The sequence below is a fragment of the Colwellia aquaemaris genome, from assembly GCF_057548755.1.
In genome coordinates, this window is record NZ_BAAJLV010000002.1 from 173,014 (window position 1) to 230,684 (window position 57,671).

The following is a 57,671-nucleotide window of genomic DNA, read 5'->3' on the forward strand; positions in this document are numbered from 1 at the left end:
TATTCGCTAAGAAGTTGGATTTAGCTTTAGCAGCATCTTCGGCTAGTGATTTTGCATGGGCTAGTGCTTGTTCAGCCATTTTTTGCTCACTAATATCAACAAAAGTTCCCAGTAAACCACCCGTGCTACCATCTGCTTTTTCAAAGCCTTTTACCCAATACATGGTGGTGTGCTCTAAACCATCGCCATACACTAAAGGTAATTCTTTTTTCACCATACCTAATGATGCGATAACCTCTAGGTCTTCTCGTTGATAGGCCTGTCGGTCAGCAAGTGGCAAGTACTCTAGGTCTAATACCGTTTTACCTATTATATCTTCTCTTTTAACGTTAAAAGTTTGCTCGTAAGCGGTATTAACATTGATAAACTTAGTATCTGGATTTTTAACAAAAATAGGGTAAGGGATTGTGTCTGCCAGCGCCCGTTGGAATAAAATTTGTTCTGCTAATGCCGCATCATTTAGTTTGCGTTCGGTAATATCTCTGACAATAGCAACAATAAAGCGGTCGTTGTGAATATCGAGCGATTTCACAGTAACTTCTGCTGAGAACTCGCTATTGTCCTTTCGCTTGCCGGTAAGTTCTAGTAATTGCTTTTGAGGCTCTTCTTGGTGTATCAAGTGCTCAAATACATGTGAGCTGGCTTCTTCTGGTAATAGGCGTTCTATTTTTTGACCGATAAGCTCTGACTTCTCATAGCCGAACATAGATAATACTTGTGAGTTTACTAGGCTGTGTTCGCGATGTTTATCTATCAGCAATATTGCATCAGGTGCTGACTCCATTAGCGCGGTAAATTGTGCTTTTGCTGCGTTTTGTTGCGTAACGTCAATTAAGGTTAAGCGAACTTCACTGAGTTGCTCGTTTTCATCGTAAACCGGCAGTGCTGAAAGCATAGTATCGATTGTTTGAGAGTCACTAATTTTAACGGGAATTTCGCATTCCAATAAATGCGACTTAGTACGAAAAATTTTATGAACATAGTGCTCTGGAGCAACAAATTCTTGCCAGTTTAATGATATAAATATTTCCCTTGGACGTTTAAATAAGTGAGCAAACGCACAATTATGTTTAATAAATTCCCCGTTAGCGTTCAGTGTTGCATAGGCAACGGGAGCATGTTCGTAAAGCTCCCACATGGCACGCTCACGTTGCTGTAGCTCTTGTGTGCGTTGCTCAACAATTTTTTCTAGCTCTTCTTTTGAGCGGCGCATGTATTTTGTTGAACGTTGTCCGACAGTGACCGTGAAGATGTTAGAAGTTAAGGTCAGCAACAAGGTAACAAAAGAAATTAGCATGAGTTTATTTCTAAGTGAACTTACACCATGCATTGCCTCAGCAACGTCTATTTCAGTTGCGATACCAAACCCTAACTTGTTGTCCCATACCCAAGCACCATATACATTGATGCCACGATAATCGTTGTAACCAATAACATTGGAGGAGACTTTATTGTTGTTCAATACATTTTGGCTATTTGGGCGTACGTTATTAATTAAATCATTAGCCATAAATGTGAATGGCAGTTGTTTAATATCAATATTGCTGCTGTTTGACTGAGTTATATCGACCTTAGGTGCTTTTAGTGAAATAAGTTTTTCATTTTCAGTTAAGTTTTTAAAATACTCTATTGATGAAAGGTCCGCTTCAAAGCGACTTTTAGACAGCATTTCTCCTAGCGTATTGACTAAATAGCTTTCACCAGAGGCACCGATTCTGCCTTGTTGAAGAATATTTGAAATATGACCACTGGCTTGCACACGCAAGGTGAGTGCGGCGATAACCTTGTCTTCACGGTCTTTTATCGGGGTTACGATAAACATACTGTATTGGTCTATCGGGTTACGTGTATTCCCAAAGGTTAAACTGACATCCGACTTTATTGGAGAAACAAAATGGGTTTCTCCTGCGAATACTCGCGGTAATATATCAGGTTGCTGTTTGGCGATTAAATTGATTTGCCCTAAGTTTTCATTGCGACTAGAACCAATATTAATGTAGTCCTGATTAATGATAAAAAAACCTTGGCCATCAACACTACTTTGACGGAAATATTCACGAATATTTTGAAGTGGAGTTGAGATTAAAAGCGACGCTTTTAATGTTGGCTGCAATAATAGTTTTTGAGTTAAATTGACGACCTCGTCATCATGGCTGATCTGTTTTAATAAATTTTCTTGATCCATTACCCAGTCATTTAAACGTGATTTTGTTGCGCTAACAACAAACTCTAAGTTCTTTTTCATACTGGTTTGAGTGCTTTCTTCATTATCTTGTAGGGTTAAATAAATCACCGTAAATATAATGGCAATATTGAGAATAGAAATGGAGTGAACAATCACTGGGAATTTTCGTGAAGCCATAAAAACTGCAAGTCGTTTTGCTGTGATTAATTTAGGCAATAATAGGGTGCAAGAAATTAATAGTAATGAAATAACCACCATTATGATGATTAATGAAATGCTTTTATCATGATTCAATCGTTTAGGTGCAAATTGAGCTAAGGCATCTTCGAGTAATATAGTTGTTGGTAAAACAGGTGACGCTATCATGCCAAGTTGATAGTAGGTTTCGGTAATTTTTTCCATCCTAGTTCGAGCAATAGAGCCGATAGGTATGAACTTGGCTAAGATAACTTTACTGATTTCATCAGCTTCAAATTCTAGATGTGCACGGGTTTTATTCTGGCTGTTATATTTTTGCTCAATCAACGAGATAATTTCTTGCTTATTGTTTAACGCATATTGCCAACCTTTTATTGTTGCTTGTCGAATTGCCTGTACACGATGCGGGTGATTTTTAACTTCTTCTTCGCTGGTAAAAAGGTTATCCCCATAGAAATCTATGCCGTAATCGCGTGGATCTATGATAAATATCTCAATATTTTCTTGGGCAAACTTAAAGGGCTCGTCGGTACGATAAATAAGCATAGCATCACTTTTGCCATTAATTAACGACGAAAAATCATAGCTTTGCTCTTGCCAAGAAAAGCCCGATGTATCAGGTTGCGCCTGTTTAAGCATGGCGATAATTGAGGCATAGTTTTCACTACTTGAGTCAACCATAATACGTTTGCCAATTAAATCAAATGGCGTGGTAATATTTGAAGAACGTAAGGTGGCCAGTGTTGATGGTGAGTGCTGAAATATTTGTGCCACAATAACCACAGGTTTGCCGTTATTTTTTGCCACAATTAAACTAGAGTTATTAACGCCGTATGTTGCGCTGCCTTCTACGACATAGTCTTCTATAGCGCGTTTACCATTAAACTCTTTTAATTCTACTTCTAGGCCGAGTTCCTGATAATAACCCTGCTCAATAGCGGCATAATAACCAGCAAATTGAAATTGGTGGGTCCAATTCAGCTGAATCGATACTTTTTCTAATTCACTGGCAAAATTTGATGGGCTAAGGCAGATGAAAAGAGTAGATAATAAACCTAGAATGCAGGTGCGCAAATGGCAAAAACTTAGCATATGTTTTCCGTATTTGTTGTTGGCTCTTCAGAAAACTGCGCTTTAATTTCGAGTATTTCATCTAAGTTATTTATAAAATATTCAACCAGTTGGGGGTCGAAGTGTTTTCCTGATTCACTTTTAATTAGTGCTATTGCTCGTTCTATGGTCCATGCCGGTTTGTATGGGCGCTTAGATGTTAAGGCGTCAAATACATCTGCGATAGCAATTATTCTACCTTCCAGTGGAATAGCTTCTGCTTTGAGGCCATTAGGGTAGCCAGTACCGTCCCATTTCTCATGATGGGTCATGGCAACAGTTTTTGCGGTTTCTAGAAGTAATGAGGGGTTTTCTTCATCAAGAATTTCGGCACCAAAAGCAGCATGTTCCTTCATAATCAACCATTCTTCTTCGTTTAGCTTGCCTGATTTTTTAAGAATGTGATCAGGTACGCCAATTTTACCAATATCATGCATAGGTGCTGCGTTCATTAGTAAGTCAGCGGTTTCGCTTTCCATGCCGCAAGCAAGGGCAAGAATACGAGCATATTTACTCATACGTTGGACATGATTACCGGTTTCATTATCTTTAAACTCAGCCGCGCGGCCAAGTTTTTGGATAATGTTATAACGAGTGTTAATTAGCTCTTGGGTTTGCATTTTTACTTTTTGATAGAGCTCACGTTTTTGATCACTTAATGCTAAATGTGTTTTTACCCGTTGCATGACGATGGCAGGGTTTACCGGTTTTGCTATATAGTCAACTGCACCTAAACTAAGTCCACGCGCCTCATCTTCAACAGATATTTTGGCGGTAATAAAAATAATAGGAATGTCACGGGTGGCAATATCGAGCTTTAATCGCTTACAGGTTTCGTAGCCATCGATACCTGGCATCATAATATCTAATAGAATTAAGTCAGGACGCGGTTGAATATTGGCTATTTTTATGGCCATTTCACCATCGCGTGCCACCTTCAACTGGTAACTTGGTTTTAATATACCAACCAAAACATCAATGTTTTCAGGTGCATCGTCAACAACTAATATTGTAACGCTATCTCTCATGCCAAGTTCCATTGTGAGAATATAAATAATCTATAATTAAAACATAGCAGTAACTATCTTTTCAGACAATAATTTCCCAACAATTTCTAGATAGTTTTTTAGTTGTTGTTTTGAAGCTAAATCACCGGCGATTTTGTCATTTGCATTATGTGTTTTGTCGATTTGACCATTGTTCAATAATGCGAGCTAATTCCGCTACACCATCAGTTAATGCCGCAGGACCAGGCTGTAAAATGTCGGTAGAGTTTACTTCATGTATATCATCATTTTTAATTGCTGGAATGTCTTGCCAACCATCTCGTGATGTCACTTTTTCTTTATCGAATTTTCTACCACACCATGAGGCAATATAAATATCGGGCTGTTTGGCAATAACATCACTAGCGTCTGCAACAATGCGATTTTTTGCTAAAGACTGTTTAGCAAATTCTTGATAGCAATCGATACCACCCGCAATTTCAATTAGTTCACTTACCCAGCCGATACCAGTAATAATGGGATCAAACCATTCTTCAAAATAAACTTTAGGACGAACAGGTAATTTAGCGGCTTGTTGTTGTATGTTGGTCAAGTTACTTTGTAATTCAGTAACCAGCTTTTCACCTTTCTCCGACTTACCAATTAAGCTAGATAGTGTGCGGATCATTTGTAGGGATTCGCTAATACTTCGGTGATTAAAGCAGTGTACATTAATGCCTTCTTTTATTAGGTCAGCAACGATATCAGCCTGCATATCAGAAAAAGCTAAAACTAAATCAGGTTTTAACGCCAATATTTTCTCAGTTCTAGCGGTAATGTAAGCACTTACTTTGGTTTTTTCTCTACGCGCTCGTTCAGGGCGCATGGTATAGGCTGATATCCCAATAATACGATGATCTTCTTCCATCAAATAGAGCGCTTCGGTCGTTTCTTCTGTTAAACAGATAATACGTTCAGGCCATTTAGGTTGTAGAGTTTGGTTCATGTACTTTCCTTGGGATAAATAATGCTTTTAGTGTGCTTGTTTTAACATTATCCACTCTTAAGAGACAATGCTTTATTCTTTATTCACAAGGTAGGGGAGATAACCTTAAACAAAATATTTAACTTGTTAATGTTACTTACTTATTTGTTACACTGCCCTAGAAGTTATCAGTAGAATTAGGAATAAAACTTGTCAGAATTTAATGTTTATTTACTGCGCCATGGTAAACTGGTACAAAAAGGTATTCTGTGTGGGCGAACGGATATCGCACTTTCTGATCTTGGTAAACAGCAATTAATTGCAGCGACAAATAAGCTACCTACTATTTCACATTGCTTTAGTTCTCCGCTAAAACGTTGTCGAGATTTTGCCGAACAGTTCAGTCAAAAAAATGGACTCACGCTGCAAGTATCTGAACAGTTACAAGAAATGAATTTTGGCGACTGGGATGGAGCACGCTACCAAACATTATGGCAAACCTCACCGACATTGGGGGAATTTTGGCAAAACCCTTGGCAATGCTTACCACCGAATGGCGAATCTATGACAAGCTTTACTGAGCGTGTTAATGACTTCTGGCAAAATTTAATTTCGCAGTTAAGCCAAGCTAATATTGATAAATGTGACTCATCAAATATCTTAGTATTTAGTCATGGTGGGGTTATTCGATACTTGCTGGCAAAAGTATTAGGGCTTGCTATTCCCGGTACTCATCATATGACTAATATTGATGTGCCTTATGGCGCGCTTATTCATATTCAAATTTTCATTGATAGTGACGGTAAGGCTTGGTGTAAATTAATGTTGTAAATTAGTTTTAATAAATGACGATAATTTTAGCCCTTTAGTATGAAGGCAATAGCCAGGTTTTAGGCAATAATCTGATTTAAAACATTTTTATGTTTTTCTGACATAATTGAGATAAAAATAAACCTTGCTATTTTCCCCTAGCTGTCGATAATCGCGCCATAAATTTAATAATGTCATATTAATTTTCATTTTTTTATTACCTTAAATGCGTTGTAAATTGAATGAAACTGGGAATGTGGTGAAAGTCCACAACTGTGCCCGCAACTGTAAACAGAGCGATATATTAACCACTAAGTTTTGCGCAAAAATAACTTGGGAAGGGATATATTGAGATGCTGTAAGTCAGGATACCAGAATAATCATAGACATTAATTAGACCGTCGAGCGGGTTACTCGAGCATAGGTTATATTGTCAGTTGTTTACTAGTGTTAGGTCATTAGTCAATTCAGGCATGCTCTTATAATATTCGACGTTAATCAAATTATACCGCGCAGTTGTTAAGCAATTTGTTCGGTTTTACTTAGGTGATGCAATGTTTGATATTAAAGCGCTTAGCAGTGAAAACTCAGAAAAAATTCAAGCAAAAATCGATGGTAAAACTAAACCCTTGGGGGCTTTGGGTGATCTTGAAGTGCTCGCAAAACAAATTGCACAAATTCAGTTAACAACTAACAAAGCTAATTCCTTCGAATTATCTCAACAAAAACTTTCAATCAAAACTCCTCACTTAACGGTATTTGCTGGCGACCATGGTATTGCAAGTGAAGGTGTTTCTATCGCGCCAAGTGATGTTACTAGCCAAATGGTGGCTAATTTTGCTAACGGAGGGGCGGCTATAAATGTATTTTGTCGCCAATTTGGTTGGCAACTTAATGTTGTTGATGCTGGTATTTTGCATGCACCAACCGCTTCATTACCGGTGATTAATCAACGCTTAGGTAATATCACCAAACCAATAAACCAACAGCCAGCCATGACTGAAGCGCAAGTCGAGCAAGGTTTTGAATTTGCTAAACAGCATATAGCCAATATTAGCCAAACGGGCTGCAATGTTGTCTCTTTTGGTGAAATGGGCATAGGCAATACCACGATTGCATCCGCCATTATGGCAGCGTTAATGAAAGTGCCAGCGAGCGAAGTTGTTGGTCGTGGTACTGGTGTTTCAGATGAGGTAGTTAAAAAGAAACAACAAGTCATAGAACAAGCATTAGCTTTACATGCTGGAAATTTAACGGACGCGAAAGCTATTTTACGCTGTTTAGGTGGCTTTGAAGTAGTACAAATGACTGCCGCTATGTTAGCGGCAGCAGAAAGCAAAATGTTGATTATTGTAGATGGCTTTATTTGTACTGCAGCTGCCATGTTAGCAATTGAATTAAACGCGAATGTAAAAGGTTATATGGTCTTTGCTCACTGCTCAGGCGAGCAAGGCCATCAAAAAATGTTGCAATGGTTAGCGGTTAAACCGTTATTAAACTTAGGTTTACGTTTAGGAGAGGGCACTGGCGCAGCATTAGCACTGCCAATGCTTCAAGCCGCTGTTGGGTTTTATAATGACATGGCGAGCTTTGCCGATGCTGAGGTAACTGATGTTACTTAAGCAAAGCATGCTACGCGAGCAATGGCACCTAATACTATTAGCGATAAGCTTTTTCACCCGTATACCAGTGAAACTAAAAGTTGATGTTACCGCCAGTATGCTTAATCAAGCTAGTCGCTATTTTGCTTTAGTTGGCGTGTTAATTGGCGGCTGTTCAGCCGTAGCTTTTTATCTTAGTGCAATGTTATTACCTGTCGAGATCGCACTTTTAATTTCAATGTTTTGCAGTGTATTGCTCACAGGCGCTTTTCATGAAGACGGTTGGGCTGATGTATGGGATGGCTTCGGCGGCGGTTGGACGGTCGAAAACAAGCTTAATATCATGAAAGATAGTCGTTTAGGCACTTACGGTGCAGCGGCATTATTTTTCATTTTAATGGTTAAGTATCAAGCTTTAGTCGCTCTTGTTGGCAACGCTAATAACAACGAGCTTTTATCTGTAGAAGCACTGAATATATTATCGGTTCTATTACTAGGGCATTGTTTAAGCCGTGTTGTAGCAACCAGTTTAATTGCTGATATGCCTTATGTCAGCGAAGATGCAACATCAAAAGTTAAGCCCTTAGCACAAGTGTTATCAAGCAATAGTTATTTAATTTTGCTGGCAACAGGCGCTGTGGTTATTGCCTTTACTTTATCATTTAGCATGGCTTGGCAATTAGTGGCTATTTTGCTCATTACTCGCTGGTGTTTAAAACGCTGGTTCACTAAACAACTAGGCGGCTACACCGGAGATTGTTTAGGCGCAGCGCAGCAGCTTTCGGAAGTCGTTGTTTATATTGCTTTATTGTCACTGACAGGGGCGAGTTGATGAATAAGATACAGCTTATTTTAGGCGGCGCTCGTTCTGGTAAAAGTTCTTTAGCCGAAAGTTATGCTAAGTCATCAAACCTACCAGTAATTTATATCGCAACAGCGCAGGCATTAGATAGTGAAATGCAGCAACGCATTGCGCAACATCAAGCTGACCGTCCTGAACATTGGCAACTAGTAGAGTCGCCATTATTGCTAGGCAAAACCATAGATTTAGTTATTGAAAGTTGTCAGCAAGATATCTGCATATTGGTCGATTGTTTAACACTGTGGCTCAGTAATAGTTTATGTAAGCCCAATGTTGAAGCGGGTCATACCTCAGAATGTAATCTTGATTATTGGCAAAAAGAAAAGCAGCAATTTTTGACACAATTAGAAAGCATAAAACTTTGTTCGAGCAATAAAAATAAACGTGTTGAAATCATTTTAGTCAGCAATGAAGTGGGTCATGGCATAGTGCCTATGGGCGAATTATCACGCCAGTTTGTTGATCAAGCGGGCTGGTTACATCAAGCCATTGCAAGCCTTGCTGATAATGTTGAATTTGTGATGGCAGGTTTGCCTTTATCATTAAAGTCGCCAAAAGCTGTTAAGGATAAATCGTGAAAACATTGATGGTGCAAGGCACCACTTCTGATGCAGGAAAAAGCACCTTAGTTGCTGGATTATGTCGGGTTCTCGTTAATGCTGGTATTAATGTTGCGCCATTTAAACCACAAAATATGGCGTTAAATAGCGCGGTAACGAAAGATGGTGGTGAAATTGGTCGAGCACAAGCATTACAAGCGATTGCCGCGAAAGTTGAAGCACGAGTTGATTTCAACCCTATTTTACTAAAACCTAACAGTGACACTGGCGCGCAAGTGATTGTTCACGGCAAAGCTTTATCGAACATGGAAGCGGGTAAGTATCACGACTACAAAAAAGTAGCGATGCAAGCGGTGGTTGAGTCACATCAGCGATTGGCAAATGATCATGATGTGCTGTTAGTGGAAGGGGCCGGTAGCCCAGCAGAAATTAACTTACGCGCTCATGATATTGCCAATATGGGCTATGCCGAAAAAGTAGATTGTCCAGTTTTATTAGTGGCTGATATTGACCGCGGTGGCGTTTTTGCGCACTTAGTGGGTACGCTTGAATTATTGTCAGAATCAGAACAAGCAAGAGTTAAAGGTTTTATCATCAACCGTTTTCGTGGTGATATTAAGTTATTAGAATCTGGCTTAGATTGGCTTGAACAGCGAACAGGAAAACCTGTATTAGGCGTGTTGCCCTATTTACATGACTTAGCGTTAGACGCCGAAGATGCCGTAGCGTTAGATAATAAAGTCACACAAGCTAAGGTTAAAATTTTTGTACCTTTGCTGCCACATATGAGCAACCATACCGATTTTGACTCATTACGTTTACAGCCCAATATTGACTTACAATACATTCGAATTGGTCAGTCGTTACATGGTGCTGATTTAATTATTATTCCAGGCAGTAAAAATGTCACGTCTGATTTAACCTTTTTAAAGCAACAAGGTTGGCAGCAAGAAATTGAGCAACACTTGCGCTATGGCGGCAAGGTTATGGGGATTTGTGGTGGCTATCAAATGTTGGGTAAACAAATATTTGACCCTGAGCATATTGAATCACATGTTGAACAAATATCAGGCTTAGGCTTATTGGATTTCAATACCACTTTAACGCGAGAAAAAACCTTAACGCAGGTAAGTGCGAGTATGAGTTTAAATGGTGAAACTTGTCAGTTAACAGGTTATGAAATTCATTGTGGTGTTTCAACAGGGCCAGCGTTATCTAAACCACTACTACATATTGAAAGTGATGGGTTAGGCAAAAAGCAATATACACCTGACGGCTGTATTTCTGATGATAAGCAAATCATTGCCACTTATCTTCATGGTTTTTTTGACTGCCCTGAGCCAACACAAGCAGTACTCAACTGGTTAGGTATTAATGATTTAGTGCAACCCGTTATCGATATCAATCAGCACCGAGAAGCGCAGTTAGAGCGTTTGGCTGATATCTGTCAGCAGCATTTAGATATGGAAAAAATTCAAAGCATTATTGCACAAGGTGTCGATACGCCAAGCGGTAAAGGTTAAGTCTTCATTTTGAAGTTGTTGTTGCTAACAACAATAAAACTAGCGAGTCGATGTATTCGATTTAGCAATGAAAAAAATTTAAATAAGCGACAGTAACTAAATATCTTAGTTACTGTTTAACATAGTAAGTTCGAGGGAAGAAGGTGAGAAGCCTTCACTGCCCCCGCAACGGTAATTATAACGTAAGTAAATCTTCGTTATATAAGTCCGAGCACTTGAATTTACTTAATTCACACTGCGTTTATGCAGTAATAAATATGGTGCGGTGGGCATCATTAATGAGGTCATATGAACATTAAGCAAAATAACTTTTTCAAAAAATCATTTTTATCATTGGCAATTGCCGGTGCTATGTCGACATCTTTTATCGCTTCAGCGAACGCAGAAAAAAGTATGGAAGATATAGAAGTATTAACAGTAACTGCAACACGCTCTAGTTTGAACATTGATGATGCGTTAACTAGCCAAGTGGTTATTACCCGCGAAGATATCGAATTAGCTAATCCAATTTCTGTTTTAGATTTACTATCGTCAGTACCCAGTATTGATGTCGCCTCGAATGGCGGTAAAGGGCAAACTGGTTCTATATTTATGCGTGGCACAGGCTCAGATCATACCTTAGTGCTTATTGATGGTGTTCGCGTAAGCTCAGCAACGTCAGGTGGTACAAGCTTTAGTACAATTTCTCCTGAAATGATTGAACGTATTGAAATCGTGCAAGGGCCACGTGCTGCATTATGGGGATCTGACGCAATTGGTGGTGTTATTCAAATTTTCACTCGTCAATTATCTAATGGTGAGTTTTTTGCTGGTGCTAGCTTTGGCACTGATAGTTATAAAAAGTACAAAGCCGGCGTTGGTATTAGCCATGGTGACGGTCAAACAACGATTACGGTAAGTAAAGAGCAAAGTGATGGTTATGATGTCACAGAATCTGACGGCGCTGATGCAGATGATGATGGTTACGACTTTACTTCTGTTGCCATTCGCGGTCAGCAAAAAGTAACTGATGAGTTTTCATTAGACTGGTTATTATCAAGCGATAGTGGTGATAATGAATTTGATGGTTACTATAATGGTTCAGATATCAAAAATCATGCGTGGTTAGTACGTGCAAATTACCAAAGTGACTTTAACGGTATTGCTAACCAGACTGTATTCTCTGTTGGTCAAAACCGCGATAGCGCAGATAGTCTGAGAGATGGAGAGTCACAAGGTGTTTTCGAAACGCGTCGTAATCAGTACTCAATTGTTAACAATAGTGAGCTTTCTGAAAATTTACAGTTAAACCTTGGTGTTGACCATTATCAAGATGATGTTTCTAAAAGTACGACAACTTATGATATTGAAGAACGCGATACTACAGGTGTATTTGTTCATACCTTATATACAAAAAATGCGTGGACTTATGAAGCAACCTTAAGACATGACAATGTTGAAGATATTGAATCAGAAAATACATACAACTTAGGCTTAGGATATGCTTTTAATGATGATAGCCGTATTGTTGTAAACCATGGAACTGGTTTTAAAGCACCTACATTTAACGATTTATATTACCCATGGGGCGGGAATGATGACTTAGTTTCTGAGTTCTCTAAATCATCAGAAATATTCTTCGAAACTAAGCTTGACGACATCAATGTTAGTTGGAATTTCTATCATTCAAATGTTGATAACTTAATTGTTTGGGATGGCAGTAAAGCAGATAATATTGAAGAAACAGAAATTAATGGCCTTGAATTCGCATTGAACTTCGACAAGTTAGGCGGAACTCATGACTTTAATATGTCGTACACTGATGCTGAAGATAAACAGACTAAGAAGCAACTTGTTCGCCGTGCAAAAGAGAAGTTTAACTATAAGTTTACAACCTCAATTAGTGCTGCTGATCTTTACGTAGAGTATCAATTTGTTGGTTCTCGTTTGGATAGAGGTGATGTTGAACTAAGTAGTTACCAACTAGTAAACTTAGGTTTGAATTATGATATTTCGGATAACTTAAGTTTATCGTCACGTGTGACAAACTTACTAGATAAAGAGTATCAAACGGCTAATACTTACAATACGCAAGAGCGTGCATTTTATGTAGGTATTACTTACCAGAATTAAGATTGTTATCTTAGTCTAGAGTTAAAAAGGCACCAAATTCGGTGCCTTTATTTTTTCCGAGTTACTTTAGAATACTACTTAGCTGAATTGGGTTAACTTACTGTGTGAGCTTAACTGTGTCAGCGCATTGATACATGCTGCTTTAAGTCTGGCCATTTCAGGCTCTAAAGCAATACCAAACCTAAGCGTATCTAGTTCATCTGAAAGTCGGCAATAAACGCCTTGTTTACATAATAAATGATAAAGCGCTTTGGCATTGTCGGCTTGATGAAAACTTAAGGTGAGAAATAAATCACAGCCGTGAATATTACTGACTAATTTTGAGGTAAATACCTGCCACAATAACGCTTCTTGTTGTTCACGTAAGGTATGTAATTTGTCGCGTTGCTGGTTGTGCCAGATATGATCACCTAGGGCTTTTTCTGCGATAATTTGCGCAGGACCATTGACATGCCATGGACCCAGCAATTCATTAAATTTTTGGCACCAATAATTATCAGCCACCAAAAAGCCAATACGAATACCAGCTAAACCAAAAAATTTGCCAAATGAACGTAGCACTAAAACATGTGCGTCGCCGGTTTGCGGGCAATAAGATTGTTCTTTAGGCATCACATCAATAAAGGCTTCATCGACAACCAATAAGCCATTAAGCTGTTTTAATCGTTGATGATATTGTTTAATGATATCGCGAGGAAAAAACTGCCCGGTTGGATTATTCGGGTTGATGATCACAACGACACTGTTCGGCTTTAATTCTGTTATTTCCGGCAAGGTTTCTTGATAAAAATGTAGTGTGAAACCCGCCATTTTCCATGCTTGAGCATGTTCTTTATAGCCACGTTCCGGCAAATACACATCTTGGCTTGCCATATTTTGCTGGCGATATAATTCAGGCAGAGTTTTAATAATTGACTGACTGCCATTGGTGATAACAAGCTCTGAACATTGATAATATTGTTTTGCCGTTGCGATTAACTTTGGGCTTAGTTGTGGTAGCTGTTGCCAAGCACGCAAGGGAATATCTGGAATAGGGTAACTTATCGGTGCTATTCCTGTTGATAAATCGAGCCAGTCTGCCACAGGAATTTTATATTGCTCTGCAACTTGTTGAAGCTGTCCACCATGAATTAACGCCATTTTCTTCCTATTGCTGCACTGAATTTGTTTTCTAGAGTTATTGAAGATTATTGCAAGTAAATGATTAATTGAAAAACGAATACCGCAATAAGTAGCAGTAAACTGGCTCGGCTGACGAGCTTTAAACTAGCTGGAATATCTTCACTGCTAACCTTATTGCCTGAGGCATCGCAGCCTTCACCTAAAGTGACAGAGTGAACCTTTTTACCATGATAATGAGCACTGCCGCCGAGTTGTCTGTTCATTACCGTGGCACCAGCGGCCATTACCCAACCACCATTATGACTTTTATATTGGTTACCTTGTCGATAGGCATTAGCGATTGCTTGAATGAAATGCCTTTGCTTCAGTCCTTGTATTGCATATAAAAGCGTACAGCACTTTCCTGAAATGAATCCTAGTAAATCGTCCAATCGAGCACTTGCATAGCCGAAATTGATAAAGCGCGCGTTTTTATAGCCCCACATCGCATCTAACGTATTGGCGAGTCGATGTAAAATGACCAAAGGCGCTCCACCAATAATATAGTAAACCAGCGATGCAATAACGGCGTCGTGACCATTTTCAAGCATAGACTCAACCGTTGCTCGTGACATTTCTTGTTCGCTAAGCTGTGAAGTTTCTCTGCTAACAATGTAGCCGGTAAAATGCCGTGCAGATTTTAAATCGCCTGATTTTAGCGGTCGATAAATTTGCATCGCATGTTCTTTTAAGCTGGTTAACCCCAGTGCTAAATAAAGCACTATAGCGTCAATAAATATTTGCCAATACCAAACTAAATCCTGCAAAAAATAAACAAATAATATCGGCAACGGCAACACCAATAAACACCAAGCAATTGTGCCAAGAGCTTTTGTTTTTAAGATGTTTTGATTTGCATTAACTTGTGTTGAAGCGCCTGGATTTTGCAGGCTTATATTAAGTAATGCTGCTAATTTTGTCGCTAAGTAACCAAAAGCCACTAAGTAATGAAAACGTTTTGCTTCACCAAGTAGTTTATCGAGAATAAGCGCAAGCGACAGGGTAATAGCAAGTGAAAATTCAGGTGCTAATATCAGTATTTTTTCAATAACTTCGCTAATTAAATGACTATCCATTGCTATTGCCAAAACCTAGCACTGAATGATGATGAAAATTAAATGGCTATTTTTCATATTTATTTGGAGACCTGCTGATTCTCAAGGTGAAAGCATTGCTGCTGATAGCTTAAAGTAAACAAGCAGCCATTGTCGAATAGCTCATATGCGTTATTGTTAGAGCTAACGCCTAACTTAGCTAAAAAACAGCGTAATGCTTCACCATGAAATATCACCAGTAAGTTTTTATTTGAGTATTTTTCGGCAAGGTTTTCTAATGCTTGGTATACCCGAGAGCCACAGTCGACAGCGCTTTCGCCATCTGCAGGTTTGAGCTGGGTAAACTGATGCAATAACTCATGATAATCCTCATCTTGGCTAAAGGTTGCTACGTTTTGTCCTTGCCATTTTCCTAAGTTGCGTTCAGCCAAGCCGGTGTGAGTTTCAACAGGAACATTTAAACGATTTTGGCAGATAGTAGCGGTTTTAACTGCACGCCCTAATGATGAAGAAATAATGCGGTCGATATTTTCGTTTTGTAACGATAAGGCGATATTAGCCGCTTGAATTTTGCCTTGTTCGGTTAATTCGCTGTCGAGCTGGCCTTGAAATCTCTGTGTTTGGTTCCACAGTGTTTGCCCGTGTCGAGCTAAAAAAAAGCGAGTCGTCATTAATGGTTCTTATTTTGGTTGCGCTAAGCTCTGAGCAAAACGGGCGTTTAAGTGAAGCGCAGAATAACCAAATCAATTCTTTGGTTCAATGTAAATATCAGGGCTGACGCTTTGTGGTTAGTTCTTTAGTGCTAATAATTTGCTTTTCATTGAATAAAACTCACTCATCACGTATTATCGGCGCTGATTTAGGTGTCTTTGATTTATCTATTTTTATTTTACGTGGAAATAGCTAATTAAAGGTGAAACGTGAAACTGGTGAGAAACCAGTACTGCCCCCGCAACGGTAACTGTGAGCAGCAACAAAACCACTGTATTGACAAATATGGGAAGGTGTTGCAAATGCGATGAACAGGAGTCCGGAGACCGGCCTAAAGCAAATACTCGACAACTGCGGTGGGCGGTCATTCAGAGAACAGTTTACGGCCTAAGCTACTTTCTATGCTTGCTTGATGTGTTAATCGCGTTATTTTAGCACCTCAATGATTTATTACGCAGCGATACCGTTTACCAACTTTGATTTCTAACACCGTGAAAATTTATTTCGCATACGGGAATGTTATGAAATCAGTCAACCAAAAAACGCCAATTAGCTTACTTTTTGCAATATTTGCAGTCTTAACTTTGCTAATGTTGGCAACTCGCACTCATCATTTTGCCAGCTTAAACCACTTACCTAGCGCTTCAATCGCGATATTTTTCTTAGCTGGTATGTATTTACGTAATATGAAAGCGTTTTGGTTTTTCTATACCTTAACTTTAGTGATTGATCTTGCCTCATCGTATTTTCGTGGACAATTCGGCGATTGTATTACCACTTCTTACCCAGCATTAGTATTAAGTTACGGGGTTATGTTTGCTGCTGGCTTTTATACTAAACCTCATTGGCAGCAAAGTGCCTGGCAAAACAATATTATTAAAGTTGCTTTAGGCTTGTTTGTAGCTAGCTCAATTGCTTTTTTCATTTCCAATGGCAGTTACTATGCTTTGTCAGGAAAATTCCCAGAATTATCATGGGCTGAATACGCAACGCGTGTTGATAAATATTATTTCCGCTCTATTTCTAATCCAGTATTTTATGTGATTTCTGCGATAGTGATTGATTTCACCATTAGCCGTTTCTTAACTGATAAAGGCTTAGCCAAATCGTCACAAGATAAGGTGTAATGGCAATGAGTCAGTCAGAAACAGTGAAAGCGACAGCCGCTTTTCAGCAAAAGCCTGAACATGAAACCGGCAGCGGTACTAAGTGTTCCGCCTTAATTGTGGCAGCGCCGCATTCAGGCTCAGGAAAAACCACAGTAACCGCCGCGCTTGCGCGATATCATCGCAACCAAGGTCGTAAAGTGACGGTGTTTAAAGTTGGCCCTGACTTTATTGACCCTATGATTTTGCGCCAAGCCAGTGGTGAATTGGTTTATCAGTTAGATTTATGGTTAGTGGGTGAAAAGGGCTGCCAAGAATTGCTTTATCGTGCGGCTTTAGAATCTGATCTTATTCTTATTGAAGGTGTGATGGGCTTATTTGACGGTACGCCCAGTAGTGCTGACTTAGCCCAATACTTTAATATTCCGGTACTTGGCGTTATTGATGCAAAAGCTATGGCACAAACATTCGCTGCCGTGACCTTTGGACTTGCTAAGCTACGAGAAGATTTACCGTTTTCTGGTGTGATTGCTAATCGCGTTAATACCGATCGCCATGCAGAGTTATTGAGTAGCAGCTTGCCAGAAGAGTTTCGTTTCTACGGGCGCTTACCAAAGGATGACAGTGTCACTTTGCCTGAACGTCATTTAGGTTTAGTGCAAGCGCAAGAATTAGCGGATATTGATAGCCAGCTAGATCAGGCAGCGAGTCATATCGCTAAAACTGGCTTGACCGAATTACCTAAACAAGTAGAGTTTTTTGCGGTTGAAAATAACAGCCAAGCAGACTTTATCCATCGTGCCTTGGTGGGAACCCGAGTCATTATAGTTCGCGATAATGCCTTTAGCTTTATTTATGCTGCCAATATTGCCTTTTTGGAACAAGCTGGCGCAGAAATAACCTATTGTTCAGCATTGAATGACGCTCATTTACCTGAAGGGGATATCTTATATATTCCGGGCGGTTATCCAGAGCTGTACGCAGAAAAGTTAATGAATAATGTGACGTTTTTAAGTGACGTGAAAGACTTTGCTGCTAGCAATAAACCAATAATTGCCGAATGTGGCGGTATGTTGTATTTACTTGAGCAGCTAACTGATATGTCAGGGCAACAAATGGCAATGCTTGGCCTTATTCCTGGCAAGGCGGAAATGCAGAAAAAGCTCGCTGCAATTGGCTCACAATGGGTTGATTTATCTCCGCTTGATAAAAACAATACTGACCATGAAATTAGTCCTGAAGACCATAACGTTACGACGTCTAACAACATTATGCGTGGCCATAGTTTTCATTATTCTTGCGCGGAAATTGCTCTTGAGCCTATTTGCCTAACAACGCACCACCCAAGTGAACGAGCAGGCGAATTTGTCTATCAGCATAACAATATACTTGCGTCGTACATGCATTGGTATTTTCCGAGTAATCCCGGTTTAACCTTACGCATTTTCAATAAAAATCGATGCTTCTAATCGATTGAAAATGTACATTTCGCTCATTAAATGAAGACATTTTAGTCAGTATATTTTTGTCAGTTTTTTAATGAGCACTGTTTATTTAGTTTTTTGAGAGTTCTCATGACAAGCGCCATTGTTAGCAAACACACGACAAAGCCTTTATTAAAAAAAGGCCAGGTAAATATAGTTTTTTTAATAGCCTTTTGGCTAATCGTCTTTTTCAGTGCTGCCAGCTTACAAGCCAGTGAAATGAAAATGCTGGCGCTGGTATCTGATCGTTCAGCCGCCAGTATGGTTGCCGGTGCTCATCAGTTTTTAGCGACACAAAGTACTGATACAGCATCAACATCAAGCACGATTAATATTCGCAGCGTTAGTCAGTTAAATATTATGACTAATCAGGAAATACAGCAGCTCATTAATCAACATCAGGCATTGGTTGTTGCGGGTGTGTTTGGTGAGTCCGTTGAACGTTTGTTAGCGTTAACTTACCCCGAGCAACAAACACGGCTAATGTTAAATACCGACCGACGTTTAATGGTTTTACATCAAGACCGTAAAGGCGGAAAAGTTACTGATTTATCAAAACCGCAATTACAAAGTTTAATGGCGGCGTTAGATAAAAATGATTATTTGTCTGCACTTAGTGTAAAACAACAGCAATGGCTAGCATTTGCTTATTGGTTGCAAGCGCGTGCTTATTGGCAAAATAGGGGCAAAGAAAATTTAGGCAATTTATTTGCTTGGCTGAAAAAAATCACGCAAGCAAACTCTATCACGATTGCTTTAACCGCAGCGCCGAAAATATTGCCACTGCAACCGATACGTTTTTATTGGCAACAACAGTTAGTTAGTACTAGCGAGTTAGAACAAAAGGTAGAGGACAATGCTAGTCAGCCTTTGGTGTTTATTGTTGATCATGATACTGGCGACCAACCTGGGCAATGGCAATTACATCAGCAATTGTGTCAGCGCCAATGGCAATGTGTTTCTGTACTTGCAGGTTGGGGAAAACCCAGTGAACAAGCAATTGAAATAATACGTAATCTAAAAGTTACCCAGCCATTAGCCATTATTGCCTTACAAGATTTCGTTATTGGCGGTGGTGAAGGGCGGGAGTCAGTGTCGCAGAAATTTCAGCAGTTGAACGTTCCGGTATTTAAAGGCATTCGGGTGACTGAGCTGAGCGCGTTGGAATATCAACTTTCGCCAACAGGTTTACCGAGTGATAGTGTGCATTACCGTGTTGCCATGCCTGAATTGCAGGGCGTTTCTCAGCCACATGTGTTGGCGTTAGCATCAGCAGCTAAGCTAGACAAGTTAACAGGGGCGAGCTTATCGATTAGTGAAGTGTTAACTAATGAAGTTGAACGACTACAAGCACGAGTAAGTGCTTGGTTAGCGCTGCGCACCACTGAAAACGCGAAGAAAAAAGTTGCTATTGTTTATTATAATCATCCTCCGGGTCGCCATAATATCGGAGCCGATAACCTCGATGTTCAACAATCGCTTTGGCAAATATTACAGCAATTAAAAACGCAAGGTTATGACTTGGGCCCTGAAGTTGACTTCCCTAATTCTGCTGAAGAGCTGCTAGATATATTACAGTTGAAAGCGGTGAACTTGCCGCAAGATGCTGGCGCGCTTAATAAAATGTCACCGCTGATCAATAAAATGTCGGTACGCGACTACCAAAGCTATTTTGATACGCTACCCGAGGTTGTTAAAGCGGAAATGATTGAAGGGCCGTTAGGGCATTTGCATGCTCAGGTTAACACTTACCTTTTTGCCCAAGGTCAAACGGAATTAGCACAGCTGTCAACGGTTGAGCGTAATAAGGTTTTACAGGCGTTATTAGCTAATGTTGAAAGTACTTCTGTCGACTTACATCATGCCCTTGATGGTATTCGACATCAAGGCCGAACACGGGCGTTAGATTTACTTGAACAGTTAACCGAGCAATATCGTCATTTAATTGTGTTAAAACAGGCAAATAATGATATTCCCGCCAAGCAATGGCAAAGCGCGAACGAACTTAAAAATGCCTTAATTGCGATGCAAATTGAAGGCATTCGAGGTTGGGGTAATGTGCCGGGCAAAACCATGGTGTGGAATAATGAAATTCTGTTGCCTGGTGTTCAGTTTGGTAACGTATTTTTAGGGCCTCAGCCACCAAGAGGCTGGGAGCTGAATGAAGAATTATTACATGCCAATATGACCTTTCCACCGCCACATCAATACTTGGCTTTTTATTATTATTTACGTGATGTTTTTAAAGCTAATGCCATAGTGCATTTAGGCCGACATTCCACTTATGAATTTTTACCTAAACGTGCGGTTGGACTATCGGCTAGTGACTATCCATCACTGATTATTGAAAGTATTCCAAGTATTTACCCCTACATTGTTGATGGTGTCGGTGAAGGTATTCAAGCGAAACGCCGTGGTATTTCGGTGATGTTAGATCATTTAACACCACCTTTGGCAACCACTGAATTGTATGATGGTTTATTGCAGTTACGTCAGCTCATTGAAAGTGCTGAAGCGGCTTCGAATGACGATACCAAGAAAAAGGCGATTAAAGCCTTACGTCATAAAATTGAAGTGCTGAATTTAACCGATGAGCTGGTTGCTAGTATGGATGAAGAACTGCAAGTTCGTGGTATTGGTTTTGGTGAGGTTGATGACGACTTTTTACTGCATGAAGTTGGGCATTATCTCACTAAGCTACAAGAAGATTTTATGCCATTAGGTTTGCACGTTTATGGTAAAGACTGGCAACAAGAAGCCATTGATACCATGATGGTTTCGATTGAAAAAGGTGAGTTAGATATTGACGACAATAAGCGCGATGAAATTCAACAGAACCTGATTAAATCACCAAAAAGTGAAATGTCGGCATTTTTAAATGCCTTAAATGGTGGTTTTGTTGCGCCGGGTAAAGGCAATGATCCAATCAGAACTCCAGATGCTTTACCGACCGGACGCAATTTCTATGCACTTGACGGTAGCTTGATCCCATCTCAGCTAGGTTTTACTACCGGCCAGCAATTAGCTGCGAAAGCGCGAGCAGAAAATCCGATTGTTGATAAAAACCACAAAGAGGCGGTCATTTTATGGGCTTCTGACGCGGTGCGTGATGAAGGTGCCATGATCGCTTTTGGTATGGATATGCTTGGCGTGCAGCCGGTGTGGAATCGACGGGGCATTTTAAAATCGCTGAAACTTGTCGAACTTAATAAAACACGTAAAGAGCGTCGAGATATCGTTTTCACCACCTCAGGCTTGTTCCGTGATTTATATGCTCAACAATTGGCGTGGTTAGATCGCTCAGTGTTATTGGCATTAGCGGCGAGTAAAAAAGTAATCGAGCGTGACCACCCAGCGTTAATCAGTGCCTTACATGCGGCACTAACACCGGTTGAACATATGCTTTCGCAACAAAGTCATAACTTCGATGAAAGCATAGAAACTAATATGGTTGCCAGCAATTGGTTACGTGAAGCGCAAGCACTGTTGCGAGCAAATGGCCAAATAAGTCCAGAATTGTTAGGCCGTCAGGCTAGTTATCGAATTTTCGGTACTGCGCCCGGTGCTTATGGCGCGGGTATCAACCGTTTGGCTGAGCGCTCTGGCGCATGGCAAGAACGTAAGCAATTAGGCGAAGCGTATATCAAACGTATGAGCCATGCTTATGGTGTGCCAAATGAAAATACAGCCATGGGCAGCAATGTACAAAGCTTGTTTCGCCAACAACTCGCCAATGTTAATAATACTTATCTAGGGCGCGCGAGTAACCTTTATGGCTTGATTGATAATAATGATGCTTATGACTACTTAGGTGGGCTTAATTTGGCAATTGAAACCATTGCTGGTCAGCAGCCAAATAGTTTTGTGATATCACACGCAAACAATCAACAGTTGTCGATAGACCCATTACAAACCGCGTTATTGTCAGAGTTACGCGGACGCTTTTTAAATCGACAATGGATTCAACCGCTGATGAAACAAGGTTATGCAGGCGCAAGAACCATGGGCAGTGAGTTTATTGAAAACCTATGGGGCTGGCAGGCAACAAGTCCAGAAATTATTAAGTCTTGGGTTTGGCAAGATTTAAAAGCCATTTATATCGACGACAGCTTAGAACTTGGTTTAGATGAATTCTTGCAAGAAAAACATAATGTTCAAGTACAAAGCAATATATTAGCCATAATGTTAGTGGCAATTGAAAAAGGCTTTTGGCAAGCAGAGCCAGAAACCCAAACAGAACTTGCCGAAAAGTTTGCACAAAATATTGTGGAGCATGGCATTCCGGGCAGTGGCCATACCCATGCCAATCACCCCATTTATCAGTTTATTAAACCTATGCTGTCTGCACAGTTACAAAGCCAACTTGCTCAAGTGCTTGCTGCGGCAAACCATATGCCAAGTGGGGAACAAGGCTCTGGTGTTCAGCATATTCAAGAAATAACCGCGGTAACTCAGCAGCAAAAGCCTAGTGAGGTTGCGCCTAATAATACTCAGCCCCTTGCTGAAGAAAGTGACACTAATCAAGTGAATGAACAAGCACCACTAGTAGACCAAAAACATTTAATACTGGGCTTGATTGCTGTGGTGTTGTTACTCATGTTACTGGGTTATATACGCGCGCAACGTCAGTTACCTAAACTCTCTGATAACGTAGAGGAAAGTTAGTATGTTATATAGTTATTCATTAGATATTATGCATTTAATTACCTCTTGGTTGCTTCAACCTGTGGTGTGGGGCTTGTTGTTTTTTACTGGCTTGGCGATTTATGAGTTAGGCTTGGCCTTAGGAGAAAGATTCTCTGTTATACCGGCTTTACTGGCGGCAAAACAAAAGCAGCCATTAATAACTCAAGGGAAGAAGCGTATTGAACGCGCTGATTTTATTACCCGCATTGCGCCCATGTTAGGCTTGATGGGCACGTTAATTCCTTTAGGGCCGGGTCTCTCGGCACTTGGCTCGGGTGACATTAGTGTTTTGACAACAGCGATGACAGTGGCATTTGACACCACCATCATTGGCTTATTTTCAGGCGTTATCGGTTTTGTACTCGGAAGAATGCGCAGACGTTGGTACGACAATGCGATTGGAGAATTAGAGCTATTGGAAATAACGGAACCTGTTACTGATACCGCTAAACTAACGCCGGTTGTTGATGTTAATACGTCAGCTAATGCTTCGGTTAATACTCCAGCAAAAACCGCGTAAGGAAAATCGATGAGTGATGCATGGAGAAGTAGCCAATTCGACAGCCAAGAGCAAGAGCCGTTAGGGCCTTTGGCAAATTTAATTGATATTATGCTAGTGTTTGCATGTGGTTTAATCGCGGCTTTGGTGGCAGTAAGCCCAGATTTAGAGCAACACTTTCAAATGAAAAAAGTGGATAATAAAACCATGATCCAGCCTGTTGATTCGGTTGGCAAAGAATTGGCTTCGCCGCCAGAAACATTACAGAATAAATTACAGAGCGAAGAAGGTTACCAAGCCATGGGGCAGGTTTATCGCGACCCAGAAACCGGTAAACTGATCTTAATTAGTAACGAATAATATGAGCAAATAGATGAATAACCAAGATAAAGCAGCAAGTAAAGAGCAAAAGCATATTGAACGTCAAAAGAAAATTAAAGCAAGTGTTGATGAACGCGTTGCTCAAGCCACTGAAGAACGTGGCGTTTTCGTTGTTATCACCGGCAATGGCAAAGGTAAAAGCACTTCAGGTTTTGGTACGGTATTACGAGCGGTTGGTCACGGCCAAAAAGCGGGTGTGGTGCAGTTTATTAAAGGCACTAAATGGGAATGTGGTGAAATGAATATTCTCAAACAATTTCCTGTTCAGCATCATGTTATGGGTACAGGCTTTACGTGGGAAACCCAAAGCACAGAAACCGACAAAGCCGCAGCAAAAGTGGCATGGGAAAAGAGTAAAGAAATGCTCAGCGATGAATCCCTTGATATTGTGCTACTCGATGAAATGACCTACATGGTTAAATATGGCTACATTGAACTTGATGAAATTATTGAGGCGTTAAATAACCGTCCTAAAATGCAGCATGTGCTGATCACAGGGCGCGCTTGCCATCGTCGATTGATTGAATTGGCAGATACAGTTTCAGAAGTTCAACCAATTAAACATGCCTTTAAAGCGGGTGTAAAAGCGCAGAAAGGCTTGGACTGGTAAGTTCAAATAAACAAGCTATCTAGCTCTTATCTGATTTTGTCTAGTGAGTAACTCATGCATATTACTGCAACTTGTAAGTAATATGCATAATCCCTCATGGATATAACAAAAAATAACACAATAAGTCTTTGAAAATAAAAGATGTTGAGTTATTTTGATTGCAAATTAGTAGGTGTCATTACTGAGATGTCTACATAATTAGTTGTTATATATATGGAGAATACAGTGAAAATTGATTTGGAGTATTTGTCATCAATATTTGATGTTTTTTTAGAGGCTGAAACTGCTCATATTGATCTGTCATATTTGCAGAAATCTGGTATTAACATAGGCGGAGCAGGTAACTCTTTTGATGAATGTTTTATGTTTCATATGCAAATTGCAATTGATAGTAAGCTTATTGGAAATCAAAATGGTGATGTTCATAACTTAGGGGGAATCGGTGTCAGCCAAGGCCTAAATGGCCATGGAATTATGGTGAATACACCTATTAGGCTTACACAAAAAGGACATGACTTTGCTTCTGCTCTTAATAACAAAGAAGTATTATCCAAATTAAAGTCAGAGTTCAAAGATGCACCATTTCAAATAATATTTGAAGGCGGGCAAAAGATGATTCAACATTTCATGAAAAAGAAACTAGATAAACTATTAGAGTAATTATGTATAAAAAGTTGCTTAAACGGACACAAATATCTGGTTGTGCCCGTTCTTTATTATTATAGCCAGCCATTTTAAACTACTTAGCAAAGCGTTAAGTTGAAGGTCAAAGTGTGGATGTAAACAAGTTAGAAATTAATAAGGTTAGAATACTTGAGAACCTTGGAGTTGATGATCGCTTAACTGGGCACGAGATATTTAATTATGCACAGCATTACTTTCCATCTCTTGAAGCTAAGTACACTCCAATAAATGATAAATCACATTTTTTAAATACACTTGATTCAATACTTTATGAAACAAATGAAGATGACGGTATCTTATTGTTTATAGAATCTCATGGTAGCGAAGATGGAATTTATTTTTCTGGCGAGTTGGTTACATGGTCAGAAGTAAACAAGCAACTAAGCGATATTAATGAAAAATCATGCATGGGCTTAATAGTTGTTTTTTCTTGCTGCTATGGAGTTAACTTTTACAAAAAGACGAGCATATTAAATAAATGTCCATACTATTTGATGCTTGGGTTTAGCGGTTCAATAAACGAAGATAAATTATTTGAATGTAACAAGTTAGTACTTAAAGGTCTAATAGACGGTAAAGCGACATTAGATATTGAGAGTGAAGTTAATCTACTTTTACCAATGACTAAAACTAAAATAACTATACTCGATGCTGGAGATGTTTTTGATAATGCCATCAGGCATTACTTAATATCTTCAATGGATGAATGTGAACTTAATGAGAGAGCTATTAATAACCATAAAGAGCACTTAATTGGATGTTCAAAAATTCATGTGACTCCATTTGATTTCGACACTTTTAAAAGAATCATGTATGAGCAATTTTTGTCCAAAGATTATTTGGAAGAACATTTTTATAAGTTGAAGGACCGATTTCTTCTAACTGATAAATATATGCATTTGAATTGCAGGTTCTCATCAATGTTTGATGATATATATGAGGAACTTAACGTTGAAAAGATGCATAGTAAGATTCTTTCTGAATTAACATAGTAAGCGCATTAAACTGAAAAAAAAACAGTTGGTTATATTCCACGTTACTTCATATTTTAGCTAACTATTTTTCGCGGCTTAGCGTGTGCGAATTACACTTTCGAACTATTAAATCATCAACGGCAGCAATGAACTTCAAGCGGCCTGTCAGATATTATGAAATCTGTTCTTTATATTGACCATATTCAACCCGAGCTAATACAACTTATGCAATTGCATTAAGCACAGGTTTACCCAGAATGATCTCAGTCAACTGTGCTTGGTGTTGGCAAAACAGTTTATAAAGTTGCATTTGGTTTTTTGCTCGCACTAGGTTGTGCTCAGGGTATTGAGTTTTAAAGTATTGATCGCCATTGAGGTAGTCAGTTAAAAAGCGAATGCTGAGCATAAATGGCATTAACTTCACGCCAGTAATTAAACTGTGCTGTTCAATTTCAGATAAGGTTTCTGAAAAACCATCAAGGTAAGCTTCAGTAAGTGCCGTTAACGTATTGAAGTTTATCGACATCTTAGATATTTCAGCACTGTCTTCAGGAATTGACGAACAGCAGCTACGTATCATATCGCCAAAATCATGCATTAAATAGCCCGCCATACAGGTATCTAAGTCGATCACCGCTTTAGGTTTGTGACTGTCGTAACTAAATAACAGGTTATTTATTTTGGTATCGTTATGGGTGACGCGTAACGGTAATACGTTATTGAGGTCGTTTACTTCTTCACAAAATTTTTCTTGAGAATGAATATAACCAATGATTGACGCTGCTTGCTGCTGACGTTCAACACTGGCTTGCTTTATGGCATTTTCAAACTGATTTAATCGCGCCGATAAATTATGAAAGTCAGGGATAATATCAACCAGTAGCTTGCTGTCGAAGTCGGTCAATGCAGAGGTAAATTGTGCAAAGGCATTGGCTACTAACTTTGCTTGTTCATTGTTTTCAATGGTTTCTATGGTGTAACAGTTTTCAATGCAATGAAGGCTACGCCAATATTCGCCATTAATGTTGACATGGTTTTGCTTGTTTTTTGTTTGATATTGCCAAATAGGTTGCAGTGCGTATTGGTTTTTATCACGCTTTGCTTTTAGGTGCTGGCTAATATAATCCGCGTTATTAGTCACTTGTTCTGGCGACTTAAAAACGTGTTTATTTAAATGCTGTAAAATAAAACTCTCGTTATTAGTTTTTACGAGGTAAGTGGTGTTGATTAATCCGTTTCCCAATGGCGTTACATGGCAATATTTTGGCGTATAACCAAACTCTTCGATAACGAATGATAATGCTGTTTTTTCTTGGATTGGGATCATACTTAACGCGAATACTCTGAACGACGAAGGCACATATGCCGATATTTAGGCATATGTTAAGGCATCGTTGACCAGATGGAAAGGTATACAATTTTCCCTATATGAGCAGGTTACTTTTCAGTTCCCGTTATCGGCAAGCTAATAATAAAACAAGCACCTGATGTTTCAGGCATTGTTGTTAGTTGGTTAGGTTGTTTTGACGTTGCTGGCATTGGGGGTCTATTTTTTGCCGATATCGTACCATTATGCCAATGCACAACTTTTGCGGTGATGGCTAAGCCTAAACCAAAATGGCCTAGCTCTCTTGAGCGGTCAACGTCGAGCTTAACAAAAGGGTCGAAGATGCTGTCGATGCTTTCTTCGGGAATACCTTTGCCGTCGTCTTCAACCAGAATACGCAGCTGATTACCTTGGCGACTGGCAGAAATGCTGACTTGGCTTTCGGCATACTGAACCGCATTACTGACGAGGTTTTGAATAGCGCGATAACACCAATGCGCGTCAAGCGAGAGTTTTAGTGCTTGCTTGGTTATTTCAACGCTTGGAACGTAAATTAAGCTAACTTGGTGTTGTTCGGCAAGCGATTGAAAATCAGAACAAATAGTGGTTAGTAATTCATTAATTTCTATGGTTTCACGTTTTAGTCGAAAGCCTTGGCGCTCCATACCTGCGTATTCTAAAAAGGCGGTTGTCATGTCTTCCATACGGGTTAATTCGGTTTCCATGCGCGCTAAGTAGTGATCTTTTTTGGTGATGTCTTTAGTATCAATGGCGGCTTCAACACCAAAACGTAAACAAGACATTGGCGTGCGAATATCATGAGACATGCTGCGAGCCAGCACTTTATTATCAGCAACCAGCTTTTCAATTTGCGCCGCCATACGGTTAAAACTGTTTTCTAACAAGCTGATATAGGAAAATCGGCTTAATGGCATGCGAGTCGTTAAATTGCCAGCGCCAATTTGCGCCGCGCTATTGGTTAAAAGATATAAACGGCGAGTCAAAGGAAATAGCCATGCTAATAGAATTGCGCAAACGCCCATATAGAGGGCTGCGGTTAATAACATATTTATATTTTGGTTATCAGCAACTGGTAGAGGCAGAGAAAGTTGAATAATGTAATCAGGGTGTGCAGAAAGCTGCTTTAGTAAATAGGGCTGTGTTTCCGAGGCCAGTAATAAGCCACCGGTTTGGGTCAGTTGACTGGTTAATTCTTGCGGTAGGGCAATATTCTCACTTTTATCTAATTGTAGTGAAATTTGAAACTGTTGATTAAGTGCTTGGCTTGCTTTTGTTAGTGCGGCAACAGGTAGTTCGGATAGCTGGTGATCAAAGCCTTCAATTAATTGATGGTAAACCGCATATTCATTTTGTTCATCGACAGGAGCTTGTTTTGCAACAATTTTATCTAGCCCCCAAGTGATAATAAAGAGCGAGCCGATAACGGTTAAGATGATGCTGATATATAAACGACGCACGATTAATCGCTAGATGATCCATCATTGGTCCAAGCATCTGCTACAAATAAATAGCCTTTGCCCCAAACGGTTTTAAATTTTCTGGGCTTTTGCGGGTCATCGTTGAATATTTTTCGTAAGGTTGACAGCATAACGTCAAAGCGTCTATCTTGGCCATCATATTCACGATTTTTCAGTGCTTTAAATACCGTATCTCGGTCAATAACTTCACCGGCGTGGCTTGCTAAGAAACATAAGAAGGCAAATAAACTGGTCGATAATTCAACTTCTTTACCTTGGTAGGTTACACGGTTAGCTTCAATATTAATTAGTAAATCGCCGTGTTGAATATCAGATGATACAGCAACGGCTGGTGTGGTTTGTTTTAAAGCGCCTGCTATTCTGGCGAGTAGGGCACGTGGGCGTACAGGTTTAATAACATAGTCGTTTGCACCGGCTTCTAAGCCGATAACTTCATCGAATTCATCAGCACGAGCGGTTAACATTATGATTGGCGTTTGTAGTTTTTGGCGAATTTGTCGACATACTTCAATGCCATTTAAGCCCGGTAGCATTACATCGAGCAATACGATGTCTGCGGCGAAAGAATCTAAGGTTGCCATAACTTCATCGCCGCGAGTACAGTGCTTAACGTTAAAGCCTTGTTCGGTTAAATATTCACAGACCCAATCACCTAAGGTTAAGTCATCTTCTACTAATAAAATACGTTTTGATTCGCTCATATGCTTTCTCTTAAAATATGCGCCAGCGTCGTTTTCTTGGTGACGCTTTGTGTACCCAACTCACTTCAACAGCGGTTTCTGCTATTACTTTATCAAAGTCATAGGCAATAAGTTGATAATGCATGGTTTTATTTGATTCAAACTCAAACGTTACACTGTTTTGTTTTTGGTTAAACCAACAATCTAAGGCTTCTTTTTTACCAACTTGATAAATACAATAATTGCCTTGAACAGGTGCTTGCCAAGTAAATGTAATCGTGGCGAAACACTGACGTCCTTGTGTTAGCGTAATGCATTTTGCTGGTAAAACAGAAAATGCTGATTTAACAGTAAGCTCTGCTGGAACAGCATTGGTATTTGCGTTAGGCACAGAAACTTGCTGCGCAGAAGCGCTAACTAAATTGCCGAGATAGCAGGCTAATAAGACAATTCCTTTGTCCCATTTAGAAAACATAGATAACTCCAAGCTTCACTTTCGCTAAATCTTGCGTGTCAACTAATGGGCTGTCTTTGGTACTGTCAGAATAGTGGCTGTAAGTAAAACCACCGGCAAAAGACCAACTGGTTGAAATAGGGTGTTGAGCAAATAACTCAAGTTGTACCCGATAACCTGCATTTGCTTCGTAATATGCTCTATCAGGTGTTACTTCAGAAGAGTTAACACCATAAAAATAATCCATCACTTTTTCAGAGTAATGGGTATAGCCGCCGCTGAGGTAAATATCCCAATTTCGGTAAGGCAGCATATACGTATATAAAATATCGACTACCCAACCATTTGAATCACTTAATGGCGCTAAAGTGGCAAAATCAACCGATAGTGAAGCATTTGAGTGGTAGCGAGTGTAGCGTAATCCCACACCTTCGCCAGCGTTTCTGTCACTAAGACCTTCTAACGTAGGAATAGGTTTATCAGCATCGTCAATAATATCTTCAGGCTCATAGCCAAAGAGATAGGTTTTACTGATGATGTCTAATTCCCATTCTGGGGTAACAACTAATTGATAGCCCAGTTCAGCGCCCTGTAGCGATACTCTTCTATGGTTAGATTGAATAAAAAAGCCTTTGTAATAAACATCTAACAGTATGCCTGCACCAAAATAATCGAAAGCTTCTTCTTGGTCATGTCCAGCCAATAATGATGGATTATAGGTAACAAAAATATTACCCATTGCTTGCCAACTGAAAGTTTCATTAAAAACAGTGGTTTCGTTTTCAGGAATTTTTTCATTCGAAAAGCTTGGCAAAGCTGTCATGAGTAGCAAACTGCACAATAGGTACTTGAGCATCATTGATTTCCCATAGCTTTAAGTTGAGAACTTGAATGTTTTTTCTTCATGCTTAATGTATTTTTTATTGTTCGCATATTATTTTTATTATGAATTTATGTTTATGGATAAATACATCACAGATGTCGCTACTTGTTGTTTTGTTTATTAAGCCTAGTTAAATAAGTGCTTAATGGTCATCTTAATGTTATATCATCAAACTTGATAGTTGTTGATATGTTATCAAATGTAACTATCTGGCGTTAGTTACCCAGCCTGATAAAGTGTTTAAAAAGTGTAAGAAAGCTAAGTGCATTGAAACGTTTTCTTCATTTTATTGTCGTCGTCCTAATTTGCATGCCTATGGGCAAGGCGTATTAGAGTATCAATAATGTTGGAAGAGCTGTTATAGGCAAGTACGATTTCTCGAGTTAGTTGCAGCCCTTCAATTGGCCTAAATACAACATCTCCTTTATCGAGAATTTCTTCATGCGCTGGTAAAAATGCGCAGCCTAATCCGGCATGAACTAAGCCAATGGCATAATCAATCGTGGTTATTTTGGCGCGGATATCTAAGCTTATTCCGGCTAAAGCTAGGGTGTCCTGTAGCGTTGTCCAAGCACTGCACGGTGTGCGCTGAATAAAGGCTAAGTTGTCGAGTTGCTTTAAGGTTATGGTGTCATTCAGTGCAAATATGTGATCATAAGGTAAGGCTAACAGGTAGTCTTCTTGCCACATATCAATAAAGTGTTCTCCATCTTCTAATTCATCTTTTAAAATAATACGGGCATCGACACTTTCTGAATGAGGCACTAATGTTAGCTCAACCTCAGGTTGTGCAGCGGTGAAATCTTTAAGTAGCAAGCTCATACGCTCAACACCTAAACCTCGTGTTACGCCTAAGTTAAATGCTTGTTTGTTAGCCTTTTCAGCAAAAATAGTTTTTATTGCCCCTGCTTGCCCTAGTAACTGCTTAGCGAGTGGAAATAGTTTATCGCCTTGCTCTGTTGGCGTTACGCCACGAGCATGACGTTTAAACAAAGAAACATTAAGTTGTTGTTCTAGCTGAGCAATTGCAGATGAAATTGATGGTTGAGCAATAAAGCACGACTTTGCCGCGGCGCTAAAGCTTTTCAGTTCATAAACCGAGGTGAAATAATAAAGTGACTTTAAATCCATAAGTGTATCTTAATAACTAACTATAGCTAAAAACTATAGCAGATAAAGAAAAAGAATATTTTAACTTTGGCTAATATTTGCTTATTATTTTTGCAATTCTAAATTCACCCGCTAAAAAATAGGTAAATACATGTCTAGTTCAAGCAGTGCTAACCGTCCGTCATTTAAATGGGAAGATCCACTTTTATTCGATTCTTTATTATCTGAAGAAGAGCGAATGATACGTGATAGTGCCCATCAATATTGCCAAGAAAAACTAATGCCACGTGTATTAGAGGCAAATCGTAATGAAGTATTTGACGTTGAAATTATGCGTGAACTTGGTGAGTTAGGTTTACTTGGCGCAACATTACCTGAGAAATACGGTTGTGCTGGTGTTAACTATGTAACTTATGGTTTAGTTGCGCGCGAAGTAGAGCGTGTTGATAGTGGTTACCGCAGCGCCATGAGTGTACAGTCGTCATTGGTTATGCACCCTATTTATGCTTATGGTAGCGAAGAACAACGTATGAAGTATTTACCTAAGCTTGCCACTGGTGAATATATTGGTTGTTTTGGTTTAACTGAGCCAAACTCAGGTTCAGATCCAGCCAGTTTATCAACTCATGCTACAGAAGTTGATGGCGGCTATCGTATTACGGGTAATAAAATGTGGATCACTAATTCACCTGTAGCAGATATTTTTATTGTTTGGGCAAAACTTGACGGTGTGATCCGTGGCTTTATTCTAGAAAAAGGCATGGAAGGTTTAAGCGCGCCGAAAATTGAAGGTAAATTTTCACTACGTGCCTCTATTACTGGTGAAATTGTAATGGACAACGTTTTCGTACCAAGCGAAAACTTATTGCCAAACGTTAAAGGTTTATCTGGCCCATTTGGTTGTTTAAACAAAGCGCGTTACGGTATTGCTTGGGGCGCGTTAGGAGCGGCAGAGTTTTGTTGGCATGGTGCTCGTCAATATACCCTTGACCGTGAACAATTTGGTCGCCCGTTAGCCGCAACACAATTAGTACAAAAGAAATTAGCGGATATGCAAACGGATATCACCACAGGTTTATTTGCGTGTTTGCAGGTTGGTCGATTAATGGATGCAGACCAATTAGCACCTGAGGCGATTTCACTGATCAAACGTAATTCTTGTGGTAAAGCATTAGAAATTGCTCGCATTGCCCGTGATATGCACGGTGGTAATGGTATTGCGGATGAGTTCCACATTATTCGCCATATGATTAATCTAGAGGCGGTAAATACCTACGAAGGTACGCATGATATTCATGCTTTGATATTGGGCCGAGCTCAAACAGGCTTGCAAGCCTTTTTCTAAAGTTAACAATAAGTAAAGGCGTATTAACACTACGCCTTTTGTTTATGAGCTTAACGGTAATTTTAAATAGCCTAAGCCAGGTTAAATATACAAAATCACAATTTCCACTGGAGATATGATGTCTGATCGTAATCAATTGGTGAAAGAAAACTTTATCAATTTTGTCCGTGCCCAAACTTTACCAGAATCACCAATTACATTAACACCAGCAGATGTTGGTTTAAGTCATACCGATGTTATTGATTTATTCGAAACACAAGTGATGAGTCGTCATTTAGATTTGCAATCACGTGTGATGCAAAAGAAAGGACAAAGCTTTTATACTATTGGTAGTTCAGGGCATGAAGGCAATGCCGCTTACGCAAAAGCATTTCGTCCTACTGATATGGCATTTTTACATTATCGCAGTGGTGCCTTTGTTATCCAACGAGGCAAACAAGTACCTGGACAAACGTCGCTTTACGACATGTTGTTATCGTTCGCGGCTTCAAAAGATGATCCTATTTCCGGTGGACGCCATAAAGTATTGGGTAGCAAGGCTTTGTCTATTCCACCACAGACTAGTACTATCGCTTCACACTTACCGAAAGCTATGGGTGCAGCGTATAGTATTCCGCTTGCCAAACGTTTAGCGCATCAAGGTGAGATACCAGATGATGGCGTCATTATTTGTAATTTTGGTGATGCCTCTTCCAATCATTCAACTACACAAGGTGCAATTAATAGTACGGCATGGGCGGCGTATCAGTCGATTCCTATGCCTATTGTCTTTATTTGTGAAGATAATGGTATCGGCATTTCCACTTCAACACCTGAAGGTTGGATCGCGGCAAATTATAAAAACCGTGAAGGCTTACATTACCTGTATTGTGATGGTTTAAATATTCTAGATACTTATAAAACCGCGAAAGAGGCTGAACGTATTGCCCGCGAAATGCGCAAGCCGGTATTTCTCCATGTGCGAACGGTGCGCTTGCTAGGGCACGCAGGCTCTGATGCCGAGTTTGTTTATCGTGATATGGCTGATATTACCGCCACTGAGTTTCAAGACCCGTTATTGCATACCGCACGTATTATTCTGGAAAATAATATTTTAACCTCAGATGAGCTGATTAATATTTACCAGCAAGTTGAACAACGTATTGCGGTAGTTGCTGAAAATGCTGCTAGCAAAGAAAAGCTAACCTCAGCCAATGCTGTAATGAAAAGTATTGTGCCTGATGTCATTAAAGCACGGAGTTCTGTGACAGTAACGCAAGAACAGCGTGGCGAAATTTTTAAACATGAAAAACATAACCTCAAGAAAAAACAGCACTTAGCTAAATTGATTAACTGGGCATTAATGGACTTAATGGCTGAGTACCCAAACATTGTAATGTGTGGTGAAGATATTGGTAAAAAAGGTGGTGTTTATAATGTGACGGCTAAGCTTTGCGAGCGTTTTGGTAAGAATCGCGTCATTAATACTTTATTAGATGAGCAAACCATTTTAGGCACCGCCATTGGCCTTGCTCATAATAATTTTTTACCTATTCCTGAAATTCAATTTTTAGCTTATGTCCATAATGCTGAAGATCAAATTCGTGGTGAGGCGGCAACGTTGCCGTTTTTCTCTAACGGCCAGTTTACCAATCCTATGGTGATCCGTATTGCTGGCTTAGCCTACCAAAAAGGTTTTGGTGGTCATTTTCATAACGATAATTCTTTTGCCGTTTTCCGTGATATTCCAGGATTAATTATTGCTTGTCCTTCAAATGGTGCAGACGCCGTTGAAATGATGCGCGCCAGTGTGCGTTTAGCGCAAGAGCAACAGCGCATGGTGGTATTTTTAGAGCCGATTGCTTTATACATGACCAAAGATTTGCATCAAGAAGGTGATGGCTTGTGGACTCATGAATATCAACCACCGGCTAGCGATGATCAAGCAGTAAACTTAACTGTTAAAACCCATGGCGAGGGTAAGCAGCTTTGTATTTTAACTTATGGCAATGGTAATTATTTATCACGCCAAGCACAAAAACAATTAGCAGAGCAGGGCATTGAGGCACGAGTTGTTGATTTACGTTGGTTAGCGCCATTAGATGAAAAAGGTATTTTGGCGCAGGTTAATGACTGTGAAAGTGTGCTTATTGTAGATGAATGTCGCCAAACCGGTTCAATCAGTGAAGCATTGGTTACCTTGCTCCACGAGCAAGCTGAAACGCTACCAAAAATTAAACGCGTTACCGCCAGTGATAGTTTTATTCCTTTAGGCGCAGCGGCTTATGAAGTACTACCATCGGTTGAAAATATAGTGACAGCGGCTATGGAGATTTGCCAATGAGTTCATCAGTAGAACAGTCAGTAAAAAAGAAGCAACGAGCCGTTGTAATTTGCCCAGGTCGCGGCACATACAATAAAGAAGAGTTAGGCTACTTACAGCGCTTACACAGTGATAAAACTGAAATAGTATCGCTAATAGATGATTATCGTGACGGTCAGGGGCAGATAAAAGTTTCTGAACTTGATGGCATGGATAACTACAGTATGCGGGTGCACACTGCAGGGGAAAATGCTTCAGCACTAATTTATGCCTGCGCCTTGTCTGATTATCAAGCCATTAATAAAGATGAGTTTGATATTGTTGCTGTTACTGGTAACTCCATGGGTTGGTATATTGCTTTAGCCGTTGCTGGCGCATTAGCGCCACCACAAGCGATTGAGCTAATAAATACTATGGGCTCGATGATGACCAAAGGTGTTATTGGCGGCCAAATGATTTACCCGATCATTAATGATGACTGGCAAATTGACAGTGAAAAAGAACAACAAGTGATGCAGTGGTTGGCACAAGCCAATGAACAAGCTGGCTGTGAAGTGCATATATCGATAAATCTTGGTGGTTATATTGTATTTGGTGGTAATAAGGCGGGATTAAAAGCGCTGGAAACGTTATTGCCAGTTGTACAAGACCGATACCCAATGAATTTATTTAACCATGCTGCTTTTCATACACCATTGTTAACGGATGTATCAAAACAAGCAATGGATAAAATGCCAGCATCGATGTTTAATGCCCCGAAAGTTCCACTTATCGATGGCTTAGGGCAAGTTTGGCAGCCATATAGTTGTGATACTGAAAAGCTATATAATTACACGCTTGATACGCAAGTAGTTGCACCTTACAACTTATCAAAAGCGATTGAAGTGGCAATTAAAGAGTTTGCGCCTGACAAGTTAATTATTTTAGGGCCTGGGGCAACATTAGGTGGCGCTGTTGCACAAAGCCTAATTGCTCATCAATGGCATGGTATGACAAACAAGGCTGATTTTATTGGCTTACAAAAGCAAAATCCTTATATTTTAGCGATGGGGTTAACTGAGCAACGTAAACAGGTTGTTGAATAATTTGGATAAAGCGCTGAGTTGAAAATAAAAAATGGCTGAACTTTTATTATTTTTATACAATAGGCATTAGATATTTCTGTATTGAGCTAAAACATGACAACAAGCCGTAAAAAAAATGAAGCCGAATTAATTGTAGCCTTTAAAGCCTTATTGAAAGAGCAATGTTATGGCTCGCAAAGTCAATTAGCTGATGCACTTGCTGAGCAAGGCTTTAAGAATATGTCGCAGGCAAAAATATCTAGATTATTGTCTAAGCTTGGCGCGGTAAAAATGCGTAATGCTAGCGAACAAGTGGTTTATATTTTACCTGATGAACTTGCGGTGCCTAAATCAAAGCAAGCCATTCAATCTGTGGTGATTAGTGTGAAACACAACAACATGCAGATAATTCTAAAAACCGGTATCGGCGGCGCACCTTTGATTTCTCGAATGCTAGATAGTTTAGGCGAATCAACGGGGATTTTAGGCACACTGGCAGGTGACGATACGATATTCATAGCTCCAACGGATGTTGGCCGTATTGATGAAATTACCAAAGAAATTAGTTTGTTGTTAGGTGTTTCAACACAAAAATAAACTACTTATTGCTAATTTATTTGCAAAGAAAGGGTGAACAGTGAATGTTTACCCTTTTTTATTTATTCGCGAAAATAAAACGAGTTTTACTATAGAAAGGCATGTCTGGTCGAAGGATTGTATTGCTTATGTTTGCTCCAGCGTTTTTATTCGCCATTCTTTGTGGTTCAAAACAAAATGCTGAATGCTTTTGATATCGGCATTGTTCTTTACCTACTTGGCTACCATCAATGTAATTAGCGGTATATAAAATCAAGCAAGGTTGGTCGGTATACATAGTTAAGCGTCTGCCTGAGGTAGGCTCGAATGCCATAGCCGAATAGTTATCGCCATCAATTGCATCTTGATTATTTAACCAGTAGTTGTCATATCCTTTAGCTATTTTAACCTGTTTATCGTCGCCATTAATGTTCTTTCCTAGTAACTCTGGCTGAGTGAAGTCTTGAGCGCTGCCAGTCACCTTTCTAATTTCTCCAGTCGGATAAATACGTTCATCCATAGGTAAAAAGTAATCGGCGTTGAGCTGGACTTGATGCTGATAAATGTCACCCGAATTGTGCCCAGCCAAATTGAAATAGCTATGCTGAGTAAGGTTAACAATAGTGCTTTTGTCTGTGCTGGCAAAATACTCTACGGTAAGTTCATTTTGCTGATTTAAGCTATATATAACTTTAAATTCAACATTACCTGGAAAGCCGTTATCTCCATCTGGACTAGTATGTCGTAAAATTAAACTAACCTTGTCATTGCTACTTTTAGTTTCTGCTTGCCAAAGCTGTTTATTTAACGCTTTGAAGCCGCCATGAAGTTGGTTATCGTTGTTGTTGATGCTGAGTTGATAACTTTCATCATCAATAGTAAGTGAGCCTTGATCTATTCGACCAGCAAAACGGCCAATTATTGCACCTAAATAGTATGGGTCTCGCTCATAATCTTGAACAGTGTCATAACCTAAAACAATATCGGCAGAACGATTATTTTTATCTAAAGTTTGTAGTGAAACGATAATGCCGCCGTAATTACTGATTTTTATTTGCGTACCGTTGTCATTGCTTAAAGTAAAAAGTAGGGTATTTTCACCGTTAGTTAGTTGACCGAATTCGCTTTGGCTAATCATTAGGTTATTTTGAATAGATCTACTGCTCATGTTGTTTTCATCATCAAATATAGAGCTAAGACTATAACAAATGATTTTACTGAAATACCAGCGATTAAAAGAGGTTGGCAATAGGAAAGAATAAGTCACAACGCTGAATAGTTGTGACTTGGTATGCTGAACTTTAATTAATGGCTACGATTAGCAGCAATATGCGCCAGAGAAATAAGTGCTTGTTTGTGCTCTGAATCAGGCAAAGCAGCGATAGCGTTAATGGCTTTGTCTGCTTCTTGCTCTGCCTTTTTCTGAGTATAGACTAATGAACCTGTTTGTTGCATGGCCGCTAGAATCTCATCGAGGTTGTCCATGCCATCGCCATTTTCTATTGCGCTACGAATTAGCGCACTTTGTTGCTCATTGCCGTGTTTCATTGCGTAAAGCAGCGGAAGAGTTGGTTTGCCTTCTGCTAAATCATCACCAACATTTTTCCCCATTTCTTGCGCGTCAGCGGTGTAATCCATAATATCGTCAACTAACTGAAAAGCAGTGCCCAAATGTTTACCATAATTTTGCATCGCTGTTTCAGTTGCTTGATCTTGCTCGGCAATTACCGCAGCTAAACGTGTTGCTGCTTCAAATAATTTTGCTGTTTTGCAGTAAATAACCTGCATATAACTTTCTTCAGTGGTTTCAGGATCATTACAGTTCATTAACTGTAAAACTTCACCTTCAGCAATAATATTGGTGGCGTCGGAAAGAATATCCATTATTTGCAAGTTATTTAGCTCACTCATCATTTGAAATGAACGTGAATACAAAAAGTCGCCGACTAAAACACTGGCGCTATTGCCAAACATGGCATTGGCCGTTTCACGGCCACGGCGCATATTAGATTCATCAACTACATCGTCGTGCAATAGGGTAGAGGTATGAATGAACTCAATAATAGCGGCGAGTTGTAAATGCTCACTTCCTTGATACCCCATAGCTCGAGCAGCTAGTACGGTTAGTAGTGGGCGCATGCGTTTGCCACCGCCATTGACTATATATATGCCTAGTTGGTTAATTAAGGCGACATCAGAATGAAGCTTAGAAAAGATAAGGTCGTTGACCGCTGTCATGTCTTGTTGCGTCAAAGATTGAATGTTTTTGATGTTCATAAAGCGTAACGAGCTACCTTTCATGTTATAATGCACAATATATTCAGGGCTAATTTTACACGAAATTCATAGCGATAGAAGTTTTCTAAGCGATAAGTTTTTTGTTAAATAAAAATTATAATAAATCATTACTTTTCTACTTGCCCTCGCCGATATCTTCGCGTAGAATTCGCGCCCTATAATTTTAAATTTAAGCGTCACATACATAGATGATGGCGCAGTACGGAGTAGCTATGTACGCGGTATTCCAAAGCGGTGGTAAACAGCATCGTGTAACTGAAGGCCAAACAGTTCGTTTAGAAAAAATTGAACTTGAAGTTGGTGCAGCAGTAGAATTCGAAAACGTTTTAATGATCGCCGATGGCGAGAACATCAATGTAGGTGCACCTTACATTGCTGGTGGTAAAGTTGTGGCAGAGGTTGTTAACCAAGGTCGCGCTGACAAAGTTAAAATTGTTAAATTTAAACGTCGTAAGCATTCACGCAAGCAAGCGGGCCATCGTCAATGGTTCACTGAAGTGAAAATTACTGGCATTAACGGCTAATTAGGAGCGATTTACAATGGCACATAAGAAAGCTGCAGGTAGTACACGTAACGGTCGTGATTCAGAAGCTAAACGCCTAGGTGTTAAGCGTTTTGGTGGCGAAACAGTTTTAGCAGGTAACATTATTGTTCGTCAACGTGGTACTAAGTTCCACGCTGGTAACAACATGGGTATCGGTAAAGACCACACTTTATTTGCTTTATCTGACGGTAAAGTACAATTTGAAGTAAAAGGTCCTAAAAACCGCAAGTTTGTAAGCATTATCGCTGAGTAGTAATACGCAAACTTATAAAACCCTGCTGTTACGCAGGGTTTTTTTTTGCAATTAATTTAATTTTCCGTCTGACAAAAATAGTGATGGCATATGTTATTGCTACTTATTGTATAAAAAGTGACATAGTTCAAAGCTAATTGACTAAAATCATTTATAATAGATGGCAGAAAATAACGATTTGGAGTGTTTTAAAACACCATGAAATTCGTAGATGAAGTAGAAATTCGCGTCGAAGCCGGCGACGGTGGTAATGGTTGCGTAAGCTTCCGTAAAGAAAAGTATATTGAGTTCGGTGGTCCAAATGGCGGTGACGGCGGTGACGGCGGCGATGTTTATTTAGTTGCCGATGAAAGTTGGAATACGCTTATCGACTATCGCTTTGAACGCTTTCATCGCGCAAAACGTGGTGAAAACGGTAAGAGCCGTGACTGTACCGGTAAAAGCTCTGATGATTTATTGTTAAAAGTACCTGTTGGTACACGTGCTATTGATGTTGATACGGGTGAGCAGTTAGGCGACTTAACGCAGCATGAACAAAAGTTACTTGTTGCAAAAGGTGGTTGGCATGGTTTAGGGAATACGCGCTTTAAAAGTAGTACTAACAGGGCTCCTCGTCAGAAAACTGATGGCACACCGGGCGAAATTCGTAACCTGAAACTTGAGTTATTATTGCTTGCTGATGTTGGTCTGTTAGGTTTGCCAAATGCTGGTAAATCAACACTTATTCGTAGTGTTTCCGCAGCGAAACCAAAAGTTGCAGATTACCCATTTACCACCTTAGTACCTAATTTAGGTGTGGTGCGTTTAGATGCGCAACGCAGCTTCGTTATTGCTGATATTCCAGGATTGATTGAAGGTGCCGCTGATGGTGCCGGTTTAGGTACACAGTTTCTTAAGCATTTAGAGCGTTGTCGTATTCTTTTACATGTTGTTGACGTGATGCCTATTGATGGCTCTGATCCGCTTGAGAACGCACAAACGATTATTAGTGAGTTAGAAACACATTCTGCAGAGTTAGCTGATAAACCACGTTGGTTAGTATTTAACAAACTAGATTTGATGCTAGAAGAAGAAGCCAAAGAAGTCACAGATCGTATTATTGAAGGACTTGGCTGGGAAGGTGAAGTTCGCAGCATATCTGCCTTTAATAAAATGGGTACTGATGATCTTTGCCAAGGGGTGATGAACTTTATTGAATCACTTCCTGTTGAGGAAGAAGAAACGCCTGTTGATGGTAAAACCGTTGAATTTAAATGGGATACTTATCATGAAGATGCCATGGCTGACCTAGAAGATGACCTTGACGATGAAGATTGGGATGAAGACGATTATGACGTTGAAGTGGAATACAAACGCTAATCATCTCAGTTTCTAAATCAGTTAACGATATAAGGTGCATTTGCTGACTAGCAATTGCACCTTTTTTGTTGTTTAGAATAACGTATAATCCCTTTTAAATTTACCGAGTTAATAACAATATACTTATGACAATACTTTCCATGATAGTGGCACATGCAGACAATCGCGTTATTGGCAAAGATAACGACATGCCATGGCATTTACCCGCAGATTTAGCCTACTTTAAAAAAACAACATTAGGTAAACCTATTATTATGGGGCGGAAAACTTATGAGTCGATTGGTCGTCCGTTGCCGGGTCGTAAAAATATTGTTATTTCGCGTGATGGCAGTTATCAGGCTGAAGGGGTTGACGTTGTTGGCTCTGTTGATGCTGCATTAGCACTAGTGAACGATGTTGAAGAAGTGATGGTGATTGGTGGTGGAGCAATATATAAACATTGTTTACCAGCTGCGAACCGACTTTATATAACGCATATTGATGCTGACATAAAAGGCGACACTTATTTTCCACAGTATGACCTTAAAGAGTGGCAATTAATCGCAAGCGAGCTACGAGAGTCTGATGAAAAGAACGCCTATAAGCTTAACTTTTGTGTTTACCAAAGACAGTCATAATATTTGTTAAAGGCGTCTTTTTAATGAAATAGTGAGCCTAGCTTGGGGTACTAACAGTTTCTCTGTCTATAATTAGCTGAGACGATATTTATCGAGGCTTAATTAATGGATATATTTGATAATATTGTGGTCTTGGTTGGCTGCGCACTAATTGTAATTGGTTTAGTGCTCTTTATTATTGGTAAAAAGGAAAGTGCCAATAGTAATCATGTTGAAGGCTTTGGTATTAAGTTAAATGTTAGTAACCCTTCAATAATTTTGATTGTGTTAGGGGTTGGGTTATTACTGGTGCCTCGATTACTACCAAACCCTAAATTACAGCAGAGCAGCCAAGCTTCGAATCAAAAAACGATTAATCGCCAAGGTAGTGTCGAGATAGCTCAACAAGTACAAGAAAAACAACAGCCAGCTCAAAAACCTACAATTCAGGCGCAAGTTCAAAGCCAGCAGCAAGATAACACTATTGAAACTGCCGCAGAAAAATTAGTTCAACAGCAAGCTGAGCTAAATATTAGCACACCTACTACTAAGATATATTTTCCTAGCGGCCGTTGGCAATTAACTGGATATCAGGAAAATGGCATAGATTTATCGACAAATGTTGGTGCTTCGTTAGTGTTTAGCAAAAAGTCTAATGTGCTTTATTTTTGGAGTTCGGAATTTGATTTTGTAGATAGCTTGGGCAACCTAATTCGATATCAATACCAAGGCACAACCTTTTTTGATAGCGGCTCCTATTATATTTCATTTCTTAGTAGCAATGATCCTGGTTTTGTAGGGCAGGATAAGGTGCCATTGGAGCTGAAGCTAGAAAATGGTGGGCAGTTGCATATGAGATATTTTTTTAACAATAGTGACATTTTGTTGCATTGGCAGAAAATTTTTTAAATAGCCTTAAGGCATTAATAAGATTATTTTTTCAAGAGGCTGATACTACGGCATTAGTTAGGTTTTTTAGTTGTGATTAGGCATAAATCTGTTTGCTGTTATTCCCATTGTGTGGTCGAAAAACATTTGACGACTTCATATCAATAAAAAAACCGAACAGAATTAACGGTTCGGTTTTATCTAACTTTCTGTTTAAAGAGCTGAGCGTATATTTGCTGCTCTTTATGTTTCAGGGAAAATTTATAATTTAAATTCTTGCACTGATTGTTGCAGCTCTTCAGCTAGTCGAGCAACTTCACTGCTTGATTCTGCTGTTTGTTGCGAGCCAGCCGTTGTTTGCTCAGCTATAGCAACAATCGACTCTAAGTTCTCACTAATTTCATGCGCAACAACACTTTGTTCTTCGGCTGCTGTAGCAATTTGTGAACTGCGATCAAAGGCTTCATGTACTGCATGAGTAATGGTATCTAGAGCTTGTTCAGCTTGAACACTTTGATCGACACAATTAGTTGCCTGTTTCTTACCCGTTTCCATAACAGATACGGCTTTTTCAGCGCCACCTTGAAGAACTTCAATCATATTTTGAATTTCTTGCGTTGACTCTTGTGTTCTGCTTGCTAGCGTTCTAACTTCATCGGCAACAACAGCAAAACCTCGACCCTGCTCACCAGCGCGTGCAGCTTCAATGGCAGCGTTTAGCGCGAGTAAGTTGGTTTGTTCTGCAATACCACGAATAACATCAAGAATACCACCAATGGATGCACTGTCTTGTTGTAGTTTGTTGATTACTTGTGAGGCAGATTCAACTTCGTTGGCTAATAGCTCAATGGTTTCACGATTGCGTCCTGAAATTACTTTAACACGTTCAGCTTCGTCATCTGCTTGCTTAATTTCACCTAATGCGTCGTTAGCACTTGATAATACACTTTGTGAGGTACTGCTCATTTCAGTAGTAGCTGACGCTGCTTGTTCTACTTGTGTGCGCTGTTCTTCAATGGCTGTAGTACTTTGTGCTGTAACCGCAGAGGTTTGCTCTGCCGCAGTCGCTAGCTGAGTAGAACGACTGACAATACTTTGAATAAGGCTTCTTAGGCTATCGATAAGCAAATTACAGTTACGTGATAGTTGCGCAAATTCATCGTTGCCACTTTCATCGAGCTTACGTGATAAGTCACCAGAAGCAACTACGTTAAGCATTTCGTTAACTCGACCTAATGGGCGGGTAATGCTGGTTAATGTAACCCAAGCAATGGCTATAGCTAATGCAATAGAAATTAAGGTAATAACAACCGTATTACGTGTACCGTCTGATACTGAGTCTTCAACAAGTATCCCGGTTTCTATGGTATTTTTGTTTGCTAAGTCAACCTGAGTTGCCAAAATAGCATTGCTTTTACTAATACCTTCCTCTGAAGCTTTTAAACTATTGGTAGCTGAAGCCATGGCGTTAAGCTGGCTATCTTTATTATCAAATATTTTCTCGCTACCTGTGATGTAATTTTTTAATTCAGAGAAGCTAGCGCCAAGTTCTTCAGCTACGCTTGGTGCTCCTTGCTGGTTTAACTCGCTAATTACGTCATCAACTGAGTTAGTAATATCGGTAAATGAGTTTTTAATTTCATTAGCAACGAGTGCCGCAGATTGTTGGTCGATAATTTCGCGGTATTCAAAGGCAGAGCTAACCATGCTGTTAAGTAGGGTTTCTAGGTGCTCAGCTAAGCTTACAGCACGCTGTAACTTTGTATCGGCTAAATCATGATCAGCTAGGTCTAACAGCACAGTGGCGGTATCATCCGCTTTCTCTTCAATCAGGTCTACTTTTTCCACCAAAGTTGCATATTGCTCTATGGCGAGTTTTCGGTTGTTTAGTACACTGTCAATTTCGCCTTCTAAATTATCATAAACCGCGTCAACTTTACGTAAGTTTGTGATCAGGCTAGTTTCATCCTTGACGATATTTTTTAGCTTTTTCAGTTGTGTTCTAAAGTCTGCTTTATCGGCATCAAATGAAGCTCTATTATTGGCCAATGGAGCTAGTTCGGTTTGATAGTATGCACGTAAGGTTAAATTACCTATATTGGTTAAATCGTTTGCAAGTTTATTGCTGCCCTTTAATGTAGGTATAGCAAGTTCATTTTGCTGCTTTGTGGCATCACCAATAGTGTTTAAACTACTCCATGATATTATGCTGGTTAAAAAAAGTAATAGGGAAATAATGGTGAAGCCACCGATTATTTTCATTGCTACTGTTAATTTCATAGATCCCACCAATATATAAATTTCATTATTTTTCCGGTTGATAAAGTAATAAAAACTTAATTCTATCACCAAAACAAACCTGCAATTTTTATTAGACTACTTAGGAATACATACAAGTCTTAACGCTAGTATAACAAGCTATCTAACTTTTTAAACCAAAGAGCACTGTTTACTTTAGCTTTTGTGCGCCTGTTCCGTAAATATTTTCTTATCATGCCACCTAAGAATAGATAAATGGTGCCCCCAAACACAGCCGGTATCAAGGGCGTGGATATTTTTAGGTGAACAATTTCCCATTAATGCAGCCCAATGGCCAAATATCCATTGTGTGCTTGAACTTAGGTGTGAAAAGTCAAACCAAGGCATTAGGTTGCTTGGTGCCTTCTCAAGACCTTCTTTGCAATCAAAATCTAAACTGCCGTCATTAAAGCAATAACGCATGCGTGTTAAGGTATTAATAGTAAATCTGAATTTTTCTATATCTGTATTGGCTTTGCTCCAGCTATTTGGTTGAGCGCCATACATTTGTTTTAACCAAAATTTGAATTCAGCTGATATTAGCTTTTCATGGGCACTTGTTGCTTGCTCTATGGCAATTACTGGGTTCCATTGTGGTGAAAGCCCAGCATGGGACATATATGTATTTTCGTTTGGTAGCTGTTGAATTAACGGTTGTTTTCTTAGCCAATGCATTAGTTCTTCGATATCTGGAGCAGAGAGAAGCATCGCCAGCCGATCTTGCTTTTTAACTTTCTTCAAGCCATGAAATACTGAAAGCAAATGTAAATCATGATTGCCTAAAACAATTTTCGCACTATTTTTTAGGGATTTTATGAAACGTAACGTAGTTAATGAGTCAGGGCCGCGGGCTACAAGATCACCAGCAACATACAATTGGTCGGTACTTACTGAAAAAGCAATTTTCTCAAGTAGTGCATCTAGTTCGCTATAACAACCTTGAATATCTCCAACAAAATAAATGGCCATAAAACTCCATTAATTTAATATATTTGGTTTCGCTAAACGAAATATTGGAATATCAACTTGAATGAGTTCACCATTGTTCCGCTGCATTTGGTAATGCCCTTGCATGTTGCCAAGTGGTGATTTTAATATGCAACCGCTGGTGTATGTAAAGCTTTGGTCAGCTTCAATAAAAGGTTGTTGGCCAATTACTCCTTCGCCAGAAACTGTATTGTTTTCACCGTTGGAATCAGTAATTTGCCAGTATCTATTGATTAACTGAACTGTTTCTTCACTTTCATTGCTAATTGTAATGGTATAACTAAAAACGAATTGCTGTTCATTCTCCAGCGATTGCTGGGCAATATAATCACTTGTAACTGATACTCGTATATTGTTGGAAATGAGAACGTTTTGTTTAGTCATTGCTGTCCGTGATCGGGTTATCTGTTATAAAATTAGCTAGCTTAATAAAGTCATCTAAATGCAAATTTTCTGGGCGCAAGCTAGGGTTTACACCTAGTTCTTGTAGTTGCTCTGCCGATATTAGCTTTTTAAAACTGTTTCGAATTGTTTTACGGCGCTGGTTAAATGCCGATAAACATACTTGATTGAGCGCTTTTAGATCTTTAACAGGGTTTTTAATCACTTTGTGCGGTACCAGGCGAACAATTGCTGAATCGACCTTCGGTGCTGGCTTAAATGCTTCTGGGCCAATTTCCATTACCGGAATAACCTGACATTGATATTGGGTCATAATAGATAAACGACCATATGATTTGCAATCAGGGCCTGATGCCATTCGCTCAACGACTTCTTTTTGTAGCATAAAGTGCATATCTTTCACTTTGTCTTTAAAAGTTAACAAATGAAAGATTAGCGGTGTGGAAATGTTATAGGGTAAATTACCAAAAATACGTAATGGTTTGTCTGCACATGCGAGTTTAGCGAAATCAAACTTTAAGGCATCTTCTTCGTAAATGGTTAATTTAGGTGCTAAAAAAGGGTGATGACGTAATCTGTGTGCTAAATCTCTATCAAGCTCTACAACACTTAGTGCGCCAGCACGCTCAATGACTGGCTCCGTTAGGGCACCTAAACCAGGGCCTATTTCAATTAAATTTTCATTTGGCTCAGGATTAATTGCATCGACTATGTCGCTTATAATGGCATCGTTATGTAGAAAGTTTTGACCGAAACGTTTTTTTGCCTGATGGCCTAAATGGGAGTTTTTACTCATAATTTTGTATTGCTCAAATAACTCTACGGTTGATTGTTAGCTAAAGTGATTGCCGTTTGTATAGCTTCATTAAAGCTTCCAACGTCAGCTTGGTTACTGCCTGCTAAGTCTAAGGCTGTACCGTGGTCAACGGATGTTCTAATAAATGGTAATCCTAAAGTTATATTTACTGATGAACCAAAGCCTTTAAATTTAAGAACTGGTAAACCTTGGTCGTGAAACATACTTAATATTGCATCGGCATCTGCTAGGTATTTTTCTTGAAAAATGGTGTCAGCTGGCAGTGGCCCAATTAAATTCATACCTTCTTGTCTTAATTCATCAAGCGCTGGGATCATAACATCAATTTCTTCGCGGCCTAAATGTCCATCTTCACCGGCATGAGGGTTGATCCCACAAACATAAATTTTAGGCTCAGAAATGCCAAATTTAGTCATTAAATCTTGATGTAATATACGGGTAATTTTCTGTAAGCGCTCAAAAGTAATTGCTTTTGCAACATAAGCGAGCGGAATATGAGTGGTAACAAGCGCTACTCTCAACCCTTCGGTAGCTAGCATCATAACTACATCGGTACAATTTGCTTGGTTAGCAAAGTATTCTGTGTGACCACTAAAGGGAATGCCTGCTTGATTTATCAAGCCTTTATGTACCGGACCTGTTACAACCGCGTCAAATTCACCAGAAATATTTTTCTCACTGGCAATGCGCAATGTTTCGACAACATAACGACCATTATTCGGGTTTAATTCGCCTGCTTGGCATTCGTCATCTAATGCGACAGGTAGAACGGTTAAGGTTCCTGCTTGATGGGCACTGGGTTTACTATTTTCATCATAAGTTTTGATGATTAATGGTAAACCAAGCATAGCAGCTCGAGCTGTCAATAACTCAGGAGAGGCAACTACAATAATTTGTGTTGGCCAATCCTGCTGGGCAATTTCAATGACCAGGTCAGGGCCAATGCCTGCCGGTTCTCCTGGTGTTATTGCAATTCTTTTTAACACTAGTTCTTTTCCGATTCGATCACTTCAATATAAGCTTCGTCGCGTAATTCTTTTAACCAACGAGCTCCTTCAATACCAAACTTGCGATTGTATAAAATTTGGTATGCACGATTTTCATTCATTTGGTTTGTGGCATCTAACGTACGGCGGCCAGTTAGTTTGGCAATATGCCAGCCAAATGATGAACGAAATGGCTTATGTATTTCATCAATATCCAAACTAGCCAATGCCTCTGAAAAGGCAGGGTCATATTTACCAGGGTCTGACCAACCCAAGTCCCCACCCCTAACAGCTGTTGGTCCTTGTGAATGTTCTTTTGCTAGTTCAGCGAAGTCAGCTTCACCTGCGTTTAGTTGATCAACAAAACCTTGTAGCATAGCTTCAGCTTTCGCTTCGCTAAGAATAATAGATGGTTCGATTAATATGTGGCTGGCTCTTACTTCTTCAATTTCCACCACTTGGCGACCGCGAATATCAACAAGCTTGACTATGCTAAAACCTAATCCGGTTCTAATAGGGCCAAAAATGCTGCCTTTTTCTTTGCCATCAACAAGCTTTGAAAATAAGGTGGGCATTTCATTAATACTTTTCCAACCTAGATCTCCGCCTTCAAGCGCTTTAGCACCACCTGATGATGTCATAGCAATTTTGGTAAAATCACTGCCACTTTCCAACAATTCAATAACCTTTTCTGCTCTGGTTTTTGCAGAGTTAATATCTTCTTGGGTCGGGTTGTTAGGAAATTCTATTAATATATGCCCAAGTCGGTACTCTTCGTCAGCACTGTTTTGCTCTTTCATAGCGGAAAGTAGATTAGCAACATCTTGTGGAGATATATAAATGCGACGTCTTAAGCTAGCACGGCGTACCTCACCTGAAATAAGCTCTTTTCTTACTTGTTCACGATATTTTTCGTAATTTTCGCCTTGGGAAACTAGCATTTCACGAAATATTTCTATGCTTTGGCCGTTTTCTTGTGCCATGTTCGTTAACGTTTGATCAAGTTGTGCATCACTTATTTGCACCCCCATACGTTCACCAAGTTGAGCAATGATACTGTCGTTTATTAATTTCTCCATAATTTGAGTACGTAAGGCACTCTGTGATGGAAGTGCTTGGTTATTTTTTTTTGCTTGTAAGGTAATTGAACTGACCAAGTCTTGTATTTCTGATTCTAGAACTACACCATCATTGACGACAATAGCTACTCTATCTAGAACAACTTCTTCAGCCAAAACATTTTGTGTGCTGTTTAGCATCATCACTGAGCTAAGGAGTAATAATTTCAATGAATTTTTCATGTAACGTAAATTTCTTCTAATTAATTATTAAGGAAGTATGGGCGTTTATAGCCGAATATACTTGAATTTAACATATCGCTTATACTGTCAGACGATCGGTTGTTATTAATGCCATTATATACAAATTGAATACTAAAACCGCTATCAAATGCGTCGCGGTTTTCATTTATTATATTAGTGCCATCGTCAATTTTTGAATTGATATTACGGTGGTAGGTAAACCGTATTCCCCAACAGCAGCTACTATACTCAAGCCCAGCATAACTTTCTATACTGCGCTTTCCTTGTAAATCTTGAGTAAAGCGACCTACAAACTGCCAGCGTTGTGCAATTTTAACTGTGGCTGCTAAAGACATTTGTTCTAATGACTCTCCTGAGACATCAGTAGCATATCGATGGTTCAATTGAATTGTTTGATTATCTGAAAACAAATAGTCGAGTGACGTTTGGCTTTTACTTGTGGTATTTGTATCGGTATTAAATTGAATATCGCTACTAAATTGCCAATTACGACTTAAGTGTACAAAAACATCAGCTGCCAATGCTGATTTATCTGCAATGACGCTTTGTTCATTATTAAAGTTGCTTTCATTAAAGTAAACAATACGACCTAAACTCATGCGTAATAATTCGGCATTTTTATCATCTAATATACGGCTGGTTAAACCCCATGATATTTGATTAGCTTGTGCGATACGGTCAATACCACTGAATCGACGATCTCTAAAAAGGCCATTGTAATCGTCTTGCAAATTAGTAGTGTCGTATATACCGATATTACTTTGGTCTTTATCTGGGATATATAAATACTGTAATTGTGGCTCTAAGGTTTGGTTATAATTACGACCAAATAGCGATAAATTTCGGTCGAAATTAACGCCACCATGAACTCGAATTTTTGGTAACGTACGACTGACGTTTTTGTCGAGTTTGCTCGCATTATCGATATTTTTTTGTGTGTAATTCGTTTGTAATAACTTGACTTCGGAATTTAGAAACCAAGCGGGAGTAACTATTGGATATAGTAAGCCCGCCTCTAAATGGTACCTTTCAGCTGTCGGTTTAGAGTTATCAGGTGTGTCAAAGCTTGAAAGTTCAGAGTAAATATCAATGATACCATCAAAGCTTGATAGAGCCTGTTGGCTGCTAATTTCAATTTGTGGTAAGGTTTTGTAACTACGTTGGTGATCACCCAACACTTCGAAATCTTGCAGTTTTAACGTTGACTGCCAAGTATCTGCAAAGTATGACAATTCGCCAACTTGGTATAAATATGAGTCATTGGCATTAAACTGGCTACTACCTAAGTCAACAAGGTAATTGTCATCACTGATGGTGGTGTAATCGACATGAGCACGAAATCTATCCGAATAGGTGCCAATATGTTGTAGCCTTGCTAAGTAACGTGAATCATCGTTATTGAGCAATTTTTTGTCTTTATTAAGGTATTCAACATCCACTTGTCCAGATTGTAAACCATCTAAATATCTAAATTCGGTTATAAGTTGGGTGCCGCGATCGGACATATAGCGCGGTGTTATCGTTGCGTCCATATTTTCAGCAATATTAAGATAATAAGGTGCTTGAATCTCGACGCCTGAGTTATTAGAGGAACTAATACTCGGGTATAAAAAGCCTGATTGACGCTCATTCCCTATTGGCATGGTCAAATAAGGAATGTATAACACTGGGATATCAAATAGTCGAAACCTAGCATTATATGCTTGAAGCGATTTTTTATCTGCAGAGATAGTAATTTCACTTGCTCGCATTTGCCAATCAGGTATTGGGTCATAACAAGTAGTAAAACTCGAATCAATAAAGCTTAAGGTTTTGCCATTACCATTTATATTAATTTCTTGGGCATTACCGTGTCCGGCAGAGCCGTTTAATTGATAAGAAGTATTTGTTAACGAGGTTGTTCTTTGCTGTTCATTAATATTTAGCGTATCGGCGAAAATATTAATTCCGTTATTTTGAAAGTGAATGTCACCATTGGCGATAACCGTTGCATTGTTTCGGTTTACGGCTAATTCATCAGCAACAATCGTTCTGTCTTTATTTAATAAAGTAACACCGCCATCAAACTGTGCGAACTCACCTTTTTTAATGCTTGATGATGAAGATAAAATGGTAAAGTTTTCATTTGCCTCTTTCCCCGTTTCTTTTGCAATATCAGCAAAACTAGGAATAGGGCATTGGCTTAGTGCTATTTTAGTCGTATCAGTGTTTTGTGCGTTGCTGCCAAATGAGAAGAAAAACAAGCAGGCAAAAGAAACTTTGTTAAGGGAAAAACGCATTTATTATCCGAATAATTAACTACAAAAATAAAAAGCTTTAAATAAGAGCGGCATTTTACCGCTAAAGTCTGTAATAATATAGCAATTTTCATTGGCCTGCGAATTAGTTACATTAACGTTATCGCATTTACAAGAGCATCATCATTGAACAATTTAAGAACCAGGCAATTACAACATTGGCTTGAAAATGTTTTTTCCTGCAAAAATATAGACTTAAAGCCTCTAACAGGCGATGCCGGTTTTAGACGTTATTTTCGTTTTCAAGTTCAAAATAAATCATATATTGCGGTAGATGCGCCGGTTAATTTATCTAATAACCATGCATTTATGCAAGTACAAGCCTATTTACTCTCGGTAAATGTTAATGTTCCTCAAATTATGGCGAAAAATTTAACCGCTGGTTTTCTATGTTTAACTGATTTTGGGAATACTTTACTTGCAGATGAATTGTCGCTAAACAATATGCAGCAATATTATTTACAAGCTACTTCTGAATTAGAAAAAATAAATTTAGAATTAATTGCCTTAGCGGAAAATCTACCTGCATACGATAACGCATTTATTGCAACCGAGTTAATGATATTTAAAGAGTGGTTGCTTGAAGCGCATTTAGGTATTTATTTATCAAAAACAGACAATAATAAGCTAAAAGCATGCTTTGACTTTATTACATGTGCGATGCTTGAACAGCCGAAAGTTTTTATGCATCGAGATTACCACAGCCGTAATATTATGCTGATAGAAAATAATGCTTTGGGTATTATTGATTTTCAAGATGCAGTAAAAGGGCCGGTAACATATGATTTAGTTTCCCTATTACGAGATTGCTACATTAAATGGCCTGATGATTTGATCTCTCCAATAATAGAGAGCTTCAGGCAGCGAGCTCAAAGCTATTTTCCAAATGAGAATTTATCTCAAGAAAAATGGCAATATTGGTTTGATTTAACCGGGTTGCAGCGCCACTTAAAAGCTAGTGGTATTTTTGCTCGTTTACATCACAGAGATCAAAAATCAAATTACTTAGCTGATATCCCGCTTACCTTAACATACATCCAAGATATTAGCGGCCAATATGATAAGCTCAATTTTATTCATGAATTGGTAACAAATAAAGTTATTCCCGCTGTTAACGCTGAGCGAGAAAAGTAAATTGATGAGATATTTTCTATGAAAGCTATGATCTTAGCAGCAGGGCGTGGAGAGCGTATGCGCCCGCTAACCGATACCTGTCCTAAGCCTTTATTAAAAGTTAATGGCACGGCATTAATTGAATACCATATCAAAAATTTGCTGGCGGCAGGTGTTAAAGATATAGTCATTAATCACGCATGGTTGGGTGATAAACTGGTTAAATACTTAGGAAATGGTGAAAAATTTTCAGTCAATATTCAATATAGTAAAGAGCCCACAGCACTTGAAACCGCTGGGGGCATTATTAAAGCATTGCCTTTATTGACTGAACAAGACAATGACGTATTTATTGTTGTTAACGGTGATGTTTATTGTGATTATGAATTCAAAAACCTCCCTGAATTGGGCGATGATTTTAATGCGCATTTAATCTTGGTAACTAATCCTGAGCACAACCCTAAAGGTGATTTTTGTCTTAGTAGCGGTAAGCTGGCCAACCCTACGAACACTAATCAAGCCACTTATACTTTCAGTGGTATTGCCTTATATAGAAAGTGTTTTTTTACCAAGTATCAAACCGAAATATTACAGCAACATAAAGTTAAACCACTGGCACCAATGTTACGATTAGCAGCTGACGCCGGAGAAATCTCTGCGAGTGTAATTGACTTGCCATGGACAGATGTAGGCACACCAGAACGCTTAGCGATATTAAATAAACAGTAATTCATATTAGAGTAAAAGTAACAGAGTTTCATTATGCGAATTTGGGGTAAAATATTAGGTTTCTTGTTTGGCTTTATGCTGAGTAAAAATATTTTTGGCGCACTATTAGGTGCTTGGCTCGGCCATAGATTTGATAAAGGTGTCGGGCTGGATTTTAATAATTTGGCCGGTTCTAAAAGTGATACTGACCGCCAAGCGGCTTTTTTCTACAGCACATTCTCCGTTATGGGATACATAGCCAAAGCTAATGGCCGTGTAACACAACACGAAATAGCTTTTGCTACTGCTTATATGGATAAGTTAGGACTGAAAGGGGAGTTACGACAGCAAGCACAAGAAGCTTTTCGCGACGGAAAAACTACTGGTTTTCCATTAACGGAAAGGCTAGCAAAATTAAAGTCTGCGGTAGGTAACCGCCACGATTTGCTATTACTGTTTTTAGAAATACAAATTCAGGTGGCATTTGCTGATGGCAAGCTTGATAATGCCGAACGAGATGCTCTACATCAAATTGCCAAAGGGCTTGGTTACTCTGCTAAAGAACTCGACAATTTACTAGAAATGATTATTGCGGGTGCCAATTTTCATCAGCAAGGTAAACACGGCGCAAATCAAGGTTATGTGAATTCAGAACAACAATTAAATGATGCTTACAAGGTTTTAGGTGTCACTGAGAAAAATTCTGCAAGCGAAGTTAAAAAAGCATACCGTAAATTAATGTCTCAGCACCATCCTGATAAACTTGTCGCGAAAGGCTTACCGCCAGAAATGATGGAAATTGCCAAGCAAAAAGCGCAAGACATTCAAGCCGCTTACGAAATTATTAGTGAGCGAAACAAACCTTAAAGACAAGCGAGAGATTAGTATTTAAGTTGACTTGCTTGCGCCAGAATTACACTTTAACGTGCTAAATGACATACGATTGGCTTGCATGGCGTATTGTAAGTCGCGTACACTAATGGCGAATTTGATTCATTCACTCATTGGATAGCAGAAATGTACTTTTCAGTAACTAACAGGCGATTTATTGCAATATGGCTTAGCGCTATATTGTTAGTATTGTCTGTGGCTGCTTCTGCACATAGTGTTGAACATATCGATGAAGGTGCTCAAACGCACTGTACCTTGTGCTTTCACCAGCATCAATTTAATCAAGTACTACCGCAGCAAGACGCCAATCTTGAATTTAAAAGTCAGCAGTACGAATCTAACAGTGTTGCTCAACCATCACTAGCACTTATTCAAAGTGTTACTTACCTTAGCCGTGCACCTCCCGCAGTTCTTTAAAACTTATTATTAACAATTTGTTTATCCACAATGCCAATTTGCTAATTAAAGCAAATGGTTTGTGCTGTTGTATTTAATTTATTTTAGAGAACTAAAAAATGAAAAATTTGAAACTTTCTCCTGCGCGCTTATCTGTAAAAATAAGAGCAGCTTTAGCGCTATCTACATTGATCCCTGTGATGGCTCAGGCGCAAACACCAACACTTTCTAACCCTAATGTTAGTGCTATATTAGATGGTTATTACCAAAGTGAAAATCGTTTAATGGCTGAGCGCGCTGAAGGTTTTGGTTTAGGTGAAACTGAACTAGCGTTTAGTGCCAGTATCGATGATATGTTCTATGGCAAACTTACCACAGTGTTTGAATCACATGATGGCGAAAGTGAAGTCAATGTTGAAGAAGCATTTATTCAAACCATGGCGCTACCTAACGGCTTTACTGTTAGAGCGGGGCGTTTTTTATCTGATATTGGCTATTTAAATAACCAGCATCTTCATACTGATGCTTTTACTAGTAGACCTGGCGCTTATCGTGCTTTTCTAGGTAATCACTATTATGATGACGGCTTAAGAGTAAGCTACACAGCACCAACAGATATATACTGGACTATGGGAGCTGAAGTTTTTGCGGGTGACAGTTTGCGCGCTGCTGATGAACATGGTGAGCGTGAATTTGATAGCACAGGCGTTTACACCGCTTTTACTAAATTTGGTGGTGATATTGGCACTGAAAGTTCGTGGCAGCTAGGTTTTAGTTATTTACGTAATGAAAACGGCCAATTAACCGCAGAAGAGCATGACGAACATGATGAAGATGATCATGAAGACGAGCATGGTCATGAAGCCGACGAACATGGTCATAGTCATTCTGCCAGTTATACTGGTAAAAATACCTATGTTGCTGACTTCGTTTTTAAGTGGGCACCAAACGGTAACTACAAATACCAACACTTAACCTTGAGTGCTGAATATTTCCGTGTGAATGACTTTATGGTACCTGAGCTTCATGAAGAGCATGAAGAAGACGAGCATCACGATGAAGAAGAGCATCATGATGAAGGTGGTAAAGATTATCATCAAGCTTGGTATGTCAGTGGTGTATACCAATTTTCACCAAACTGGTCAGCCGGCTTACGCTATGGTGAGTTGGATGCTCAATTGCAGCACGAAGAGCATTTTGATGCACAAGAACTAAAAGAAACTGAGCTTAGTATCGCTTGGCACAATAGCCATTTCTCAACCGTGCGATTAGAGTTTAGTCATCAAAGTAATGTGGGTTTTGAAAATGCCGGGAAAGATAATGTAATTACATTACAATATGTTATGGCTTTGGGGGCTCACGGTGCGCATCAATTTTAAACTAGTATTGTCTGGTGTTTTATTAACTTTGAGCCAAAGTGCTTTTGCGCAATTCAACATATTTGCCTGCGAGCCTGAATATGCTGCTTTAGCAAAAGAATTGGCTCCTGATGCTCGAATTTATTCAGCAACCACAGCTATGCAAGATCCACATTTAGTGCAAGCTCGCCCTAGCTTAATTGCTAAAATGCGTCAGGCTGATTTAGTCGTATGTGCCGGTGCTGAACTTGAAATTGGTTGGTTGCCTATGTTGCAAATGAAAGCAGCTAATGCACAAGTACGCAGCACTGATAAAGGTTTGTTTTTTGCAGCCGAACATATCGATACCTTAGATAAAGTTGCAAATGTTGATCGCAGTATGGGCGATGTACATGGTATGGGAAACCCACACGTACATTTTTCACCTCAGCGTATGCTAACGGTTGCTAAGGCGCTAACGGCAAAACTTATACAATTAGATGCAGAAAATAGCAAAAGCTATCAGCAGAGCTTTGAGGATTTTAGTCAGCGCTGGAAAAAAGCTATGTCTACATGGCATCGCCTTGCTAATAGCTTACAGGGAATGAAAGTCATTGCTTACCATTCTAGTTTTCGCTATTTATTTGAGTTTGCT

The 57,671-nt window shown here is 39.3% G+C and carries 50 protein-coding genes and 3 riboswitches (2 of these 53 only partly in view); of the genes, 29 read left to right on the plus strand and 21 right to left on the minus strand.

What is annotated here, in order from left to right:
* The 3 genes from AC27HL_RS07080 to AC27HL_RS07090 form a co-directional block, all read right to left on the minus strand.
* On the minus strand, positions 1-3,475 hold the 5' portion of the coding sequence (locus tag AC27HL_RS07080) for an ABC transporter substrate-binding protein (RefSeq protein WP_487080148.1). 2,132 nt of this gene lie to the left of the window's left edge; 3,475 of the gene's 5,607 nt are visible here — the first part of the coding sequence; it begins with the start codon at positions 3,473-3,475; its stop codon lies beyond the left edge, outside the window.
* Positions 3,469-4,521 (minus strand): HD domain-containing phosphohydrolase, encoded by a 1,053-nt coding sequence (locus AC27HL_RS07085; RefSeq protein ID WP_487080149.1) that lies wholly within the window; start codon positions 4,519-4,521, stop codon positions 3,469-3,471. Before AC27HL_RS07085 ends, AC27HL_RS07080 begins: the two co-directional genes overlap by 7 nt.
* Positions 4,522-4,666: 145 nt before the next feature.
* Positions 4,667-5,485, minus strand: coding sequence for a cobalamin-binding protein (locus AC27HL_RS07090; RefSeq protein ID WP_487080151.1), 819 nt, complete (start codon positions 5,483-5,485; stop codon positions 4,667-4,669).
* Positions 5,486-5,674: 189 nt separating this feature from the next.
* Here AC27HL_RS07090 and AC27HL_RS07095 point away from each other — a divergent pair, with 189 nt between their 5' ends.
* The 6 genes from AC27HL_RS07095 to AC27HL_RS07120 all read left to right on the plus strand — a co-directional run bounded on the left by AC27HL_RS07095 (position 5,675) and on the right by AC27HL_RS07120 (position 12,932).
* Complete coding sequence (locus AC27HL_RS07095; protein ID WP_487080153.1) at positions 5,675-6,295, plus strand: histidine phosphatase family protein; 621 nt, start codon at positions 5,675-5,677, stop codon at positions 6,293-6,295.
* 180 nt (positions 6,296-6,475) lie between these two features.
* Positions 6,476-6,666: riboswitch (cobalamin riboswitch) on the plus strand.
* Between the two features lie 162 nt (positions 6,667-6,828).
* Positions 6,829-7,896, plus strand: coding sequence for a nicotinate-nucleotide--dimethylbenzimidazole phosphoribosyltransferase (cobT, locus tag AC27HL_RS07100; protein WP_487080154.1), 1,068 nt, complete (start codon positions 6,829-6,831; stop codon positions 7,894-7,896).
* Positions 7,886-8,707 (plus strand): adenosylcobinamide-GDP ribazoletransferase, encoded by an 822-nt coding sequence (locus tag AC27HL_RS07105; protein ID WP_487080155.1) that lies wholly within the window; start codon positions 7,886-7,888, stop codon positions 8,705-8,707. Before cobT ends, AC27HL_RS07105 begins: the two co-directional genes overlap by 11 nt.
* Positions 8,707-9,315: a bifunctional adenosylcobinamide kinase/adenosylcobinamide-phosphate guanylyltransferase gene (cobU, locus tag AC27HL_RS07110; RefSeq protein WP_487080156.1), complete on the plus strand. Its 609-nt coding sequence runs from the start codon at positions 8,707-8,709 to the stop codon at positions 9,313-9,315. Before AC27HL_RS07105 ends, cobU begins: the two co-directional genes overlap by 1 nt.
* Positions 9,312-10,820: a cobyric acid synthase gene (locus tag AC27HL_RS07115; protein ID WP_487080157.1), complete on the plus strand. Its 1,509-nt coding sequence runs from the start codon at positions 9,312-9,314 to the stop codon at positions 10,818-10,820. Before cobU ends, AC27HL_RS07115 begins: the two co-directional genes overlap by 4 nt.
* An 83-nt stretch (positions 10,821-10,903) precedes the next feature.
* Positions 10,904-11,057, plus strand: a riboswitch (cobalamin riboswitch).
* A 51-nt stretch (positions 11,058-11,108) separates the two neighbouring features.
* Complete coding sequence (locus tag AC27HL_RS07120) at positions 11,109-12,932, plus strand: TonB-dependent receptor domain-containing protein (RefSeq protein ID WP_487080158.1); 1,824 nt, start codon at positions 11,109-11,111, stop codon at positions 12,930-12,932.
* Between the two features lie 78 nt (positions 12,933-13,010).
* Here the strand turns inward: AC27HL_RS07120 and cobD are convergent, their stop codons facing one another.
* The 3 genes from cobD to AC27HL_RS07135 are packed head-to-tail and all read right to left on the minus strand — an operon-like array spanning position 13,011 to position 15,819.
* A complete protein-coding gene (cobD, locus tag AC27HL_RS07125; RefSeq protein ID WP_487080160.1) occupies positions 13,011-14,072 on the minus strand; it encodes a threonine-phosphate decarboxylase CobD in 1,062 nt (353 codons plus the stop codon).
* Positions 14,073-14,119: 47 nt separating this feature from the next.
* Entirely contained in the window at positions 14,120-15,169 is a 1,050-nt protein-coding gene (locus tag AC27HL_RS07130) for a cobalamin biosynthesis protein CobD/CbiB (protein ID WP_487080161.1), read from the minus strand.
* A gap of 59 nt (positions 15,170-15,228) precedes the next feature.
* Positions 15,229-15,819 (minus strand): histidine phosphatase family protein, encoded by a 591-nt coding sequence (locus AC27HL_RS07135; protein WP_487080163.1) that lies wholly within the window; start codon positions 15,817-15,819, stop codon positions 15,229-15,231.
* 203 nt (positions 15,820-16,022) lie between these two features.
* Positions 16,023-16,208, plus strand: a riboswitch (cobalamin riboswitch).
* Between the two features lie 172 nt (positions 16,209-16,380).
* Between AC27HL_RS07135 and AC27HL_RS07140 the strand changes: the two genes are divergently transcribed.
* The 8 genes from AC27HL_RS07140 to AC27HL_RS07175 all read left to right on the plus strand — a co-directional run bounded on the left by AC27HL_RS07140 (position 16,381) and on the right by AC27HL_RS07175 (position 26,301).
* Positions 16,381-16,986: a hypothetical protein gene (locus tag AC27HL_RS07140; RefSeq protein ID WP_487080165.1), complete on the plus strand. Its 606-nt coding sequence runs from the start codon at positions 16,381-16,383 to the stop codon at positions 16,984-16,986.
* A gap of 5 nt (positions 16,987-16,991) precedes the next feature.
* The gene (locus AC27HL_RS07145; RefSeq protein ID WP_487080167.1) at positions 16,992-18,434 is read left to right on the plus strand and encodes a cobyrinic acid a,c-diamide synthase CobB; all 1,443 of its coding nucleotides are present in this window, start codon (positions 16,992-16,994) and stop codon (positions 18,432-18,434) included.
* Between the two features lie 105 nt (positions 18,435-18,539).
* Positions 18,540-23,114, plus strand: a complete 4,575-nt coding sequence (locus AC27HL_RS07150; RefSeq protein WP_487080169.1) for a cobaltochelatase subunit CobN — start codon at positions 18,540-18,542, stop codon at positions 23,112-23,114.
* Between the two features lies 1 nt (position 23,115).
* Positions 23,116-23,655 (plus strand): MotA/TolQ/ExbB proton channel family protein, encoded by a 540-nt coding sequence (locus AC27HL_RS07155; protein WP_487080170.1) that lies wholly within the window; start codon positions 23,116-23,118, stop codon positions 23,653-23,655.
* A 9-nt stretch (positions 23,656-23,664) separates the two neighbouring features.
* Entirely contained in the window at positions 23,665-23,994 is a 330-nt protein-coding gene (locus AC27HL_RS07160; RefSeq protein ID WP_487080172.1) for a DUF2149 domain-containing protein, read from the plus strand.
* Positions 23,995-24,007: 13 nt separating this feature from the next.
* Positions 24,008-24,625 (plus strand): cob(I)yrinic acid a,c-diamide adenosyltransferase, encoded by a 618-nt coding sequence (gene cobO, locus AC27HL_RS07165; RefSeq protein ID WP_487080173.1) that lies wholly within the window; start codon positions 24,008-24,010, stop codon positions 24,623-24,625.
* Between the two features lie 225 nt (positions 24,626-24,850).
* The gene (locus tag AC27HL_RS07170) at positions 24,851-25,285 is read left to right on the plus strand and encodes a DUF2513 domain-containing protein (RefSeq protein ID WP_487080175.1); all 435 of its coding nucleotides are present in this window, start codon (positions 24,851-24,853) and stop codon (positions 25,283-25,285) included.
* A 113-nt stretch (positions 25,286-25,398) separates the two neighbouring features.
* Complete coding sequence (locus tag AC27HL_RS07175) at positions 25,399-26,301, plus strand: hypothetical protein (protein ID WP_487080176.1); 903 nt, start codon at positions 25,399-25,401, stop codon at positions 26,299-26,301.
* Between the two features lie 205 nt (positions 26,302-26,506).
* Here AC27HL_RS07175 and AC27HL_RS07180 read toward each other — a convergent pair whose 3' ends face one another.
* The 6 genes from AC27HL_RS07180 to AC27HL_RS07205 all read right to left on the minus strand — a co-directional run bounded on the left by AC27HL_RS07180 (position 26,507) and on the right by AC27HL_RS07205 (position 32,257).
* Positions 26,507-27,610 (minus strand): phosphotransferase enzyme family protein, encoded by a 1,104-nt coding sequence (locus AC27HL_RS07180; protein WP_487080177.1) that lies wholly within the window; start codon positions 27,608-27,610, stop codon positions 26,507-26,509.
* A 110-nt stretch (positions 27,611-27,720) separates the two neighbouring features.
* Positions 27,721-29,088: a sensor histidine kinase gene (locus AC27HL_RS07185; protein WP_487080179.1), complete on the minus strand. Its 1,368-nt coding sequence runs from the start codon at positions 29,086-29,088 to the stop codon at positions 27,721-27,723.
* Positions 29,089-29,090: 2 nt separating this feature from the next.
* Entirely contained in the window at positions 29,091-29,810 is a 720-nt protein-coding gene (locus AC27HL_RS07190) for a response regulator transcription factor (RefSeq protein ID WP_487080180.1), read from the minus strand.
* Between the two features lie 10 nt (positions 29,811-29,820).
* A complete protein-coding gene (locus AC27HL_RS07195; protein ID WP_487080182.1) occupies positions 29,821-30,264 on the minus strand; it encodes a DUF3019 domain-containing protein in 444 nt (147 codons plus the stop codon).
* A complete protein-coding gene (locus tag AC27HL_RS07200; protein ID WP_487080184.1) occupies positions 30,254-31,102 on the minus strand; it encodes a MipA/OmpV family protein in 849 nt (282 codons plus the stop codon). Before AC27HL_RS07200 ends, AC27HL_RS07195 begins: the two co-directional genes overlap by 11 nt.
* A gap of 324 nt (positions 31,103-31,426) precedes the next feature.
* Positions 31,427-32,257, minus strand: a complete 831-nt coding sequence (locus AC27HL_RS07205) for a LysR family transcriptional regulator (protein WP_487080186.1) — start codon at positions 32,255-32,257, stop codon at positions 31,427-31,429.
* 130 nt (positions 32,258-32,387) lie between these two features.
* Here AC27HL_RS07205 and AC27HL_RS07210 point away from each other — a divergent pair, with 130 nt between their 5' ends.
* The 4 genes from AC27HL_RS07210 to argR all read left to right on the plus strand — a co-directional run bounded on the left by AC27HL_RS07210 (position 32,388) and on the right by argR (position 37,544).
* Positions 32,388-33,581: an acyl-CoA dehydrogenase gene (locus AC27HL_RS07210; RefSeq protein ID WP_487080188.1), complete on the plus strand. Its 1,194-nt coding sequence runs from the start codon at positions 32,388-32,390 to the stop codon at positions 33,579-33,581.
* Between the two features lie 118 nt (positions 33,582-33,699).
* Positions 33,700-35,904 (plus strand): dehydrogenase E1 component subunit alpha/beta, encoded by a 2,205-nt coding sequence (locus AC27HL_RS07215; protein WP_487080190.1) that lies wholly within the window; start codon positions 33,700-33,702, stop codon positions 35,902-35,904.
* Positions 35,901-36,968, plus strand: a complete 1,068-nt coding sequence (locus AC27HL_RS07220; RefSeq protein WP_487080191.1) for an ACP S-malonyltransferase — start codon at positions 35,901-35,903, stop codon at positions 36,966-36,968. The genes AC27HL_RS07215 and AC27HL_RS07220 overlap by 4 nt, the downstream gene beginning before the upstream one ends.
* A 93-nt stretch (positions 36,969-37,061) precedes the next feature.
* Entirely contained in the window at positions 37,062-37,544 is a 483-nt protein-coding gene (gene argR / locus AC27HL_RS07225) for a transcriptional regulator ArgR (protein WP_487080193.1), read from the plus strand.
* Positions 37,545-37,602: 58 nt separating this feature from the next.
* Here the strand turns inward: argR and AC27HL_RS07230 are convergent, their stop codons facing one another.
* Positions 37,603-38,691 carry an aldose epimerase family protein gene (locus tag AC27HL_RS07230; protein WP_487080195.1) on the minus strand — a complete coding sequence of 363 codons (1,089 nt, stop codon included), beginning with the start codon at positions 38,689-38,691 and terminating at the stop codon, positions 37,603-37,605.
* A gap of 137 nt (positions 38,692-38,828) precedes the next feature.
* Positions 38,829-39,800 (minus strand): octaprenyl diphosphate synthase, encoded by a 972-nt coding sequence (gene ispB / locus AC27HL_RS07235; RefSeq protein WP_487080748.1) that lies wholly within the window; start codon positions 39,798-39,800, stop codon positions 38,829-38,831.
* Positions 39,801-40,033: 233 nt separating this feature from the next.
* On the opposite strand from ispB, the gene rplU reads away from it, so the two are divergent.
* The 5 genes from rplU to AC27HL_RS07260 all read left to right on the plus strand — a co-directional run bounded on the left by rplU (position 40,034) and on the right by AC27HL_RS07260 (position 43,483).
* Positions 40,034-40,345 carry a 50S ribosomal protein L21 gene (gene rplU, locus AC27HL_RS07240; RefSeq protein WP_487080196.1) on the plus strand — a complete coding sequence of 104 codons (312 nt, stop codon included), beginning with the start codon at positions 40,034-40,036 and terminating at the stop codon, positions 40,343-40,345.
* 16 nt (positions 40,346-40,361) lie between these two features.
* Positions 40,362-40,619, plus strand: coding sequence for a 50S ribosomal protein L27 (gene rpmA, locus AC27HL_RS07245; RefSeq protein ID WP_487080197.1), 258 nt, complete (start codon positions 40,362-40,364; stop codon positions 40,617-40,619).
* Positions 40,620-40,817: 198 nt separating this feature from the next.
* Positions 40,818-41,978 (plus strand): Obg family GTPase CgtA, encoded by a 1,161-nt coding sequence (gene cgtA, locus AC27HL_RS07250; protein WP_487080199.1) that lies wholly within the window; start codon positions 40,818-40,820, stop codon positions 41,976-41,978.
* A gap of 125 nt (positions 41,979-42,103) precedes the next feature.
* The gene (folA, locus tag AC27HL_RS07255; protein WP_487080201.1) at positions 42,104-42,595 is read left to right on the plus strand and encodes a type 3 dihydrofolate reductase; all 492 of its coding nucleotides are present in this window, start codon (positions 42,104-42,106) and stop codon (positions 42,593-42,595) included.
* A gap of 105 nt (positions 42,596-42,700) precedes the next feature.
* Positions 42,701-43,483, plus strand: a complete 783-nt coding sequence (locus AC27HL_RS07260) for a hypothetical protein (RefSeq protein ID WP_487080203.1) — start codon at positions 42,701-42,703, stop codon at positions 43,481-43,483.
* A 240-nt stretch (positions 43,484-43,723) separates the two neighbouring features.
* On the opposite strand, the gene AC27HL_RS07265 is transcribed toward AC27HL_RS07260, so the two are convergent.
* The 7 genes from AC27HL_RS07265 to lptD form a co-directional block, all read right to left on the minus strand.
* The gene (locus AC27HL_RS07265; protein WP_487080205.1) at positions 43,724-45,742 is read right to left on the minus strand and encodes a methyl-accepting chemotaxis protein; all 2,019 of its coding nucleotides are present in this window, start codon (positions 45,740-45,742) and stop codon (positions 43,724-43,726) included.
* A 174-nt stretch (positions 45,743-45,916) separates the two neighbouring features.
* The gene (locus tag AC27HL_RS07270) at positions 45,917-46,729 is read right to left on the minus strand and encodes a symmetrical bis(5'-nucleosyl)-tetraphosphatase (protein WP_487080207.1); all 813 of its coding nucleotides are present in this window, start codon (positions 46,727-46,729) and stop codon (positions 45,917-45,919) included.
* A 9-nt stretch (positions 46,730-46,738) separates the two neighbouring features.
* Complete coding sequence (apaG, locus tag AC27HL_RS07275; protein ID WP_487080209.1) at positions 46,739-47,131, minus strand: Co2+/Mg2+ efflux protein ApaG; 393 nt, start codon at positions 47,129-47,131, stop codon at positions 46,739-46,741.
* Positions 47,124-47,945 (minus strand): 16S rRNA (adenine(1518)-N(6)/adenine(1519)-N(6))-dimethyltransferase RsmA, encoded by an 822-nt coding sequence (gene rsmA, locus AC27HL_RS07280; protein WP_487080211.1) that lies wholly within the window; start codon positions 47,943-47,945, stop codon positions 47,124-47,126. The genes apaG and rsmA overlap by 8 nt, the downstream gene beginning before the upstream one ends.
* A 23-nt stretch (positions 47,946-47,968) precedes the next feature.
* A complete protein-coding gene (gene pdxA / locus AC27HL_RS07285) occupies positions 47,969-48,952 on the minus strand; it encodes a 4-hydroxythreonine-4-phosphate dehydrogenase PdxA (protein WP_487080213.1) in 984 nt (327 codons plus the stop codon).
* The gene (gene surA, locus AC27HL_RS07290; protein ID WP_487080749.1) at positions 48,952-50,274 is read right to left on the minus strand and encodes a peptidylprolyl isomerase SurA; all 1,323 of its coding nucleotides are present in this window, start codon (positions 50,272-50,274) and stop codon (positions 48,952-48,954) included. Before surA ends, pdxA begins: the two co-directional genes overlap by 1 nt.
* Positions 50,274-52,553 (minus strand): LPS assembly protein LptD, encoded by a 2,280-nt coding sequence (lptD, locus tag AC27HL_RS07295; RefSeq protein WP_487080215.1) that lies wholly within the window; start codon positions 52,551-52,553, stop codon positions 50,274-50,276. Before lptD ends, surA begins: the two co-directional genes overlap by 1 nt.
* A gap of 144 nt (positions 52,554-52,697) precedes the next feature.
* Here lptD and AC27HL_RS07300 point away from each other — a divergent pair, with 144 nt between their 5' ends.
* From AC27HL_RS07300 to AC27HL_RS07325, 6 genes are all read left to right on the plus strand, one after another.
* Positions 52,698-53,705: an aminoglycoside phosphotransferase family protein gene (locus AC27HL_RS07300; RefSeq protein ID WP_487080217.1), complete on the plus strand. Its 1,008-nt coding sequence runs from the start codon at positions 52,698-52,700 to the stop codon at positions 53,703-53,705.
* 18 nt (positions 53,706-53,723) lie between these two features.
* Positions 53,724-54,413: an N-acetylmuramate alpha-1-phosphate uridylyltransferase MurU gene (gene murU / locus AC27HL_RS07305; protein ID WP_487080219.1), complete on the plus strand. Its 690-nt coding sequence runs from the start codon at positions 53,724-53,726 to the stop codon at positions 54,411-54,413.
* Positions 54,414-54,446: 33 nt separating this feature from the next.
* Positions 54,447-55,259: a co-chaperone DjlA gene (djlA, locus tag AC27HL_RS07310; RefSeq protein WP_487080221.1), complete on the plus strand. Its 813-nt coding sequence runs from the start codon at positions 54,447-54,449 to the stop codon at positions 55,257-55,259.
* Positions 55,260-55,409: 150 nt separating this feature from the next.
* Complete coding sequence (locus AC27HL_RS07315) at positions 55,410-55,700, plus strand: ABC-type zinc uptake system zinc chaperone (RefSeq protein ID WP_487080223.1); 291 nt, start codon at positions 55,410-55,412, stop codon at positions 55,698-55,700.
* A gap of 98 nt (positions 55,701-55,798) precedes the next feature.
* A complete protein-coding gene (locus AC27HL_RS07320) occupies positions 55,799-57,058 on the plus strand; it encodes a hypothetical protein (protein ID WP_487080225.1) in 1,260 nt (419 codons plus the stop codon).
* Positions 57,042-57,671, plus strand: partial view of a metal ABC transporter solute-binding protein, Zn/Mn family gene (locus AC27HL_RS07325; protein ID WP_487080227.1) — the 5' portion only. The gene runs 294 nt beyond the window's last position; the window shows 630 of its 924 coding nt (coding positions 1-630); its start codon is at positions 57,042-57,044; the stop codon falls past the right edge of the window. The genes AC27HL_RS07320 and AC27HL_RS07325 overlap by 17 nt, the downstream gene beginning before the upstream one ends.

What these genes read in the sequence shown, in the direction of transcription:
- AC27HL_RS07210 (WP_487080188.1), top strand. Translation starts at nt 32,388, where the DNA reads ATGTCTAGTTCAAGCAGTGCTAACCGTCCGTCATTTAAATGGGAAGAT.
- AC27HL_RS07155 (WP_487080170.1), top strand. Translation starts at nt 23,116, where the DNA reads ATGTTATATAGTTATTCATTAGATATTATGCATTTAATTACCTCTTGG.
- djlA (WP_487080221.1), top strand. Translation starts at nt 54,447, where the DNA reads ATGCGAATTTGGGGTAAAATATTAGGTTTCTTGTTTGGCTTTATGCTG.
- AC27HL_RS07260 (WP_487080203.1), top strand. Translation starts at nt 42,701, where the DNA reads ATGGATATATTTGATAATATTGTGGTCTTGGTTGGCTGCGCACTAATT.
- AC27HL_RS07200 (WP_487080184.1), bottom strand. Translation starts at nt 31,102, where the DNA reads ATGATGCTCAAGTACCTATTGTGCAGTTTGCTACTCATGACAGCTTTG.
- AC27HL_RS07320 (WP_487080225.1), top strand. Translation starts at nt 55,799, where the DNA reads ATGAAAAATTTGAAACTTTCTCCTGCGCGCTTATCTGTAAAAATAAGA.
- cobU (WP_487080156.1), top strand. Translation starts at nt 8,707, where the DNA reads ATGAATAAGATACAGCTTATTTTAGGCGGCGCTCGTTCTGGTAAAAGT.
- cobO (WP_487080173.1), top strand. Translation starts at nt 24,008, where the DNA reads ATGAATAACCAAGATAAAGCAGCAAGTAAAGAGCAAAAGCATATTGAA.
- murU (WP_487080219.1), top strand. Translation starts at nt 53,724, where the DNA reads ATGAAAGCTATGATCTTAGCAGCAGGGCGTGGAGAGCGTATGCGCCCG.
- AC27HL_RS07105 (WP_487080155.1), top strand. Translation starts at nt 7,886, where the DNA reads ATGTTACTTAAGCAAAGCATGCTACGCGAGCAATGGCACCTAATACTA.
- AC27HL_RS07195 (WP_487080182.1), bottom strand. Translation starts at nt 30,264, where the DNA reads ATGTTTTCTAAATGGGACAAAGGAATTGTCTTATTAGCCTGCTATCTC.
- AC27HL_RS07265 (WP_487080205.1), bottom strand. Translation starts at nt 45,742, where the DNA reads ATGAAATTAACAGTAGCAATGAAAATAATCGGTGGCTTCACCATTATT.
- AC27HL_RS07220 (WP_487080191.1), top strand. Translation starts at nt 35,901, where the DNA reads ATGAGTTCATCAGTAGAACAGTCAGTAAAAAAGAAGCAACGAGCCGTT.
- rplU (WP_487080196.1), top strand. Translation starts at nt 40,034, where the DNA reads ATGTACGCGGTATTCCAAAGCGGTGGTAAACAGCATCGTGTAACTGAA.
- AC27HL_RS07085 (WP_487080149.1), bottom strand. Translation starts at nt 4,521, where the DNA reads ATGAGAGATAGCGTTACAATATTAGTTGTTGACGATGCACCTGAAAAC.
- AC27HL_RS07090 (WP_487080151.1), bottom strand. Translation starts at nt 5,485, where the DNA reads ATGAACCAAACTCTACAACCTAAATGGCCTGAACGTATTATCTGTTTA.
- AC27HL_RS07315 (WP_487080223.1), top strand. Translation starts at nt 55,410, where the DNA reads ATGTACTTTTCAGTAACTAACAGGCGATTTATTGCAATATGGCTTAGC.
- rpmA (WP_487080197.1), top strand. Translation starts at nt 40,362, where the DNA reads ATGGCACATAAGAAAGCTGCAGGTAGTACACGTAACGGTCGTGATTCA.
- apaG (WP_487080209.1), bottom strand. Translation starts at nt 47,131, where the DNA reads ATGACTAAACAAAACGTTCTCATTTCCAACAATATACGAGTATCAGTT.
- cobD (WP_487080160.1), bottom strand. Translation starts at nt 14,072, where the DNA reads ATGGCGTTAATTCATGGTGGACAGCTTCAACAAGTTGCAGAGCAATAT.
- AC27HL_RS07160 (WP_487080172.1), top strand. Translation starts at nt 23,665, where the DNA reads ATGAGTGATGCATGGAGAAGTAGCCAATTCGACAGCCAAGAGCAAGAG.
- AC27HL_RS07120 (WP_487080158.1), top strand. Translation starts at nt 11,109, where the DNA reads ATGAACATTAAGCAAAATAACTTTTTCAAAAAATCATTTTTATCATTG.
- rsmA (WP_487080211.1), bottom strand. Translation starts at nt 47,945, where the DNA reads ATGAGTAAAAACTCCCATTTAGGCCATCAGGCAAAAAAACGTTTCGGT.
- AC27HL_RS07145 (WP_487080167.1), top strand. Translation starts at nt 16,992, where the DNA reads ATGAGTCAGTCAGAAACAGTGAAAGCGACAGCCGCTTTTCAGCAAAAG.
- AC27HL_RS07180 (WP_487080177.1), bottom strand. Translation starts at nt 27,610, where the DNA reads ATGATCCCAATCCAAGAAAAAACAGCATTATCATTCGTTATCGAAGAG.
- ispB (WP_487080748.1), bottom strand. Translation starts at nt 39,800, where the DNA reads ATGAACATCAAAAACATTCAATCTTTGACGCAACAAGACATGACAGCG.
- cgtA (WP_487080199.1), top strand. Translation starts at nt 40,818, where the DNA reads ATGAAATTCGTAGATGAAGTAGAAATTCGCGTCGAAGCCGGCGACGGT.
- AC27HL_RS07150 (WP_487080169.1), top strand. Translation starts at nt 18,540, where the DNA reads ATGACAAGCGCCATTGTTAGCAAACACACGACAAAGCCTTTATTAAAA.
- AC27HL_RS07130 (WP_487080161.1), bottom strand. Translation starts at nt 15,169, where the DNA reads ATGGATAGTCATTTAATTAGCGAAGTTATTGAAAAAATACTGATATTA.
- folA (WP_487080201.1), top strand. Translation starts at nt 42,104, where the DNA reads ATGACAATACTTTCCATGATAGTGGCACATGCAGACAATCGCGTTATT.
- argR (WP_487080193.1), top strand. Translation starts at nt 37,062, where the DNA reads ATGACAACAAGCCGTAAAAAAAATGAAGCCGAATTAATTGTAGCCTTT.
- AC27HL_RS07135 (WP_487080163.1), bottom strand. Translation starts at nt 15,819, where the DNA reads ATGACGACTCGCTTTTTTTTAGCTCGACACGGGCAAACACTGTGGAAC.
- cobT (WP_487080154.1), top strand. Translation starts at nt 6,829, where the DNA reads ATGTTTGATATTAAAGCGCTTAGCAGTGAAAACTCAGAAAAAATTCAA.
- lptD (WP_487080215.1), bottom strand. Translation starts at nt 52,553, where the DNA reads ATGCGTTTTTCCCTTAACAAAGTTTCTTTTGCCTGCTTGTTTTTCTTC.
- AC27HL_RS07190 (WP_487080180.1), bottom strand. Translation starts at nt 29,810, where the DNA reads ATGAGCGAATCAAAACGTATTTTATTAGTAGAAGATGACTTAACCTTA.
- AC27HL_RS07205 (WP_487080186.1), bottom strand. Translation starts at nt 32,257, where the DNA reads ATGGATTTAAAGTCACTTTATTATTTCACCTCGGTTTATGAACTGAAA.
- AC27HL_RS07215 (WP_487080190.1), top strand. Translation starts at nt 33,700, where the DNA reads ATGTCTGATCGTAATCAATTGGTGAAAGAAAACTTTATCAATTTTGTC.
- AC27HL_RS07270 (WP_487080207.1), bottom strand. Translation starts at nt 46,729, where the DNA reads ATGGCCATTTATTTTGTTGGAGATATTCAAGGTTGTTATAGCGAACTA.
- AC27HL_RS07140 (WP_487080165.1), top strand. Translation starts at nt 16,381, where the DNA reads ATGAAATCAGTCAACCAAAAAACGCCAATTAGCTTACTTTTTGCAATA.
- AC27HL_RS07230 (WP_487080195.1), bottom strand. Translation starts at nt 38,691, where the DNA reads ATGAGCAGTAGATCTATTCAAAATAACCTAATGATTAGCCAAAGCGAA.